Source organism: Paraeggerthella sp. LCP19S3_G8 (assembly GCF_052119225.1).
In the GTDB taxonomy this organism is placed as follows: Bacteria; Actinomycetota; Coriobacteriia; order Coriobacteriales; family Eggerthellaceae; genus Paraeggerthella; species Paraeggerthella hominis.
The window spans coordinates 57672-114539 of sequence record NZ_JBQKFQ010000006.1 but is presented as its reverse complement, the minus strand read 5'-3'; the positions used below and the strand labels follow the sequence as shown (position 1 = coordinate 114539).

At 62.5% G+C, this 56868-nt stretch carries 49 protein-coding genes, 5 tRNA genes and 1 other RNA gene (2 of these 55 running past the window's edge); 39 read left to right on the top strand and 16 right to left on the bottom strand.

Features of this window, described 5'->3' with window-relative positions; translation table 11 throughout:
• The 13 genes from ftsE to ACTQZK_RS08410 form a co-directional block, all read left to right on the top strand.
• Nucleotides 1–518 carry the 3' portion of a cell division ATP-binding protein FtsE gene (gene ftsE / locus ACTQZK_RS08470; protein WP_255616271.1) on the top strand. The gene continues 325 nt to the left of window position 1, outside the view, so only the last 518 of its 843 coding nucleotides appear in the window; its start codon lies beyond the left edge, outside the window; it ends in the stop codon at nucleotides 516–518.
• Nucleotides 511–1419 (top strand): permease-like cell division protein FtsX, encoded by a 909-nt coding sequence (gene ftsX / locus ACTQZK_RS08465; protein ID WP_216529667.1) that lies wholly within the window; start codon nucleotides 511–513, stop codon nucleotides 1417–1419. The genes ftsE and ftsX overlap by 8 nt, the downstream gene beginning before the upstream one ends.
• Before the next feature lie 18 nt (nucleotides 1420–1437).
• On the top strand, nucleotides 1438–2718 hold the full coding sequence (locus ACTQZK_RS08460; protein WP_216529666.1) for a S41 family peptidase: 1281 nt from the start codon (nucleotides 1438–1440) through the stop codon (nucleotides 2716–2718).
• Between the two features lie 4 nt (nucleotides 2719–2722).
• On the top strand, nucleotides 2723–4804 hold the full coding sequence (locus ACTQZK_RS08455; protein ID WP_441899306.1) for a ribonuclease R family protein: 2082 nt from the start codon (nucleotides 2723–2725) through the stop codon (nucleotides 4802–4804).
• A 38-nt stretch (nucleotides 4805–4842) separates the two neighbouring features.
• Nucleotides 4843–5628: a hypothetical protein gene (locus ACTQZK_RS08450; protein WP_441899304.1), complete on the top strand. Its 786-nt coding sequence runs from the start codon at nucleotides 4843–4845 to the stop codon at nucleotides 5626–5628.
• 73 nt (nucleotides 5629–5701) lie between these two features.
• Nucleotides 5702–6217 carry a MarR family winged helix-turn-helix transcriptional regulator gene (locus ACTQZK_RS08445; protein WP_231088289.1) on the top strand — a complete coding sequence of 172 codons (516 nt, stop codon included), beginning with the start codon at nucleotides 5702–5704 and terminating at the stop codon, nucleotides 6215–6217.
• 117 nt (nucleotides 6218–6334) lie between these two features.
• Nucleotides 6335–6556 (top strand): acyl carrier protein, encoded by a 222-nt coding sequence (locus tag ACTQZK_RS08440; protein ID WP_114567577.1) that lies wholly within the window; start codon nucleotides 6335–6337, stop codon nucleotides 6554–6556.
• Between the two features lie 72 nt (nucleotides 6557–6628).
• Nucleotides 6629–7600 carry a nitronate monooxygenase gene (locus tag ACTQZK_RS08435; protein WP_441899301.1) on the top strand — a complete coding sequence of 324 codons (972 nt, stop codon included), beginning with the start codon at nucleotides 6629–6631 and terminating at the stop codon, nucleotides 7598–7600.
• A 10-nt stretch (nucleotides 7601–7610) separates the two neighbouring features.
• Nucleotides 7611–8624 (top strand): ACP S-malonyltransferase, encoded by a 1014-nt coding sequence (locus ACTQZK_RS08430; protein WP_441899299.1) that lies wholly within the window; start codon nucleotides 7611–7613, stop codon nucleotides 8622–8624.
• A complete protein-coding gene (gene fabG, locus ACTQZK_RS08425) occupies nucleotides 8621–9385 on the top strand; it encodes a 3-oxoacyl-[acyl-carrier-protein] reductase (protein ID WP_441899297.1) in 765 nt (254 codons plus the stop codon). The genes ACTQZK_RS08430 and fabG overlap by 4 nt, the downstream gene beginning before the upstream one ends.
• Entirely contained in the window at nucleotides 9382–10689 is a 1308-nt protein-coding gene (gene fabF / locus ACTQZK_RS08420) for a beta-ketoacyl-ACP synthase II (RefSeq protein WP_216529661.1), read from the top strand. Before fabG ends, fabF begins: the two co-directional genes overlap by 4 nt.
• Before the next feature lie 80 nt (nucleotides 10690–10769).
• Nucleotides 10770–11219, top strand: coding sequence for a 3-hydroxyacyl-ACP dehydratase FabZ (gene fabZ, locus ACTQZK_RS08415; RefSeq protein ID WP_225748929.1), 450 nt, complete (start codon nucleotides 10770–10772; stop codon nucleotides 11217–11219).
• 42 nt (nucleotides 11220–11261) lie between these two features.
• Nucleotides 11262–13805, top strand: a complete 2544-nt coding sequence (locus ACTQZK_RS08410) for an acetyl-CoA carboxylase carboxyltransferase subunit alpha (RefSeq protein WP_114567572.1) — start codon at nucleotides 11262–11264, stop codon at nucleotides 13803–13805.
• A 66-nt stretch (nucleotides 13806–13871) separates the two neighbouring features.
• Here the strand turns inward: ACTQZK_RS08410 and ACTQZK_RS08405 are convergent, their stop codons facing one another.
• Nucleotides 13872–17153 carry a DEAD/DEAH box helicase gene (locus ACTQZK_RS08405; protein ID WP_441899294.1) on the bottom strand — a complete coding sequence of 1094 codons (3282 nt, stop codon included), beginning with the start codon at nucleotides 17151–17153 and terminating at the stop codon, nucleotides 13872–13874.
• A 70-nt stretch (nucleotides 17154–17223) separates the two neighbouring features.
• Nucleotides 17224–17847 carry an NUDIX hydrolase gene (locus ACTQZK_RS08400; protein ID WP_441899292.1) on the bottom strand — a complete coding sequence of 208 codons (624 nt, stop codon included), beginning with the start codon at nucleotides 17845–17847 and terminating at the stop codon, nucleotides 17224–17226.
• A gap of 101 nt (nucleotides 17848–17948) precedes the next feature.
• Here ACTQZK_RS08400 and ACTQZK_RS08395 point away from each other — a divergent pair, with 101 nt between their 5' ends.
• A complete protein-coding gene (locus tag ACTQZK_RS08395) occupies nucleotides 17949–18728 on the top strand; it encodes a plasmid pRiA4b ORF-3 family protein (RefSeq protein ID WP_114567569.1) in 780 nt (259 codons plus the stop codon).
• Nucleotides 18729–18801: 73 nt separating this feature from the next.
• Here the strand turns inward: ACTQZK_RS08395 and ade are convergent, their stop codons facing one another.
• Complete coding sequence (ade, locus tag ACTQZK_RS08390) at nucleotides 18802–20610, bottom strand: adenine deaminase (RefSeq protein WP_441899290.1); 1809 nt, start codon at nucleotides 20608–20610, stop codon at nucleotides 18802–18804.
• Between the two features lie 233 nt (nucleotides 20611–20843).
• Here ade and ACTQZK_RS08385 point away from each other — a divergent pair, with 233 nt between their 5' ends.
• From ACTQZK_RS08385 to ACTQZK_RS08345, 9 genes are all read left to right on the top strand, one after another.
• Nucleotides 20844–21896 (top strand): GNAT family N-acetyltransferase, encoded by a 1053-nt coding sequence (locus tag ACTQZK_RS08385; RefSeq protein ID WP_441899288.1) that lies wholly within the window; start codon nucleotides 20844–20846, stop codon nucleotides 21894–21896.
• Between the two features lie 171 nt (nucleotides 21897–22067).
• Nucleotides 22068–22523, top strand: a complete 456-nt coding sequence (locus ACTQZK_RS08380; protein ID WP_114567566.1) for a YhcH/YjgK/YiaL family protein — start codon at nucleotides 22068–22070, stop codon at nucleotides 22521–22523.
• Nucleotides 22524–22530: 7 nt separating this feature from the next.
• Complete coding sequence (locus tag ACTQZK_RS08375) at nucleotides 22531–22872, top strand: GIY-YIG nuclease family protein (RefSeq protein ID WP_216529653.1); 342 nt, start codon at nucleotides 22531–22533, stop codon at nucleotides 22870–22872.
• 120 nt (nucleotides 22873–22992) lie between these two features.
• Nucleotides 22993–23274, top strand: coding sequence for a hypothetical protein (locus ACTQZK_RS08370; RefSeq protein WP_114567564.1), 282 nt, complete (start codon nucleotides 22993–22995; stop codon nucleotides 23272–23274).
• Between the two features lie 37 nt (nucleotides 23275–23311).
• The gene (locus ACTQZK_RS08365) at nucleotides 23312–24463 is read left to right on the top strand and encodes a M42 family metallopeptidase (protein ID WP_225748937.1); all 1152 of its coding nucleotides are present in this window, start codon (nucleotides 23312–23314) and stop codon (nucleotides 24461–24463) included.
• Nucleotides 24464–24478: 15 nt separating this feature from the next.
• Complete coding sequence (gene smpB / locus ACTQZK_RS08360; protein WP_114567562.1) at nucleotides 24479–24943, top strand: SsrA-binding protein SmpB; 465 nt, start codon at nucleotides 24479–24481, stop codon at nucleotides 24941–24943.
• A gap of 50 nt (nucleotides 24944–24993) precedes the next feature.
• Nucleotides 24994–25653, top strand: a complete 660-nt coding sequence (locus ACTQZK_RS08355) for a hypothetical protein (protein ID WP_441899285.1) — start codon at nucleotides 24994–24996, stop codon at nucleotides 25651–25653.
• Nucleotides 25654–25885: 232 nt separating this feature from the next.
• Nucleotides 25886–26254: a transfer-messenger RNA gene (gene ssrA, locus ACTQZK_RS08350) on the top strand.
• Between the two features lie 304 nt (nucleotides 26255–26558).
• Complete coding sequence (locus ACTQZK_RS08345) at nucleotides 26559–28229, top strand: L,D-transpeptidase family protein (protein WP_231088287.1); 1671 nt, start codon at nucleotides 26559–26561, stop codon at nucleotides 28227–28229.
• A gap of 1 nt (nucleotide 28230) precedes the next feature.
• Here the strand turns inward: ACTQZK_RS08345 and ACTQZK_RS08340 are convergent, their stop codons facing one another.
• Nucleotides 28231–28716, bottom strand: a complete 486-nt coding sequence (locus ACTQZK_RS08340; protein WP_114567560.1) for an aminoacyl-tRNA deacylase — start codon at nucleotides 28714–28716, stop codon at nucleotides 28231–28233.
• A gap of 9 nt (nucleotides 28717–28725) precedes the next feature.
• Nucleotides 28726–29664, bottom strand: a complete 939-nt coding sequence (locus ACTQZK_RS08335; RefSeq protein WP_114567559.1) for an AEC family transporter — start codon at nucleotides 29662–29664, stop codon at nucleotides 28726–28728.
• A 116-nt stretch (nucleotides 29665–29780) separates the two neighbouring features.
• On the opposite strand from ACTQZK_RS08335, the gene murI reads away from it, so the two are divergent.
• The 6 genes from murI to ACTQZK_RS08305 all read left to right on the top strand — a co-directional run bounded on the left by murI (nucleotide 29781) and on the right by ACTQZK_RS08305 (nucleotide 33171).
• Nucleotides 29781–30698, top strand: a complete 918-nt coding sequence (gene murI / locus ACTQZK_RS08330) for a glutamate racemase (protein ID WP_114567558.1) — start codon at nucleotides 29781–29783, stop codon at nucleotides 30696–30698.
• Between the two features lie 52 nt (nucleotides 30699–30750).
• Nucleotides 30751–31353 (top strand): RdgB/HAM1 family non-canonical purine NTP pyrophosphatase, encoded by a 603-nt coding sequence (gene rdgB, locus ACTQZK_RS08325; protein ID WP_114567557.1) that lies wholly within the window; start codon nucleotides 30751–30753, stop codon nucleotides 31351–31353.
• A gap of 190 nt (nucleotides 31354–31543) precedes the next feature.
• Nucleotides 31544–31843 carry a type II toxin-antitoxin system Phd/YefM family antitoxin gene (locus ACTQZK_RS08320; protein ID WP_220149580.1) on the top strand — a complete coding sequence of 100 codons (300 nt, stop codon included), beginning with the start codon at nucleotides 31544–31546 and terminating at the stop codon, nucleotides 31841–31843.
• Nucleotides 31833–32156 carry a type II toxin-antitoxin system RelE/ParE family toxin gene (locus ACTQZK_RS08315; protein ID WP_114567556.1) on the top strand — a complete coding sequence of 108 codons (324 nt, stop codon included), beginning with the start codon at nucleotides 31833–31835 and terminating at the stop codon, nucleotides 32154–32156. Before ACTQZK_RS08320 ends, ACTQZK_RS08315 begins: the two co-directional genes overlap by 11 nt.
• Before the next feature lie 183 nt (nucleotides 32157–32339).
• Nucleotides 32340–32416 (top strand) — tRNA-Pro (locus ACTQZK_RS08310).
• Nucleotides 32417–32607: 191 nt separating this feature from the next.
• Entirely contained in the window at nucleotides 32608–33171 is a 564-nt protein-coding gene (locus ACTQZK_RS08305; protein ID WP_441899281.1) for a DUF4256 domain-containing protein, read from the top strand.
• Between the two features lie 70 nt (nucleotides 33172–33241).
• Here ACTQZK_RS08305 and ACTQZK_RS08300 read toward each other — a convergent pair.
• A tRNA-Gly gene (locus tag ACTQZK_RS08300) sits at nucleotides 33242–33315 on the bottom strand.
• A gap of 451 nt (nucleotides 33316–33766) precedes the next feature.
• The gene (locus tag ACTQZK_RS08295) at nucleotides 33767–35485 is read right to left on the bottom strand and encodes an FAD-dependent oxidoreductase (protein WP_114567554.1); all 1719 of its coding nucleotides are present in this window, start codon (nucleotides 35483–35485) and stop codon (nucleotides 33767–33769) included.
• 205 nt (nucleotides 35486–35690) lie between these two features.
• Here ACTQZK_RS08295 and ACTQZK_RS08290 point away from each other — a divergent pair, with 205 nt between their 5' ends.
• The gene (locus ACTQZK_RS08290) at nucleotides 35691–36593 is read left to right on the top strand and encodes a LysR family transcriptional regulator (RefSeq protein ID WP_114567553.1); all 903 of its coding nucleotides are present in this window, start codon (nucleotides 35691–35693) and stop codon (nucleotides 36591–36593) included.
• 29 nt (nucleotides 36594–36622) lie between these two features.
• Here ACTQZK_RS08290 and ACTQZK_RS08285 read toward each other — a convergent pair whose 3' ends face one another.
• Nucleotides 36623–36865 (bottom strand): glutaredoxin family protein, encoded by a 243-nt coding sequence (locus ACTQZK_RS08285; protein ID WP_114567552.1) that lies wholly within the window; start codon nucleotides 36863–36865, stop codon nucleotides 36623–36625.
• A 285-nt stretch (nucleotides 36866–37150) separates the two neighbouring features.
• A tRNA-Arg gene (locus tag ACTQZK_RS08280) sits at nucleotides 37151–37226 on the bottom strand.
• A gap of 541 nt (nucleotides 37227–37767) precedes the next feature.
• Here ACTQZK_RS08280 and arcA point away from each other — a divergent pair.
• The 4 genes from arcA to ACTQZK_RS08260 all read left to right on the top strand — a co-directional run bounded on the left by arcA (nucleotide 37768) and on the right by ACTQZK_RS08260 (nucleotide 42934).
• Nucleotides 37768–38985: an arginine deiminase gene (gene arcA, locus ACTQZK_RS08275; RefSeq protein ID WP_441899279.1), complete on the top strand. Its 1218-nt coding sequence runs from the start codon at nucleotides 37768–37770 to the stop codon at nucleotides 38983–38985.
• A gap of 167 nt (nucleotides 38986–39152) precedes the next feature.
• Nucleotides 39153–40148, top strand: a complete 996-nt coding sequence (gene argF / locus ACTQZK_RS08270) for an ornithine carbamoyltransferase (RefSeq protein ID WP_114567550.1) — start codon at nucleotides 39153–39155, stop codon at nucleotides 40146–40148.
• Between the two features lie 21 nt (nucleotides 40149–40169).
• Nucleotides 40170–41123, top strand: coding sequence for a carbamate kinase (gene arcC, locus ACTQZK_RS08265; protein ID WP_114568045.1), 954 nt, complete (start codon nucleotides 40170–40172; stop codon nucleotides 41121–41123).
• Between the two features lie 200 nt (nucleotides 41124–41323).
• A complete protein-coding gene (locus ACTQZK_RS08260; protein ID WP_114567985.1) occupies nucleotides 41324–42934 on the top strand; it encodes a YfcC family protein in 1611 nt (536 codons plus the stop codon).
• 111 nt (nucleotides 42935–43045) lie between these two features.
• Here ACTQZK_RS08260 and ACTQZK_RS08255 read toward each other — a convergent pair whose 3' ends face one another.
• Nucleotides 43046–43480 (bottom strand): GNAT family N-acetyltransferase, encoded by a 435-nt coding sequence (locus ACTQZK_RS08255; protein ID WP_114567984.1) that lies wholly within the window; start codon nucleotides 43478–43480, stop codon nucleotides 43046–43048.
• Between the two features lie 229 nt (nucleotides 43481–43709).
• Here ACTQZK_RS08255 and argS point away from each other — a divergent pair, with 229 nt between their 5' ends.
• On the top strand, nucleotides 43710–45437 hold the full coding sequence (gene argS, locus ACTQZK_RS08250; protein WP_114567983.1) for an arginine--tRNA ligase: 1728 nt from the start codon (nucleotides 43710–43712) through the stop codon (nucleotides 45435–45437).
• Between the two features lie 120 nt (nucleotides 45438–45557).
• Here argS and ACTQZK_RS08245 read toward each other — a convergent pair whose 3' ends face one another.
• Nucleotides 45558–47594 (bottom strand): cation:proton antiporter, encoded by a 2037-nt coding sequence (locus ACTQZK_RS08245; RefSeq protein ID WP_114567982.1) that lies wholly within the window; start codon nucleotides 47592–47594, stop codon nucleotides 45558–45560.
• 139 nt (nucleotides 47595–47733) lie between these two features.
• A complete protein-coding gene (locus tag ACTQZK_RS08240) occupies nucleotides 47734–48279 on the bottom strand; it encodes a DUF1836 domain-containing protein (RefSeq protein ID WP_114567981.1) in 546 nt (181 codons plus the stop codon).
• Nucleotides 48280–48431: 152 nt separating this feature from the next.
• Here ACTQZK_RS08240 and ACTQZK_RS08235 point away from each other — a divergent pair, with 152 nt between their 5' ends.
• Nucleotides 48432–49289 (top strand): DegV family protein, encoded by an 858-nt coding sequence (locus ACTQZK_RS08235; RefSeq protein WP_441899276.1) that lies wholly within the window; start codon nucleotides 48432–48434, stop codon nucleotides 49287–49289.
• Between the two features lie 285 nt (nucleotides 49290–49574).
• Here ACTQZK_RS08235 and ACTQZK_RS08230 read toward each other — a convergent pair whose 3' ends face one another.
• Both ACTQZK_RS08230 and ACTQZK_RS08225 read right to left on the bottom strand, forming a co-directional pair.
• Nucleotides 49575–51029: a sensor histidine kinase gene (locus tag ACTQZK_RS08230; RefSeq protein ID WP_441899274.1), complete on the bottom strand. Its 1455-nt coding sequence runs from the start codon at nucleotides 51027–51029 to the stop codon at nucleotides 49575–49577.
• A 2-nt stretch (nucleotides 51030–51031) separates the two neighbouring features.
• A complete protein-coding gene (locus tag ACTQZK_RS08225; RefSeq protein WP_225748956.1) occupies nucleotides 51032–51781 on the bottom strand; it encodes a response regulator transcription factor in 750 nt (249 codons plus the stop codon).
• 189 nt (nucleotides 51782–51970) lie between these two features.
• Here ACTQZK_RS08225 and ACTQZK_RS08220 point away from each other — a divergent pair, with 189 nt between their 5' ends.
• Both ACTQZK_RS08220 and ACTQZK_RS08215 read left to right on the top strand, forming a co-directional pair.
• A complete protein-coding gene (locus ACTQZK_RS08220) occupies nucleotides 51971–52813 on the top strand; it encodes an ABC transporter ATP-binding protein (protein WP_441899272.1) in 843 nt (280 codons plus the stop codon).
• Entirely contained in the window at nucleotides 52803–54908 is a 2106-nt protein-coding gene (locus ACTQZK_RS08215; RefSeq protein WP_441899270.1) for an FtsX-like permease family protein, read from the top strand. Before ACTQZK_RS08220 ends, ACTQZK_RS08215 begins: the two co-directional genes overlap by 11 nt.
• 110 nt (nucleotides 54909–55018) lie before the next feature.
• On the opposite strand, the gene ACTQZK_RS08210 is transcribed toward ACTQZK_RS08215, so the two are convergent.
• A tRNA-Lys gene (locus ACTQZK_RS08210) sits at nucleotides 55019–55094 on the bottom strand.
• An 88-nt stretch (nucleotides 55095–55182) separates the two neighbouring features.
• Nucleotides 55183–55259 (bottom strand) — tRNA-His (locus ACTQZK_RS08205).
• 219 nt (nucleotides 55260–55478) lie between these two features.
• Between ACTQZK_RS08205 and ACTQZK_RS08200 the strand changes: the two genes are divergently transcribed.
• Nucleotides 55479–56868: the 5' portion of an NYN domain-containing protein gene (locus ACTQZK_RS08200; RefSeq protein ID WP_441899268.1), read on the top strand. 158 nt of this gene lie beyond the right edge of the window; 1390 of the gene's 1548 nt are visible here — the first part of the coding sequence; the start codon lies at nucleotides 55479–55481; its stop codon lies beyond the right edge, outside the window.

Genomic DNA, 56868 nt, shown 5'->3' with positions numbered 1-56868 from the left:
GTCATATCTACGTGGCTGACGAGGACCTGTCCACCATGCGCAACTGGCGTGTGCCGTACTTGCGCCGCAACATCGGATGCGTGTTCCAGGACTTCAAGCTCCTGCCGAACAAGACCGTGTTCGAGAACGTTGCGTTCGCCCTTGAGGTAATCGGCAAGAGCCGTCACGTCATCAAAACGCAGGTCCCCGAGGTTTTGCGCCTGGTGGGCCTGCAGGACAAGCTCAACAAGCGCCCCGATCAGCTTTCCGGCGGCGAGCAGCAGCGCGTGTCCATCGCGCGCGCCATCGTGAACCGCCCGCCGCTGCTCATCTGCGACGAGCCCACGGGAAACCTGGACCCGCAGACCTCGCGCGGCATCATGGACCTGCTTGAGCGCATCAACCGTACGGGCACCACGGTGCTCGTTGCCACGCACGACCGCGAAATGGTCGACAACATGCGTCGTCGCGTTATCGCGCTCGACCGCGGCAACCTGACCCGCGACCAGGATAGGGGGGTGTACGGTTTCGATGTCTAGTTTCTTCTACTTCTTGCGCGAGTCGCTCACCGGCTTCACGCGTAACCTTTCAACGGCACTGGGCTCCATCGTCACCATCTTCCTGTCGCTTCTGATCATCGGCATTTTCTTCGTTGCCGGCCTTGTGGTCGAAAACGTGGTTTCGTCGGTCGAGAACGAGGTGTCCATCACGGCGTATGTGGCCGACGACGCTCCCGAAGCCGACATCCAGAGCGTTTCGAGCTACGTCAAGGGTCTTGAGGGCGTGGCCTCGGTTGGGTTCACGACGAAAGACCAGGCGCTCGAGAAATTCCGCTCTACGTCGAGCTCCGACATCATCGACACGCTCGACGGGCAGAACCCCTTGCCGGCTTCGATCGACATCGAGCTGTCCGACCCGCAGTTGGTCGAGCAGGTTGCCTCGTCGCTGCTGGGCAATACGACGTACCAGAAGATCAGCGAGGATCCCAGCGATCCTGCCGATTCCGTCAAGTACGGCGAGAAGACGGTCGAGCGGCTGTTCGCTCTGACCAACTACGTGCGCTACGTGGGCATAGCCCTGGTTGGCTTGCTCGTGTTCATCGCGCTCGTGTTCATCAACAACACCATTCGCCTTGCCATTCTTGCCCGTCGCAAGGAGATTGCCATCATGCGCTTGGTGGGTGCGTCGAACGGCTTCATCCGCGGGCCCTTCCTCATGGAAGGCGCGCTGCACGCTATCATCGGCTCGCTTTTGGCGGTCGGGTGCTTGGAGCTGCTTCGCAACTTCGCGTTGCCGCGCCTGCAAAGCGCGCTCATGTTCTTGAACTTCGACATCTCCTTGAACATGTTCCTGCTCATCTATGCGGTGCTGATCGTTTCCGGCCTGTTCATCGGCTTGGTCGGCTCTGCATTGGCTATGCGTCGCTACCTCAAGGTGTAGCGTTTCGCGTGGAAGGTCATGGCGAAGCATACTGACAGTTCGAAGATTGCCGCGTCCGCGCGTAAAGCGCGGGCGCGCAACGTGCGCCTTATCAAGGCGTTCTCTTTCTTTGCCGTAGTGTGCCTGGCGTTTGTCGGCGGCTTTTTCGTGCGCGGCGAAATTCCCTTGCTGGAGTCCTTGGGGATGGGCGGGCTTCCCGGAGATTCCCAAACCTCGTTGAGAAGCGACTCGTCGCGCGACGCGTACGGATCGTTGGGCGCGCGCGTCGGCGAAGTGGAGGACATCCTCAAAAACGACAGCTTGGACTCCTACGATCTTGATACGGCAACCTCGAACGTGCTCGAGGCGTTCGCCAAGACCACGCAGGATCCGTACCTGCGCTACTACGATGCGAACCGCTATGCCGCGCTTATGAAGGACAGCGCGGGAAGCTATGCGGGCATCGGTGTGCTGTTCTCGGAATACAACGGGCGCGCGTACGCCGTGGACGTGTTCGAGGGTTCCGCTGCTCAGGCCGCCGACGTGCGCCAAGGCGATTTCGTCGTGGCCATCGACGGCGATCGCGATCACGACTGGACCACCACGGAGGTGGCTGCGGCTCTGCGCCGAGACGAAGGGGAGGACGCCGTCATAACCTGGCGGCGGGCTGCGTCCCTTGAAGACGAAGGCGGCGAGGAATTCACCACCACGCTTTCGTGCTCGAGCTACACCGTGAAAAACGTCGTCACCGAGCTTTCGGGTTCCGTGGGCTACATCCAGCTCAAGCAGGTTACCCAGAACGCGTCCAGCTTGGTGAGCAGCGCGATTTCCGATCTGGAATCGCAAGGGGCGCTTTCGTTCGTCCTGGACATCCGTGACAATCCCGGCGGCTTCTTGACTCAGTCGGTGGACGTGGCCAGCTTGTTCGTGAAGAGCGGCACCGTGGTCAAGATCCAGACGAAGGAAGCCGAGGAAACCACGAAGAACGCGAACGGCACCATTGCGACCGACAAGCCCCTTGTGGTGCTGGTCAATGGGAACACGGCGGCTTCCGCCGAGGTGCTGGCCGCCGCGCTCAAAGACAACCAGCGTGCTACGCTCGTGGGATCGACCACCCTCGGGAAGGGTTCGGTCCAGGTCACGCGCGACCTCAGCTTCGGCGGAGCGCTTCGCTACACCGCCGCGTACTACAAGAGCCCGCTCGGCCACAACATCGACCAGGTGGGCGTGGTGCCCGACATCGCGGTGGGCCTGTCCGAAGGGGTCGACAATCAAAAGGCGCTTGCCATCGAAACCGCTCAGTCGCTTGTGAGGGAGTAGAGCCGTGGCTCGTTCCCGTTCGCATACGCGGCGCGCACCCCGCGCTCATCCTCGAGGCGTCCTGATGGTTCGCGCGGGCGGCTTCGGCTTCGTGCAGACCGCCGAGGGCGAGTTCTTCGTGCCGGAGTCGAAGATGGCGGGCGCGTTCGACGGCGATCTGGTGGAGCTGGCCCCTCTCCCCGCGCCGAAGGGCGGTGGAAAGCAGCCGCACGAGCGGCACGGATCCCCTGCGGCGGAGAAGCCGGCTGCGCGCGTGCTGCGCGTGATCGACCGCGCGCACGATACGTTGGTGGGCCGCTACGAAGTGGCCGAACCTTTCGGCGTCGTGGTTCCGGAGGATACGCGCATCCCCTACGACATTTTCACGATGCGCTCAGAATACCCTGATATCGAGGACGGCTCGCTTGTCCGCGTGCGCATCTCCACGTTTCCCTCCCGTAACACGGCGGCGACGGGGGTTATCGAAGAAGTGCTCGGCAAGGCCGACGAGGAGGCCGCGGCGATAGATTTGGTGATCGCGCGGCACAAGCTCGAGACGACGTTTTCCGAAGGCGCGCTTTCGGAGGCGCGCGCTGCGACGGTCGACGAGGATGCCGCGCTGGCCGAAGGGTATCGCGATCTGCGCGAGCGCTTCACGTTCACCATTGACCCTGCGGACGCGCGCGACTTCGATGATGCGATCTCCTTGGATCCTGTCGTTTTGACGAACGGCGAAATCGTGCTGAGCCAGCCGGCGCGCCGGGAGGAAGCTCCTCGCGGCATGCGGTTCGTGGACGGGCGCGGGGCGGAGGCCGTACGCTGGCGGCTGGGCGTGCATATTGCGGACGTTTCACATTACGTGCCGTGGAACTCGTCGCTTGACCTGGATGCGCGGCGCCGCGCAACAAGCGTGTACCTGGTCGATCGGGTGATCCCGATGCTGCCGGAGGAGCTGTCGGGCGACCTGTGCTCGCTGCGCCCGAACGAAGTGCGGCGCTCGATGACGGTCGATCTGTACCTCGACGACGATGCACGGTTGGTTTCGTACGATCTGTACCCCGCCCTTATTCGCTCGAACGCGCGCTTGTCGTACGACGAGGCGCAGGACATGCTCGACGCCCAGACCGAAGCCGATGACCAGCTTGCCTGGCGCCTTGCCCGTCTTTCGCTCATTGCGCGCAGGCGCTCGGCGGCGCGCGAAGCGGCGGGAGGGCTGGACTTCGACACGGTGGAAGCGCGCGTGCGCCTCGATCGGGAGGGGCATCCCGTTGCCATAGACCTCAGGCGCAAGACCGACGCGACCTCGCTGATCGAAGAGGCGATGATCTTCGCGAACGAAACGGTGGCTCGCCACTTGGACGACGCTCGGTTCCCGAGCTTGTTTCGCGTGCACGAGCAGCCGTCGGCGGACAGCCTGGCGGCTCTGATCCCGGTGTTTCAGGAGTTCTCGTGGTTCGACCTGGTCGATCAGGACAAGCTGGTGGCGGGCGATCCCCGGGTGCTGCAGCAGGTTCTTCAGGCCAGTGCTTCCCGCGCGGAAGGGGAGCTGGTCTCGTCGCTGCTGCTTCGTTCCATGAAGCGGGCGGTTTACCGGCCCGCGTGCGAGCCCCACTACGGGCTTGCCAGCAGCGCGTACGCGCATTTCACGTCCCCTATCAGGCGCTATCCTGATCTGGTGGTGCATCGCATGCTGAAGGCGCAGCTGACGAAGCGGTCGGAGCGATTCGATCAGGAGGTTGCGGCGCTTCCCTGGATAGCCGAGCATTCCTCGGATATGGAGCGTGTGGCCGAGAAGGCGGCGCGCGAATCCCAGGAAATCAAAATCATCGAGTACTTGCAGGCGTTCGTGGGCCAGTCGTTTTCCGCCGTGGTGTCGGGCGTGGCCACGTACGGGCTGTACGTGCGGTTGGACAACACCGCCGAAGGTTTGGTGCCCGTGAGGAACCTGGGGCCTGAGTACTTCGCGTTCGATCCGGTTCAGCATCGCCTGACCGGCCAGGATACGGGCGCAACCTATCGCTTGGGGCAGCGCCTTGCCGTGGTTTTGACGTCCGCCGACCCGCGCGCCAGGCGGTTGGATTTCCGCCCCGTTCAACAGGGGCGGTAGCCGGGGCTATGGGGCGCATGAGGGAGACGGCGCAAGCTATGGCGCGCCAGATGCACAGCAACAAGAGAACGTTCGCCGTGTACGTGGTGCTGCGCTTGATCGTGGTCGCGTGCGCGGCCTCTGCGCTCGTTTTCGGCAATTACGAGGCGTTCTTCCTCTGTCTTCTCACGCTGGTGCTGTTCTTGGTGCCCGCGTTCGTTGAAGTGAACTTCAGCATCACCATCCCCGAAACGCTCGAAGTGATCATCGTGCTGTTCATTTTCGCTGCCGAGATCTTGGGCGAGCTTCTGCATTTCTATACCATCTTCCCATTTTGGGATACGCTTCTGCATACGTTCAACGGGTTTCTAGCTGCTGCGATCGGGCTTGCCCTCGTGTCCATCCTCAATCGATCGGACCGCATCGCCTTCTCGCTCTCGCCATTTTTCTGCGTGGTGGTGGCGTTTTGCTTCTCGATGACCATCGGCGTGCTTTGGGAGTTCTTCGAATTCGGCATGGATCGGGTGTTCGGCCTGGACATGCAAAAGGATGCGGTGGTCACCAGCATCGCGAGCGCGCTCTTGGATTCCACGGGATCGCAGCACCCTGTGCGCATAGACGGGATAGAAGAGGTTGTCGTGAACGGTCAGGAGCTTGGGGTAGGGGGCTACCTTGATATCGGGCTTATGGACACGATGGAGGATCTGTTCGTGAACCTGATCGGCGCGATCGTGTTCTCGGTTATCGGGTACCGCTACCTCAAAAGCAAGGGTTCGGGATCCATCGTCAAAAGGCTTGTTCCGTGGCCGAGTTCGTCCGGCGGTCGCCGAGGCTCCGATTGCTGATCGAGTATTCGCTTTGATGATCAAAGCGAATACGGTATGATGCGGGCATCGACGGCGCGGGAAGGGGACGGCTATGGAAACGGCACATGGATCGAGCGACCTTGATCGATCTTTTTCGAGCAGGCCTCGGGCAGGGGCCGACGATGCCGTGCGCGCACGTCGGCAAGAGATCGACGACCTGCTGTCGGGCACGTTCAACTCCATCCTGCGCATCGAAGAGCGATCTTTGGACAACCGTCTGACGCAGGGGCTCACCATTACCGAAGTGCACACCATCGTGGCCGTGGGCCTTCACGAGCGTAGCCCGATGAACGTGGTTGCCGCGCGCCTGGGCGTGACGCTGGCAACGCTGACCACGGCCGTTAACAAGCTGGTCAAGAAGGGTTTCGTCGAGCGCGAGCGCGCGGAGGACGACCGGCGCAAAGTGCTGGTCTCGCTTACGAAAAAGGGCCGTCAGGTGCTGCGCGCCCACAACCTGTTCCATCATCAGATGATCGACGAGGCGCTAGCCGATCTGAGCGAGGAAGAAGAGCGCGTGTTCGCCGTTGCCCTCGCGAAAGTCAAGGCATTCTTCGACGCGCAGGAGTAGCGCGCAGAAATCGTGGAGGGGCCGACAAGGCACTTGCAATCGAGGCGAAGTCTCCCTATCATCGTCTATGCCTAAATACTTTGATTATCAAACTAATTTGGAAGCGGAAGGATCAACATGGCTACGATCGACATCGTGAAAGACGTACTTGTGGAAAACCTCGACCTGGATGCCAACGGCATCGTCGAAGACGCCACGCTCGATTCGCTGGGCATCGATTCGCTTGACATGGTCGAGCTTATTTGCGATCTCGAGGAGAAGTGCGACGTCGAGTTCGGCGAGCCGGAGGGCATCGAAACGGTGGGCCAGCTGGTCGCTCATATCGATTCCTTGAAGTAGAGGGGCTGAAGACGCGGGCCTTCGGGGCCCGCTTTTGGCATGACGAGCTAGTTCGAGAAAGAGGATCGGAGCATGAGAACGCGGGTAGCGGACACGTTGGGCATCGAGGTGCCCATCATCCAAGGAGCGATGGCTCGCATCGCCGACGCGAATCTGGCCGCAGCGGTCAGCGAAGCGGGGGGCTTGGGCATCATCGCATGCGGCGGCGCGCCGCTGTCGTGGATCGAGGAGCAGGTGGGCATCGCCCGCTCGAAAACCAACAAGCCTATCGGCGCGAACGTCATGCTCATGGATCCGAACGCTGCAAAGGTCGCCAAGCTTTTGACGGAGCTTGAAGTGGACGTTATCACCACAGGCGCGGGCAGCCCGGCGAACTACATGGATCTGTGGAAGGGCGCCGGCATCAAGGTGGTTCCCGTGATCGCCTCGAGCGCGCTCGCCGTGCGCATGGAGCGCCTGGGAGCCGACGCCGTGGTGGCCGAGGGCACGGAAGCGGGCGGCCATATCGGCGAGCTTGCCACGATGGCTCTCGTCCCGGCGGTATGCGATGCCGTTTCGATCCCCGTGATCGCGGCGGGAGGCATAGCCGACGGACGCGGGCTTGTTGCCGCGTTCGCCCTTGGGGCCGAAGGGGTGCAGGTGGGCACGCGCTTCTTGACCGTGGACGAGTGCTGCATCGCCGATGCCTACAAGGACAAGGTCATCGCCGCGAAAGATTCCGACACCATAGTCACGGGCCGCGGCAGCGGGCATCCCGTTCGCTGCTTGAAGAACAAGTTCGCGCGCACCGTGCGCAAGTTGGAAGGCGACGCTGCTGCGCACGGCGACGAGCTGGAGGCGATGTACGTGGGTTCGCTCAGGCGCGCCGTCGAGGGCGACGTGGACAACGGGACCATGATGGCGGGGCAGTCGGCTGCGCTCGTGAGCGAGCGCAGGACGGCAGCGGACGTGGTTGCTTCGATGATCGCCGAGGCGCAGGCTCTCGGTGGACTCGATCTTGAGGCGCTGGCGCAGTTGAACGCTCGGCGCGCACGCGTTCGGTAAGGGGTGCGCTGTGGCTGACACGCAATTCGCGGAAGGACCGCGTACCGGCGCGCCTTCGGTTCCGTGCATGCTTCCCGGGCGTCCCGTGTTCATGCTCTCGGGCCAGGGTTCGCAAAAGCCCGGCATGGGGGAGAGCCTGCTCGATCTTCCCGAAGTGGCCGAGGTGTTCTCCTGCGCGTCCGACGTGCTGGGCTACAACGTAGCCGATCTGGTTTCGAATGCAAGCGCCGATCAGCTCAACGACACGCGCTACGCCCAGCCGGCGCTGTGCGCGCTGTCGATCGGCGCGGCGCGTGCGCTCGAAGCCCGCGGCGCGGAGCCGATCGCCGTGCTGGGCTTCTCGCTGGGCCAGGTGAGCGCGCTCGCCGTGTCAGGCATGCTGTCGGACGAGGCAACCTTCGCGTTCGTGCGCGAGCGGTCCCGCCTCATGGCTGAGGCGGCTGCCGCGCAACCGGGCGCCATGAGCGCTTTGCTCAAGGCCGACGAGGAGAGTGTGCGCGCGCTGTGCGCGGAATGCGCGCAGGGCGGCGTTCTGGTTCCGGCAAACTACAACTGCCCTGGCCAGATCGTTGTTTCCGGAACGCCGGAGGCGATCGAGCGCATCGAGGCCGCCTGGGCCGACCAAGGGGGGCGCTTCTCGCGGTTGGCTACGTCCGGGGGGTTCCACAGCCCTTTGATGGCCGAAGCCGCAGTCGAGCTCGCGCGGTACCTGGACGGCGTGGAGTTTGCCGAGCCTCGCGTGCCGCTCATCTGCAACCTGTCCGCCGCACCCCTGGACGCGGCGCGTGCGCGGACGCGCCTGGTCGAGCACTTGACCGGTCCCGTTCGCTTCCAGCAAAGCATCGAGGCGCTTGCAGCCGCCGGTGCGGACACGTTCGTCGAGGCGGGTTACGGCGGCGTGCTGGCGAACCTGGTGAAGCGCATCGATCGGAGCTTCACGCGTTGCTGCGTACAGGATCGAACGAGCCTTGAAGCGTGCGCGGCAACGTGCTGCGCCTCCGATTCCGAAGAGGAGACACTGTGACCAACCAACCCGAAACCCTGCGCCGAAGCGCGGTCGTTACCGGATCGAGCCGCGGAATCGGCCGTGCGGTGGCCGAAGAACTGGCGTGCGCCGGCTTCGACGTATGCGTGAACTGCTCGAGCGAACGCGGGCTTGCCGCAGCTCAGGGGCTGGCCGATGGTTTGGCCGACGAGTACGGCGTGCGCGCCGTTGCGGTGGCGGCGAACGTTGCCGATGCCGATCAGGCGCAGGGATTGATCGAGGCCGCCTATGAAGCGTTCGGGCGCGTGGACGTGCTGGTGAACAATGCGGGCATCACGCGCGACGGATTGCTGGTGCGCATGAAGGAGGAGGACTTCGATGCGGTTATCGATGTGAACCTCAAGGGTACGTTCAACTGTTGCAAAGCGGCGGCCCAGCGCATGATGAAACAGCGCTACGGTCGCATCGTGAACCTGTCGAGCGTGGTGGGCGTGGCCGGAAACGCGGGTCAGGCGAACTATGCGGCTTCCAAGGCGGGGGTTATCGGCCTGACGAAATCGCTCGCGCGCGAGCTGGCCGCCCGCAACGTCACGGCGAACGCGGTCGCTCCGGGCTTCATATCCACGGACATGACCGACGAGCTGTCGGACAAGCAGCGCGACGCGGTTTTGGGACGCATCGCATCGGGACGCTTCGGCGAGCCGAAGGACGTTGCCGCGCTCGTTCGATTTTTGGCGAGCGAGGAGGCCGGTTACGTGACCGGGCAAGTTATCTGCATCGATGGAGGTATGTCGCTATGAGCAAGAACGCGAATTCGGGTGCCCAGGATATCGCCACGCGCCGTCCCGACGGCACGCATCGCGTGGTCATCACCGGCATGGGCGCGGTGTCTCCTGCCGGTGTCGGCGTAGAGGCGCTTTGGAACGCGGTCATGGGCCGCACTTGCTGCATAGGTCCGATCGCGCGTTTCGACGCGACCGACCATGACGTGAGCATCGCTGCCGAGGTGCGCGATTTCGACGCGACCGAGCACGGCCTTTCCAAGAAGGAGGCGCGCCGTTTCGAGCGGTTCGTGCAGTACGCCATCGTCGCATCCGACGAGGCCATGGCTCAGGCGGGGCTCGATATGGAAGCGGAGGACGCCACGCGCATCGCATGCGTGTTCGGAACGGGCATCGGCGGCATCGACGAGCTGCAAAGCGGGTTCTCCACGTTGGCCGAGAAGGGCCCCAAGCGCGTGAGCCCGCTGTTCATCCCCACGATGATCGGCAACATCGCCGCTGGCAACCTGTCCATTCGCTACGGTTTGCAGGGCGAGTGCCTGAACGTGGTGACCGCTTGCGCAACGGGGGCCCATTGCATCGGCACGGCCGTGCGCGACATCAGGCACGGCTACATCGACGCGGCGCTTGCCGGAGGCTCGGAAGAGTCCGTGTCTCCCATCTGCTTGGCTGGGTTCGCGAACCTGGGCGCGCTTTCGAAGTCGTCCGATCCTTGCGAGGCGTCGCTGCCCTTCGACGCGCGCCGAGCAGGCTTCGTGGCGGGCGAGGGTGCGGGCGCGGTGGTTCTGGAGTCGCTCGAGCATGCGCTCGGGCGCGGGGCAACCGTGCTGGCCGAGGTCGTCGGCTTCGGCTCGACGGGCGATGCCTACCACATGACCGCTCCCGAGCCGAGCGGCGACGGCGTGGCGCGCGCGATGCTGCAGGCGCTTTCGGAAGGGGGCTTCACGCCTGCCGACCTGGGGCATTTGAATGCGCACGGGACGGGTACGCCCGCAAACGACGCGACCGAGTCCAAGGCGCTTGCCGCCGTGTGCGGCGAAGAGCTCGCTCGTACGGTGCCGGTCACTTCCGTGAAGGGCACGACGGGCCATACGCTGGGGGCCGCGGGTGCGATCGAGGCTATCGTGTGCGCCCTGTCCGTGGCTAACGACTGCGTTCCCCCCACGGCCGGGTTCGCTGAAGCCGATCCTGCGTGTCCGGTGAACGTGGTGGTGGAGGCGAAGACGAACTACCCTCAGAAGGTGGCGCTTTCGAACTCGCTGGGCTTCGGCGGCCACAACGCCTCGCTGGCCATTTCGCCGTACCGGACCTCGCTGGCCTGACGGCCGTCGGAGCGCGAGACGCCTTGGCGTCCCGCGCGGGCGCATGGCGCGCAAAGCGCGCGCCGTTGAAAGGAGAACCTATGGATATCGAGTATCCCTGCGGCAAGGACGTCGTCGAGGCGGTGCTGCCGCACCGCGACCCGTTTTGCTGGGTAAGCCGAGTGACCTCCTGCAAGCCGGGCGTCGAAGTGACGGCCGAGCTTGACGTCGATCCCGGATTGGCGCTGTTCGCGGGCCATTTCCCGGGGCACCCGGTGCTGCCGGGCGTCATCATCATGGAGGCGCTTGCCCAGGCCGCCTCGTTCTGCGTGCTCGTAGAGCGCGGGGCCGAGGGGTCGATCGGGTTTTTGACGGGCATCGACAACGCGAAGTTTCGCCGTCAGGTGGAGCCGGGCGACACGCTCGTCTTGAAGGGCCGCATCGTGAAATCCTCGTCTCGCTTGTGCGTGGCGGAGGTCGAGGCGAGCGTCGACGGCCAGGTGTGCGCGACGGCGACGCAGAAGTATGTGCTGGCAAAGGCCGAGGCGTAGCGTGCGACAGCGTCGCGTGTCCGGCAAGCGGAAGGTCGTTCGATGAAACAGCGTAAGCAGAACTACATCACCATCGCAACCGACGGGGCGATGCTGTCGCAGAGCGGTGCTATGCCGGCGGTCCGAGCGGCGGAGGGTTCCGCCGACGTCGTGTATCGCCTGACGCGCATGGCGGCCGAGGCGGCGGGAGCTTTCCCGGATGCTCCGAACGCGCTCGACGCGGTGGACGCGTCCGTTTTCTCCGAGGCCGTCGGCGCGGGCCGATGCGCTTCGGGGGTTGACGTCGCAGCTGATCGACCTGCTCCCGTGGCTCTTGTCATGGCCCGCGCGAAGACGGCGCGCCGCTTGTTTCCCGCGGTGGTCGAGGCCGGGTTCGCGGCGTGCGCGGCGTATACGCAGGATCGTCGCTACGACCCGCACGTGAAGGCGGCTGCGCTGAGCGTTTGCCTGGGCGAAAAGTATACGGACGCCCTGTTCAGCAACGCCCACGCCGTGCTGCAGGCCGCTTCGGAGTGCCAGGCGTCCTGCATCTTGCTCTGCGACGAAGCCGTTGCGCTTTCGGAAGTCGACAGCTTCCTGGCGCGCGCTGCAGCGCGCGGCGTGCGCGTGTTCAAGCCGCTCAGCGTCGAGTCCCCTCTGCTCGGCTGGGTGCTCTGCTCCACGGAAAAGACGGCAAACGGCACGGAAGCCTGGCGGGCCTGCCATGCGTGCGGCCTCAAGTTCGATGCAGCCAGCGTGGCCGCAGGGCATTACGTCTGCCCGTCGTGCGGCACGTACCTGCGCATGTCGTCGGCCGAGCGCATCGACGACCTGCTCGACGCGGGCAGCTTCGTCGAATGGAGCCGATCGGTGCCTGAAACCGATCCGCTGGGATTTCCCGGCTACGAGGAGAAGCTGGCCGCGCAGCGCGATAAAACCGGCTTGGACGAGGCCGTGCGCACGGGCGAGGGCCGCATCGCCGGCTTGCGCGTTGCCATCGGCATCATGGAGTCGCAGTTCTTCATGGGGTCCATGGGTTCGGTCGTGGGCGAGAAGGTGGCGCGGCTCGTGGAGCGCGCAACCGACGAGCGCCTGCCCGTGGTGGTGTTCACCGCGTCGGGCGGCGCGCGCATGCAGGAGGGCCTGGTGTCGCTCATGCAGATGGCGAAGGTCTCGTTCGCGCTCGACCGTCATGCCGAGGCCAAGCTTCCGTACATCTCGGTGCTCGCCGATCCCACGACGGGCGGCGTGACCGCGTCGTTCGCCATGCAGGGCGACGTCATCTTGGCGGAGCCGCGGGCGCTCATCGGGTTCGCCGGCCAACGCGTGATCAAGGACACCATCAAGCAGGAGCTTCCCGAAGGCTTCCAGACCGCCGAGTTCGCGCTCGAGCACGGGCTGATCGACGCGATCGTCGAGCGCGAGAACCTGCGTAGCGCGCTCGCGCACGTGCTGGCCATTCATCTGGCAACCTCTCCTGCGGGCGCGGGGAAGAGCGGGCACGAACCGGGGGACCGGGAGATATTCGTCAGCTACGAAGCCGTGCGCGACAACCTGGCGAACGGCACGCATACGTACAATACCGTGACGTACGGGAACCTCACTCCGGAGGGCGCGTCGTTGACCGAGGCGACTTGGGCGCCGGCACGGTTGAGGGATCGCGTCGCGGGCCTGATGGGCGGTTTCGCGCGCAGCGATGCGGCATCGCGCAGACGTCTGGAGCGTGCGCTCAAGCGAGGCGGGTTCGACGCGGACGGTCGGCTGCCCCTCGAAGACGGCGCGCCGTCGTCGTCGGCTCGGGGCGAGGTTGCGCTCTCGACGCGCTCGAACCGCGCATGGGAAAGCGTGCAGCTGGCGCGTAACGTGCATCGTCCCACGGCGCTGTCGTACATCGAGTCGTTTGTCGACGGCTTCATCGAGCTGCACGGAGATCGCGCGTTCGGCGACGATGCCGCCATCGTGTGCGGGCTGGGCTGGATCGACGGGCACGCCGTCACCGTGGTCGCGCAGGAAAAGGGCCGCGACCTGAAGGAGCGCATCAAGCGCAATTTCGGCTGCCCGCAGCCGGAAGGCTATCGAAAGTCGCTGCGCATCATGCGCCAGGCCGAGAAGTTCGGGCGTCCGATCGTGTGCCTGGTGGACACGCAGGGCGCGTTCTGCGGCACCGAGGCGGAGGAGCGCGGGCAGGGCAACGCGATTGCGGACAACCTCATAGCGCTGGCGGGCATGCGCGTGCCCGTGGTGAGCGTGCTTCTGGGCGAAGGCGGTTCGGGCGGCGCTCTGGCCCTGGCCGTTGCGGATCGCGTGGCCATGCAGGAGCACGCCGTGTACTCGGTTCTCTCGCCGGAAGGGTTCGCTTCCATCCTTTGGAAGGACCGCACGCGCGCCCCCGAAGCGGCGGCCGTCATGAAGATGAGCGCGCACGAGGCCTGCCAGATGGGCATCGTCGACGCCGTTCTTCCCGAAGGCGCCGGCCCCGCCCATGAAAACCCCGAAGCGGCCGCTCAAGGCGTTCGGGCCTACGTGGTCAAAACGCTCGAGGAGCTTGGCGAGCGCCCTCTGGACGATCTGCTGAAGCAGCGCTACGAACGCTTCATGAAGTTCTAGGGCGAGCAAGACGGCCGGCGGGGCCGGTGGGGTGGCGATCGCTGTCCTACCGGCCCCGCCTTCGTTTTATCCTTGCAGCAGGTCGATAAGGTCGTCGCGGGTCAGGTTCGCAAGCGAAACGCCGCTCGCTCCAACGACTTGGCTTGCCAGCTCGCTTTTCGCTTGCTGCAAACGCACGATGCGCTCTTCGATGGTGTCTTTGGCGATCACGCGCTGCACGCTCACCACGCGCGTTTGGCCGATGCGATGGGCGCGGTCGGTGGCCTGGTCTTGCGCGGCTGCGTTCCACCAGGGATCCGCATGCACCACGACCGATGCGCCGGTCAGGTTAAGACCCGTCCCTCCGGCCTTGAGCGACACCAAGAACACCGGCGTCTCGTCCTCGTTGAACGAATTGACCAGGGCCAGGCGCTTCTGCTTGGGCGTGGCTCCCGTGATGGTGTAGTAGGCAACGCCCGCTGCGCTCAGGCGCCGTGCAATGCGCTCCAAAAAGCTGGTGAACTGCGAGAACACGAGCGTCTTCTCGCCGGCGTCCATAGCGGAGTCGACCAGTTCCATGATGGCGTCGAGCTTCGCCGCCTGGCCGCCGTAGTTCTCGTAGAGCAGGTGCGGATCGCAGCAGAGCTGCCTCAGCTTCGTAAGCTCGGCAAGTACCTCCACCTTCCGCTTCCCGAAATCGTTGTTCTTCCTGTTGTTGCGCTGCTCGGTCAAATCTTCGCGCAGGCGCTGCTCGTGCGCGGCGTACAGGCGCTGCTGCTCGCCTTCCAGGTGCGCGTAGACGATGGACTCGAGCTTGTCGGGCAAATCGGCAAGGACGTCGGTCTTCAAACGGCGCAGCATGAAGGGTCCCACCACGGCTTGCAGTCGTCGGGCCACGGCTTCGTCTCCGCCTACGACGGGCGCTTCGAACCGCTCGCGGAAGCGAGCGTACGGGCCGAGCAAGCCGGGCATCAGGAAGTCGAAGATGCTCCAAAGCTCGCTCAGGCGATTCTCCATGGGAGTGCCGGTCAGGGCGAAGCGGTGCGCGGCGTCGATGCGCTTGACGGCGCGCGTCGTGAGGGTGGCAGGGTTCTTGATGTACTGCGCCTCGTCGAGCGCGCAGCAGAAAAACGAACGCCCCACGTAATCCGCCACGTCGATGCGCAGCAGATCGTACGAGGTGACCAGAACGTCGATCGGCTGATCGACGGGCGCGTGCCCATCGCTTCGCGCGCCCTGCCCGTCGAGCGCGGCATTGCGGATGCGCGCTCGTTCGCGCTTCGATCCCGTCACGGCCTGCGCGCGAAGCTCGGGCGCGAAGCGCTCGATTTCGGCAAGCCAGTTGTACACGAGCGAGGCGGGGCAGACGATCAGGCTCGGACCGGTTTCGCAGGCCTGGTCGCGTCGGGCCAGCAGAAGCGAGATCAGCTGAACGGATTTGCCCAAGCCCATCTCGTCGGCCAAGATGCCTCCGAACCCGGCGTCGCAGCGCGCCGAAAGCCAGCGAAAGCCCTCCGCTTGGTAGGGCCTGAGCGTGTCGGCAAGGCTGTCCGGCACATGGTACGACCGCTCGTCCACGTGGCGAAAACTCTCCACGTAGCGGGTGAACGACCGATCCCGCTCGAGGTTGTCCTCTTCGTCCAGGTAGAACGCGCGGTAGGCGGGCAGCTGGGCGTGGCCGGACGTCAGCTGCTTCGCGGTCAGGCCCAAGTCGGCCGCAAGCCGGTCAAGCTGGGACAGATCGAAGTCCCGCAGGTCCAGAAACGCGCCGCTGCGAAGGCGGTGGAAGCGCTTGCGCTTGCGGTAGCTTGCCAGCAGCGCGCTCAGCTCGCGCGCGGGCAGGTCCTCGGAGGACACGGTCAGGTCGATCAGGTTGCCCGTCAGCGACACGCCCAGCGTTACCTGCGGCTTGCCGTCGCGGGTGAGCCGGTCGAACGCGGGCGTGGTGAACACGGTGCCCAGCTCGCGGAACTCGGCAAGGCCGCCGAACACGAGGGCTGCCACGGCTTCGTCGTCATCGATGTCGATGGAGGCGTCGAACGGGTTGAAGTAGCGCTTGATCAGGTCGATCGCCTTCGCCTCCATGCGCTCGTTGCGCAGGGGCCCCGCTGTTTCCTCGACGGTTTCATCGTTGGTGAATCCGCAGATCAGGTAGCGCTTCTCGCCGTAGGCGGCCCAGGCGTCGCAGGTCACGCCCCGATCGTCTTTGTCGAAGAAGAACTCCAGCTGGCAGGGCACGGGCCGGTACGCCTCCACTTCGCGCGGCGCGCGCACGTGCAGATGCCGCTCGATGGCGGGCAGCGCGGCGGCGCAGAACAGCGGCATGTCCGCCTCGGCGATGAACAGCTTGCTCTCGTCGCTGTCGTAGACGTTGCGCAAGAAGTCGGCGCATTGCGCGAATTCGGGCGAGCAGCGGTAGAAGACGTCGTCTTGCCAAACGTACATGCGGCTTCCCTGCGCGGCAAGCACGATGTCGTCGCCGCGCAAGATGAGGTAGCCTCCCTGGTCGGCGGCGCGCAGGTTGATGTCTATGCTCGGATCGGCCTCGATGATGCGGGCATGGGTGATCGAGCGCGTTCCGTAGTCCGTTCCCTGTACGACGAACGGCCGGTCGTGCAGAAGGTCGAGCAGCTCGATCACCTCGATGTCCGAAAGCTGAAGGTCGCGTCCCACCTCGTCGCGCCCGCGGTAGCGCCAGAATGCCGCTCCGTTCGCGCGTTCTCGCAGCGAGACCGCGCGGTCCAGAAACTGCGCGATGTCGCGTGCGTGCTCGGTGAGCAGGGCAGGGGCGTGCGTGAAGGCGAGCTTCTTGCCGTACGAGAACCGCTCGCCTGTGCGCATGCGATCCACGAACTCCGAGATGCTCTTCATGACGTAGGATCCCTGCGGGCCCGCTATCTTGAAGTGAGCCGACCAGTCGCGGTAGCCGTAGGCCACGGTCGTTTCGATGTCGATGGTGCCTTGCAGGTCGTTGTCGCTGGTCAGCTGTTCGGTACGCTTCATGAACTCCGCGATGCAGTTCGACGTGGCCGCGGTTTTCTTGGCGTGGTACCCCATGAATTTCTGGGGCGCCTCGTTGTAGGCCAGCAGCAGCGCCGCGCAGTGCTTGCACATGCCGTCGTACTCGCGGTAGGCAGGGCAGGTGCAAGCGTAGTCAAGGATGGCGTCGTCCTTTTCGTTGATCGCCACGGAGGTGCGGTAGCGGTCGTCCCATCCGCTGCTGCTTGCCACGAACGCGCTCAAGGTGGTCTCGTTGCCGTCGTAGCGCACCTGCTTCGTCAGGATGTTGCGATCCGATTCCGCAATCGAGCGCGCCCGCGCAAGCGTGCGGGATGCGCATTGGCTGCCGAGTTCGTGCTCTGAGATCATGGACGCGCTCCTTTCGCGATCAAACGTCCATTGTATATCGCAGGAACGTTTGTTTGCTCGCGGAATGCGCTCATTCGGGGCCTTCTCCATGCGAAGCCGATAGATGCGCGCTGCGCAGCGCATTGGGATCGACGAGGGATAGCTTGTCGACGAGCTTGCGGTAGATGCGGTCGCGGATCCACGGTTCGGTGGAGGCTTCGCATGCTTCGGCAAGGTCGAACCAGCGCACGTCCGCGTTCTCGTCGGGCTTGCTGCGCAGCGGGTCGCGGGGAGATGCGACGGCCAGGTAGGTGACGTTGAGGTGCAGGTGCGAGCCGACGTACGCGCCGCGCTTCTCGTGCCCGTTCACGGTAAGAACTTCCAGCGAGAAGATGCCGCCCGGCCCGCAGGGCACCAAGCGCGCCCGCGCGATGCCCGTCTCCTCTTCCAGTTCGCGCAGCGCGACGCGCGCCAGCTCGCGCTCGCCGTCGGCGTGCCCGCCGATCCACGACCAGGAATCGTAGATGCGATGGTAGACCATGAGGGTTTTGGCCGCGCAGGGGTCGACCGTCCAGATCGAGCACGTCACGTGCGCGGGCGACGTACGGTCGAACGCATGCGGATCGGCCTCCAGTCGCTGAAGGATGGTCGTTCGGTCCGCGGCCTCCTGCTGGTTGAAGGGCCGGTACGCGCGTATGTCGTCGATGAGCGTCACGAGGACATTGTACGGCGAGCCGGACGCGGGCGCCAGACGATTCCACGGTGCTTTCTGTTACACTTCACCTTGCTGAACGACAATCAAGAAGGAGGCCTTCCATGACGGCCAAAATCATCGAGTTTCCGGGCGACAACGGCTCCCCATCGGCGCAGGAGCCCACTCTTTACCAGATCAAAGCCACAATCCTCGAATCGGAGCCTCCTATTTGGCGCAGGATCCTGGTTCCCTCCGGAGTGGACATGGGCCTGCTTCATGAATCGATTGCGAAGTCGTTCGACTGGGCCGGCTATCATCTGTACCTGTTCGAGAAGGACGGCGTCTCCTACGACGCTCCGCAGCTCTACGACGACATGGCGACGAAGCCCGCAGGAAGCGGCGCGCATTACAATGCGGAGAAGAAGGGCGTGGCCGAAGTGCTGCGTCCGGGAGACAAGCTTCTGTACACCTACGACTTGGGGGACAACTGGGAGATAGAGCTGGAGGTCGAGGACGAGGTTCCCGAATCCGATATCCTGGTTCCCTTCTTCCCGATATGCGTGGACGGCGCGCGCCTCGCCCCGCCGGAAGACTGCGGCGGCGTGGGCGGGTACGAGGACTTGTGCCGCATCTTGGCGGATCCCTCCGATCCTGCGCACGGGGAAATGCTCGATTGGGCCGGTTACGAGAGCGGCGCGGATTTCGACCCCGAGTTCTTCGACGTCTTCGGCCTGAACGAGTCGTTCGCCTTCGACATGGTCGATGAAATGGAGGCCGACCTCATTCCCGACGACCCCGAAGAGCTCAAGGAGATGTGCAAGAGCCTCCTGGTCGAGAAGATGCTCATGATGATGAGCGTATCGATGAGCATGAACCTCAAGGAAGACGGCGCGGTTCTCTAGCCGAGCCTTTTGCTTCCCAATAAAAAGAGAAAGCCCGGCCGCTTCGGCGTGCCGGGCTTTCTTGCGAGCGGGTTTACTGCGCGGCCAGCAGGCTTGCGAACTGGAACGTGGTGCAGTCGACCAGCCCTCGGTTCGTCAGGCGCAGCTCGGGCAGACAGGCCAGGGGGATGAGCGCCATGGTCATGAACGGCGAGGGCATCGTGCAGCCGATCTTTTCCCAGGCGCCTTCCAGCGCATGAACCTTCGCGCTCAACTCTTCGGCGGGAAGCGCGTCCATGAGGCCGGCGATGGGCAGTTCCACCAAGCCCAGGATCTCGCCGTCGGCTACAACCACCATGCCGCCTCCGCAGGAAGCCAGCGTGTTCGCGGCCAGCGCCATGTCGTCGTCGTTCGTGCCGACTACCAGCAGGTTGTGCGCGTCATGCGCCACCGTGGACGCCATGGCTCCGCGCTTGATGCCGAAGCCCTTCACGAAGCCGTAGCCGAACGTGCCGGTTTCGTGGTGCCGCTCGAATACGAACGTCTTGAGCACGTCGAGCCCGGTGTCGGACTCCAGAAGCCCTTCGATCACCGGCAGGTCCACGTGCGTTTCGAACGTTCCCACCTTTCCCGGTATGACTTCGATGGTGCGGATGCGCGCAGCCGTGTTCGACGCTCCTTCGGGCACCGGCACGGCGAACGTCTCGGGCGTGATGTCGAGCCCCAGGTGCATGGAGTGCGTTACCCATGCGGGGAACACGAACGGCTCCAGGTCGAACGTCGGCCTGCCGTCTTCGGCGACAACGTCGCCGTCGATCAGGACGCGCGTGACGCGCAGGTCTTCCAGGTTGTCCAGGAACACGATGTCGGCGCACTTGCCCGGCGCGATGGAGCCCAGATCGTGATCCATCTGGAAGCACTGGGCGCAGTTGATGGTGACCATCTGGATGGCGGTGACGGGGTCGATGCCCAGTTCGACCGCCGTGCGCACGATGTGGTCGAGGTGCCCGTCGGCCACCAGGGTGTGAGGATGCGTGTCGTCGCTTACGAGCACTGCGTAGCGCGTGTCGATGTCGTTGCCGGTCACGGCTTCGGCCAGCACCGGCAGGTCTTTCCAGGCGGATCCGTAGCGCAGCATCGCGTACATGCCGAAGCGCATCTTGGCCAGTGCGTCTTCGGCGCGCGTCGATTCGTGGCAGCAGCGCACGCCCGAGGCGATGTAGGCGTTCAGCCCTCGGTCGGTTTCGGGCATGGAGTAGTGGCCGGTCACGATCTTGCCGGCTTCCAGCGTGGCTCCCACTTCGCCGTGCGCGTGATCGGTGCCGCCCAGGATGCCGGGGAAGTTCATCATCTCGCCCAGCCCGACGACGCTCGGCCAGCTCATGGTCTCGGCAACGTCTTCGGGGCCGACGAGCGAGCCGGTGTCCTCGAAGCCGGGGACCGCGGGCACGCACGACGGGGTGGTGATCATGGTTTTGAGCGGCGTGCGATGGGCGTCCTCGTCCATCACCTTCACGCCGTCGAGTCCCAGCACGTTGCAGATCTCGTGCGGATCCATGTAGATGCCCGTGGTGCCGTGGGGAACGACGGCGCGCGCGTATTCGCCCACGCCCATCATCGACGATTCCACGTGGATGTGCCCGTCTAGGAATCCGGGCGCGATGTACTGTCCCTGCGCGTCGATGACCTGCGTGCTTTCGCCGATGCAGTGTTCGGCGCTTCCCAAGTAGGCGATGCGCCCTTGCGCGATGGCCACGTCGATGCCTTCCTGGATCTCCGCGGTGCAAACGTTCACCAGCTTGGCGTCTCGAATCACGACGTCGGCCGGCTTTTGCCCTTGCGCAACGGCAGCGAGCGTCTTCGAGCATTCCCAGAGCGGTTTCTTGCAGAAGTTGTTGATCATACCGGAGCTCCTTCGACGGGACGGCGCCATGCGGCGCACGGACTGGTACGGTCATTATCTGCCTTGCCGGCCGGATCGTCGAGGGTGCTTCCCGGGTCTTCAATCGGAAAGCGCAAGCGTGCCGGGCCTTGCCGAGTTCCATGCGCCCGGCTGGTGCCGTTCGCGCGCGGCCCGATGGTACAATGCAGAAGGAAACGGGGCGGTGAAAGAGTCGACGGAACGGACGGTGCTTCATGAAGATAGCGGCGAGCGCGTGTTTGCTGGGCGCCCCGTGCCGGTTCGACGGCGCCTCCAAGCCATGCGCGGACGTGCTGGCCTTGCGCGATTTCCACGAGGTGACGCCCGTGTGCCCCGAGGTTGCGGGCGGTTTGAGCGTGCCGCATCCGGCGTTCGAGATCGTGGCTGAACAGCGCGCGCTGCGCGTGGTGGACTGTCAAGGCACAGACGGAACCGACGCGTTTCTTGCCGGAGCGCAGAGCGTGGTCGATTGCGTGCGCGCCCAAGGCTGCCAGCTTGCGGTGCTGAAGTCGAAAAGCCCCTCCTGCGGCAACGGCCTTATCTACGACGGGACGTTCACCGGCACGCTCGTTGCCGGGTACGGCGTGGCTGCGCGAGCGTTGCGCGCCGAGGGCGTCCGCGTGCTCGACGAGAACCAGCTACGGGCGTGCGTCGCCGCCAGCGTCGCTCGCGATCCGGGCGCGTTGCCCGCCGTGCTCGCGTCGTCGTCCGCGCAGTGCCCTGCGCTCCAAACCGAGCGCCTTGTGCTGCGCCCGCTTACCGAGGCGGACATCGACGACGTGTTCGCGTACTGCAGCGATCCCGCCATCGGGCCGGACGCCGGGTGGGCGCCGCATCGCACGCGCGAGGATGCGCGCTTCTTCGTGGAAGAGATCGCTTCGGCACCGCACGTGTTCGGCATATTCGAGCGTTTCGAGGACGGTGCATGCGGGCCGTGCATCGGCTCGATCGGCCTTATCCGCGACCCGCAGCGGCGCAACGTCGACTGCCTCATGCTGGGCTATGCGTTGGCGAAGCGCGCGTGGGGGCGCGGCTACGTGACGGAAGCCGCACGCGAGATGATCCGTTACGGCTTCGACGAGCTGGGCCTGCTGCTCGTCTCGTGCACCTGCTACCCGTTCAACGATCGCTCCCGGCGGGTCATCGAGAAGTGCGGGTTCTCGCGCGAAGGCGTGCTGCATGCGGCGGAGCCTTCTCATGACGGGACGCTTCAGGACCTGCTGCTGTACTGTTTGGCCAGGGAGGATTGGCGCGCCGAAAGAGCGTGAGGCCGGGCGGCCTGCTGCGCGCGGCTCACGGGCTCGCGCATGCGGCGCCGCAGGGCTTGCGGGCCGGGCGCCGTTGGCGGCGGCAAGGTGTATACTGCTGCACGAACAATGCCGAACGAAGCGGCGCGCCCACAGCACGGCGTTGCCGCGAGCCGCTATGAAAGGACACCCATGCTCGTTACCCCGCTCGCGCATGCTGCGCAGAACGACTACCTGGCCGAACGCTTCCGGAAAGCCTACGAGTTCCTCTCGCGCGACGACTTGGCCGCGTTGCCGCTCGGACGCGTCGACATCGACGGCGACGACGTGTTCGCGAACGTGCAGGAGTACGAGACCGTTCCCGCGCCGGACAAGCGCATGGAAGCCCACCGCCGCTACTACGACGTGCAGTTCGTGGTTTCGGGCGAGGAGCTGATTCAGTACGCGCCGCTCGAAGGCATGATCGAGATCGGCTCGTTCGACGAAGATTCCGACTTCGGCGTGTACGGCACGCCTCCGGGGTGCAGCAGCATCGTGCTGCGCGCGGGCCAGATTGCCGTGTTCGCCCCCGAAGACGGGCATAAGCCCGGGTGCTCGTTCGGCGCGGCGAAGCATGTGCGCAAGATCGTCGTGAAGGTGCGGGTCTAGCGTCGCCGTGCGGTCCGATTCGACGGACGCCGCCCACTATCTGTACGTGATCGAATGCGCGGACGGCACGTGGTACACGGGCTACACGGTCGACGTGGCCGAGCGCGTGCGTACGCACAACGCGGGCAAGGGGGCGAAGTACACGCGCTCCCGTCTGCCGGTTCGCCTTGTCGCGCAGGCCGCGTTCGCAACGAAGCGCGAGGCCATGAGCGCGGAGTACCGCTTCAAGCACCTGTCTCGACCCCAAAAGGAGCGCCTGGTTCGACGGGCTTTTCAAGAGCCGTTCGACCAGGTGCTTCGTGCTGCTCTGCCCGATGCCTTCCATGAAGGGGAGGCCGACGGCTCCTGATTTCGGGTCGTCCGGTGTCAAGGGCGTGACGGTTATTCGAAGTCCAGCGCTCGTCATCGCGAGAGGTGCGGCTCGTGGTAAGATTGCTCACAAGCACCAAGCATTGCAAGAAGGACGGATATGCAAACCTACATCGCCCATTACTCTTCCCCCGTCGCTTCCGACGCTCGAGCGAAGGGCCTGTTCGAATTCGAGAGCGAGTCCCGTGCGGGAACCAAGGGCAACCAGCGCGATGCGCGCCTGAAGATGCTCGAGCTGTACGGAAAAGACGCCGTGTCGTGGAGCATCGTGAAGGTCGAGCGCAAAAAAGCCACCACGGTGGCCTGCGACGAGCAGCTGGAACTCGATTTCCGAGCGCCGAAGCCCGAGCGCAAACGCGCGAAGAAGAAGGAATGGTGGTAGCCGCGCGCGAAAGCGGCATCGTCTCATAAGGAGCATCATGAAGAAAAACCAGGTGAAATACCTCAAGCGGCTTTTGGAAACCCCGTCGCCCACCGGAAGCGAGATCGCGGTGGCCAAGGTTGTCCGCGAGCGCCTTGCCGACACGGCGGACGAGATTCAGACCGACGTCATGGGCTCGGTCCATGCGCGGCTGTTCGGGCGCGGGCTGGGTCCGTCGCTCATGCTGGCTGCCCACATGGACGAGATCGGCCTTATGGTTACCTACGTTTCCGACGACGGCTTTCTGTCGGTGTCTGCCGTGGGCGGCGTCGACGCGGCCATCCTGCCCGGCTTGCGCGTGGACGTGCACGCCTCCAACTCGATCGAGCCTCTGCGCGGTGTGGTGGGGCGCAAGCCCATCCACCTGATCAAGGCCGACGAGCGCAAGAACGTGACGCCGATCGATCAGCTGGTCATCGACCTGGGCATGCCGGCCAAGCGCGTGAAGAAGCTCGTGCGCGTGGGCGACGTCATCACGTTCGGCGTGGGCTTCGAGCGCTTCGGCAGCAACATGGCCGTGTCGCGCGCGTTCGACGACAAGGCGGGCGTGTGGGTGGTCACGCGCGTGCTCGAGAAGCTGGCCAAGGCGGGCCGTGCGCAAGGCGACTTCATCGCGGCCGCCACGGTGCAGGAGGAGATCGGCGTGCGCGGGGCAACCACGTCCGCATACGGCGAGAACCCGGACGTGGCCATCGCCTTCGACGTCACTCATGCCACCGATTACCCCGGCATCGAAAAGACCAAGTACGGCAAGATCGTGTGCGGCGAAGGCCCCGTCATTGCGCGCGGCCCCAACATCAACCCCGAAGTGTTCGAGCGTTTGGTGGCTGCGGCGAAGGCCGAGGGCATTCCGTACCAGATCGAGGCCGAGCCTGCGGTGACCGGCACCGATGCGCGCGCCATTCAGGTGACGCGCGGCGGCATCCCCACGGGCCTCGTGTCCGTGCCGCTGCGCTACATGCACACGCCCACCGAGGTGGTGTGCCTGTCCGACCTGGACGCCACGGTGCGCTTGCTGGTTCGCTTCGCGCTGGATCTGGACGAGGACGCAAGCTTCGTGCCGGGCATGGGCGGCTATGCGAGCGACGCGCAGGACCCGGCGGATTCCGACGTTGCGGCCGACGCGCTTCGCGAAGCCGCTGCGGAGTAGGAGAGTAACACGCTCATGAAACGCGAAGCGCAGACCATAGCCAAGAACCGCAAGGCGTTCCACGAGTACGAGATCCTCGAAACGCTGGAGGCCGGCATCGAGCTGACGGGCACCGAAGTGCGCTCGCTGCGCGAGAACCACTGCCAGCTGACGGATTGCTTCGCGCTCGTCCGCAACGGGGAGGTGTGGCTGCACAACGTGCACATTCCTCCCTACACGCACGGCAACATCGCGAACGTGGATCCGGACCGCAAGCGCAAGCTGCTGCTCCATAAGAAGGAGATTCGCCAGCTGCAAGAGCAGGTGAAGGAAAAGGGCATGGCCATCGTGCCCCTTAAGATGTACTTCAAGGAGAATTCGCTCGTGAAGGTGGAGCTGGCGGTCGCGCGCGGCAAGAAGCTCTACGACAAGCGAGCCAGCATGGCTGCCCGCGATTCTCGCCGCGAGGTGGAGCGAGCGCTGAAGGAGCGCAACCGTTAGATGCCGAGCCGCGCCTCGCGCAGGTCGACGAAGTGGAAAAGGAGGCCATCATGGGCTTGGACGAACAGCTGGAGAGCATGGAAGCCGGCGCCGAAACGGAGGCCGAGCTGATCGATCAGCAAACCGAGATCGAAGACGTCGAGGAATTCCAAGACGACGAAGAGTTCGATCCGCGCGACGACGAAGAGAACCTCGAGGAGGCGTACGAGGACTTCTTCGCCGAAGAAGGGCCCGACGGCGAAGGGGAGACCAGCCCCGATGGCGACGACGGCGGCCTGGCGGCAGTCGTCGAGCAGAAGACCGGAGTCGATCTGTCCGAGGAGGGCTTTCATATCGTAGGCGACGATGACGAGGAGTTCATCGACGAGCCTTCCGATGAAGACGACGGGTACGAATTGGTGGAGCTCGAGCTGGACGAGGACGATATCGTCCGCTATATCGAAGACGACGAGGGCAATCGCATCGGCTTCGTGCTCATGGAGGACGGCGAGGAGGCCGAGTACCTGTACGTCGAAGACGACGAGGACGAAGAAGAGGGTGCCGAGGAGGACAACGAATTCGACCTGGGCATCACGAAGGAAGGCGTTGCTCAGGCGACCGAGGACGTCAACGCCATCTACAAGGACGGCATCGCCGTTGCGGCTGAGTTGAAGGGTGCGTTCGACGACATCAAGAGCGCCCTTGATTTCAGCTCGCTTTTGAAGAAGTAGCGGCTGCTTGCCGAACTGCCTAGTTGCCTAGCTGAAGGGTCTTCGGGGAAGCGCTCGGAGGCCCTTCGCTTGACAAACCGGGATCACCGGATAGAATGAACGTTCGCGATGCATCTGACGCTCCGGCATTCCGATACACCGGTAGGCGATGTCGTCGCGTGAACTTTGACAAGGTGGGGCTTATCGACCCTGGACGTTTCGCCGAGCAGGCGAACGGCCTTGCCTTATGCAAGGGGGCGACTGGTTTCGACATGGTACGTTTGAAATGAGGAGCAGGTCGTGGTCTCCTCGCCACGTTAAACAGGGGTACCGTCAATTTAATTGGCAAGAACAACACTCAGAGCGCTCCGGCGCTCGCCATGGCTGCTTAATCGCACCTGGCTGTCGGCCTTGGGATTTCCCCGACTCTCGGTCCGGCATCAACTAAGGGGAATGCGCTTGAGCACGTAGCCGGTATGGCTCAAGCAAAGATCGAACCGGCTAGGTTGGGCTACGTTTGTCGATGGACCGCGCCCGTCCGAAATCCGACCAACGACTAAGCTTGTAGAGCCTCATGGATTATGTAGTATGGACCGGAGTTCGATTCTCCGCGCCTCCACCAAGACAAGCAAGCCGCCAGATCGTGCGAAATCGCAGATCGGGCGGCTTTTTTTTGTTTCAGGTTCGCATGGGGCGAGCAGGCTCGTTGGGCTGTTGCTTCAAGCGTGCGCAGGCAAGCGGAAGCCCGGGTTCGGACGCGTCGGTGGCAACCCAGCGCGTGGAAACGCCCCTGATTCGCGCCCAACCCCGGGACTTCCGCGCTGCCGCCGAACGGCTCGTTAGTTGTAGCTGCTGCCGTTTTGTTACAGAAAAAGCAGCTTTTGCTTGCTACAATAATGCGACGCCCCGACCTCATGAGAGAGATTATGAGCGACAAGAAATATAACAAGGCTGCGCACGGCCGTCATGCCGCTGGCGCGCAGCGTCCGAACGATACCGATTCTGAGCAGGTATTTTCTCCTGTTCCCTCCGATTCTTCGGCTCCCGATGCGACGGCCGCCATGCCGCCCGCTTCCGCTTCGAAGGCGGAGGACTATCCGTTGATGTACGCTTCCGAGCAGGTGTACGCGTCCCCCGACTCGCTCCATACGCTCTCTGCGGATGCGATGGCCGTTCCCCGTCGGCGGCGCAGGCCGTTGAAGGTGCTCGCCATCGTGCTGGGCGTGATCGTGGCGCTGGCGGCTGCTGCATACATCGGCGGGTCGGTGTACTTCTTCGATCGATTCATGCCGAACTCCGCCATTGGCAACGTGGACGTGTCGCTCATGTCCTCCGCGGATGCCGAGCGTTCTCTGGCATCCTCCGTCGAGGATTACAAGCTTACCGTGACCGGGCAAGGGTTCACGTTGAAGTTGACGGCTGCCGATGCCGGTCTGTCGCTTGATTCCGAAAAGATCGTCCAGCAAGCTCATGCGGATGTCAACCCGTGGGCGTGGCCCCTTGAGCTGGCGCGCGCGCACGATGCTACCGACAAATTGGTTGCAAGCTTCAACGAATCCGGCCTTGAGCAGGCCGTACGTAAGGCTGTGGAAACGTTCAACGAAACCGCTACGCCGCCAGCGGATGCCACGGTTGCCTACGATGAATCCGTAGGCGCATTCGTCGTGAAAGCAGAGGTCTCCGGAACCGCCCTTGATGCCGATGCGGTTGTGCGGGCGGCTGACGAGGCGTTGGTAGCGCTCGACCCCACGGCCAAGCTGACGGCCGACCATCTGAAGAAGCCGACCGTCCTCTCCTCCGATCAGCGACTGAAAGCTGCGGCCGATTCGGCCAACACCATGATCAAGGCGAACCTCACGCTCACTATGGGCGGAACCCAGGTGGGCGCTGTTAATCCCGACCTTGTTTCTCAGTGGGTCGTGCTCGGCGAAGACGTGAACGCTACGTTGAACGAAGAGGCTCTTACCGCGTGGGTCGACGGGGTGGTTGCCGCGTGCGACACCGTGGGCACGGCGCGTACGTACACGCGGCCCGACGGCAAGGTGATTACCGTCCAGGGCGGGTCTTACGGATGGGACGTCGATCGCGATGCGCTTCTTGCCATGGTGAAAGAGGCGGTCGCTGCAGGAAGCGTGCAGAGCGCGGAGGTGCCCACGTTCTCTTCGGGCACGGCGTTCAATGGCGCCGGCGCCCAGGACTGGGGCGCTCGGTACTGCGACATCGACCTGTCCGAGCAGTACGTTCGCTTCTACGATGCTTCGGGCGCGCTGATCTGGGAGGCCCCGTGCGTGAGCGGCACGCCTAACGGCGCGCACAATACCCCCACGGGCGTGTACGTGCTCAACTCGAAGGCTTCTCCGTCAGTGTTGAAGGGAACGAACCTGGACGGTTCGAAGTACGAGTCCACCGTGCAGTACTGGATGCCGTTCGTCGGCAACGTGATCGGCATGCACGATGCCGATTGGCAGCCGTATTTCGGCGGTACAAGGTACCAGGACGGCGGCGGAAGCCACGGTTGCGTGAACCTGCCGCCTTCGTCTGCTGCGGCTTTGTACGGCATCATTCAGCCGGGTGACGTGGTGGTTAGCCACTGGTAGGCTATACCACGGTCAGATCCGCTATGCCAAGCGGCATCATGCGCGCCAGTTCGGAGAGCGGCATTTCCACCTGGCATCCGATACGCCCTCCGGAAAAGGCGATGCGCTCGAACAGCTCGGCTGTTTCGTCGATGGTCGTGACGAACTGCTTTTTCATGCCCACGGGAGAGCAGCCTCCGTGCACGTAGCCGGTGAGCGGTAAAAGCTCGCGCGCTTTGATCATGGCTACGGCTTTCTCGTTCACGGCCGCCGCTGCCTTCTTGAGATCGAGTTCGCAGGCCACGGGTATCATGAACACGTAGTGTTCCCCCGATTTTCCCTGCGTGACCAGGGTTTTGAACACGCGGTCCTGGTCGAGTCCCAGAAGCTGTGCCACCTCGACGCCCGACAGGGCCTCGGGGCAGTCGAAGAAGCGCACTTCGAAGTCGACATGGGCTGCTTCCAGTTCGCGTACGGCGTTGGTTTTCGTTTCGTGTTGCTTGGACATGGTTCGCTCCTACACGCCGCCCACCAAAGCGGCAAGAACGGGGATGGTTACAAGCGAAAGCGCGGTCGTCACGAACGTTCCGCGTATGATGGTGTTCAGATCTCCTCCGTAGCGCAGGCATAGGATGGTGCCGTTCGTTGCCACGGGCATTCCGTTCACCACGACCAGCACGCCGAGCAGCAGCGGGTCGGCAACGAAGGGACTGAACGCAAGCCAGATGCATACGGGAATGATCAGCAGGCGAAACGCCGCCATGATGTAGGTTCTGAAGTGCGTGACCATTGTTTTTACAGGCACGGTTGCCAGGCTCGATCCAATGATGAGCAGCGCCGCCGGCGTGGTCATCGAGCCCATGGTGTCGATGGCTTCGCCGAACACGCCGATGTCCGTCACGTTCAAAAGCGCGAGCGCCATGGTTGCAAGGCATGCGATCAGACTGGGGCTGATCAGGTTGCGCGCGCCTTCGCGCACCTGTTCTTTCAGGCTTCGCTCGGATTGGGAGAGCATCATAACGCCTGCGGTAAACACCAAAATGTTGAAAGGGATGTTGAATATCGCTCCGTAAAGAACTGCCTCGCGGCCGAAAACCGCTTCGAGCACCGGGTATCCCAGAAAGCCCGTGTTGCCGAACGCCAGCATGAAGCTGTACGTTCCGCGTTTCGAGGGATTGAGCCCGAACAGAAGCGGCACGGCGAAGGCGATGGCAAGGACCAGCGCGAACGCGAGGCACGAGAACAAAAGGATGGTTCCGATAGTGGCGGGATCGGGCAGGCTGTCGCGCGTGAGGACGGATGCCAGGATCGTGCATGGGAGGGTGATGGTCAGTACCAGGCGCGAGAGCATCTTGTCCGATTCCTCGCTCATGACGTGCAGCTTGCGCGCGACGAATCCAAGCGCCATGGCTAAAAACAGCACGATCATCTGGTATTCGATAGCTTGAAAGCTCATGGGCTTCTTTCTTCGGGGGTTCGTTCGGGTTTTAGGGCAGCTGCAAGATTAGCAGAAACTATGGCAGCCCGGTGCCGATTCGGTGCATGAACCGAGCCTGCGGTATACTTGGATGCATGGACGATCTTCGAACATCTACCGAGTCGCGCGAGAACGGATTGCGCATTCCTTACGACAACGCGCCGATCGGCGTGTTCGATTCAGGCTTTGGCGGGCTTACCGTTGCGCGCGAGATCGCGAAGGCCCTTCCGCACGAGTCTATCACGTACCTAGGAGATTCGGCTCGCTGTCCCTACGGGCCTCGCTCGTTGTCCGAGGTTGACGGATTCGTGCAGCAGATCGGCGGTTGGCTGGTGGAGCGCGGCGTCAAGCTCATCGTCATCGCGTGCAACACGGCGACGGCTGCCGGTTTGGCTCATGCTCAAAAGACGTTTCCCGTGCCGGTCATCGGCGTGGTGGAACCTGGGGCTCGTGCGGCGGTTCACGCTACGAAGAGTCGCCGGGTCGGGGTAATTGCAACGAAGGCGACGGTGGACTCGAACGCGTACACCGACGCCATCCGCCACATCGACGCGGGGATCACCGTGTTCTCGACGGCTACGCCCCGTTTCGTCGAGATTGCCGAGCAGGGCATTCGCATGGCCGAGGGACCCATTGAAAACTACACCTCGCTTGCGTCGAAGGTCTACATCCGTCCGGCGTTCCAGGAAATCGCGAAGGAGTATCTCGAGCCGCTCCGTCGATGCGACATCGACACGCTGGTGCTTGGCTGCACGCATTTTCCGTTGCTGAAAGCGCTGATAGGCGGCGTGGTGGGGCGCGATGTCACGCTCATCTCGTCGGCTAAGGAAGCCGCGAACGACGTGATGCAGATACTCGGTCGACGCGGAGCCCTTGCTTCGTGCGACCATGTGCCGCGCTACGAGTTCTACACCACCGGAGAGGATGCCGAAGAGTTCCGCACGTTCGGCAGCCGGGTGTTTCGCAATCCTATCGACGCCGCCGGGCGCGTGGACTTTCCCCCGTGCTCGTAGGCATTTTGCGTCAGCTACAGGCCGCTGGCATGAAAGAGACGAAAGGCATCGCATGAAAACGGTTGTCATCGCAAGCAACAATGCTCATAAGGCTCAGGAGATCGCCGAGGCGCTGGACTTTCCCGGTTGGGAGTTCGGCACGCTGCGTCAGCTGGGGATCCAATCCGACCCTGCAGAAGATGCCGATACGTTTTTGGGCAACGCGCGCATCAAGGCGCGCGCGGCGCACGAAGCGAGCGGCGGGAAGGCCGTTTTGGCCGACGATTCCGGTCTTGAGGTCGACGCGCTCGACGGCGCGCCCGGCGTGTACTCGGCTCGTTACGCAGGCGAAGACGCCACCGATGCCGACAACAACGCCAAGCTTCTCTCAGCGCTTGCGGACGTGCCCGATCACGACCGTACGGCGCGATTCGTGTGCACGCTCGTGCTGATCGACGAAGACGGTTCGGAAACGGTGGCGCGAGGTACCGTGGAGGGCCGGATCGGGCATGAGGAGCGAGGGAGCAACGGCTTCGGGTACGACCCGCTGTTCCTGCCGGACGTGTTCGCGGATGGCCGTACGCTTGCCGAGGCGCTTCCCGAAGAGAAGAACGCGGTGTCTCATCGCGGCAATGCCCTGCGCGAGCTGCGATCGAAGCTGGAGGCGAAGCGCTAGCAACCGTGCGCTGAAGCGCCGTACGTCGTACGGGCCGTTCGAGCTGCCCTCCGGCGCTCGCCGTCTTTGCGTTTGCCATTATCATGCGGTTCGTTTAACGCGTTGACGTTTTTGGGTCGAGTTCATGCCTTGGGCATTTCTTCGTAGGAGTGCGTGGTACAATTAGGCCACAAAACGAAGGGAGTTTGAAATGCCCCAGCTTCAGGAAAAGCCCTATCGCGCACCGAGGTGCGTGCCTATTCGGGACATGAAGAACACGGCTGCGTTCACGACGCTGGTGGAGGAGTCTTCCACTCCCATCACGGTGACGAGGAACGGCTACGACGCGTTCGTGGTAATGCGCAGCGAAGACTACGAGGCGATGCAGGTCGAATTGGCTCATGCCCGGTTGCTGTCGAGAATTTCGCAGGCCGAGGCTGAGTATGCTTCCGGCGATTTCGTCGGCGGCAAGGAGTTCACGAGCAGGATGCGCGGCGAATATGGCCTATGAGTACGTTATCCTCAGGGGCGCTCAAAACGACTACCGGGGCATTGTCGAATACCTTCTCGATGTGAAGAGAAGCCCTCAAGCGGCTCGGAGGTTCGTTGACGAGTTCGATCGTCAGCTTGGCATCGTGTGCGACAATCCTCTGTTGCATGCATTGTCCCGCATGCCGGAGCTGGCCTCGTTGGGGTACCGGTCTTTCTTCGTGAACAAGTACATCGTTTTGTACGCCTTTAGGGACGATCGCGTGGTGGTTGCCCACGTGCTTCATCAGACCCAGGATTACGCGCGACTTGTCATGTCGCGGGAGCTCGAATAACAAGCGAGTCCCGTTGTGGCGCGAGCTGCGATCGAAGCTGGAGGCGAAGCGCTAGCGACCGCGCGCTGAAGCGCCGTACGTCGTACGGGGCCGTTCGAGCTGCCCTCCGGCGCTCGCCGTCTTTGCGTTTGCCATTATCATGCGGTTCGTTTATCATGTATAGGCTTTCGTCAAGCCGAACGTCGGGATGTGGCGCAGCCTGGTAGCGCGCCTGCTTTGGGAGCAGGATGTCGCAGGTTCGAATCCTGTCATCCCGACCATTTTTCTTCTTTGAATCGTATCGGCGTCCGTGCAAGCGGTTTGCAACTTTCCAAGACCCCGGCGTTCCTGTCGAGGCGCAAACGCCGCCGGCAACCGTTTCCTTCCCGTTTCGCGTCCTGTGCGTCGCGCGCGCCTTCTTGTCCTACCATGTTTTCAAATGAGCATGAGACTAGATAAGGGGGCGATAGCGATGGAATCCGTCCATTCCGAAGCCGATCGTGAGTTCGACGATCTGCTGACAGCCTTGCGCGTCCGTTTCGAACAACATCCCGAGCGTCATCTTGATGCGTCATGGGACGACGTGCGTCTTCGCCTTGCGGCGACTCCCGGGAAGCTGGCCGTCTTGCAGGCCATGGAGGCATCCGGCGGCCAACCTGACGTCGTGCGCGATCGAGCCGCTGGCGATGCGCTCGCGTTCTTCGACTGCTCGCCTGAAAGTCCTGCCGGGAGAAGAGGCTTGTGCTACGACGACGCAGCGCTTCAAGCTCGCAAGCGCAACAAGCCGCAAGGGAGCGCGCTTGGCGTGGCGGATGCCATGGGCGCGAAGATTCTCACCGAAGCTCAATACCGGGGCTTGCAGGAGGTCGGTGCGTTCGACCTCAAGACGTCGAGCTGGATAGATACTCCTGACGACGTGCGCGCTTTAGGCGGCGCGCTGTTCTGCGACCGTCGTTACAACCGCGTGTTCACGTTTCACAACGGAGCCGATTCCTACTATGCGGCGCGCGGGTTCCGCGCAATGCTGGAATTGTAGCCTTGCTGACTCAAGGGAAGCGAAGGAAAAAAGAAGCCCGATCGCGATGATCGGGCTTCTTGAGCGTTCGTGGAGCGGGTGACGGGAATCGAACCCGCGTCATGAGCTTGGAAGGCTCAGGTTCTACCATTGAACCACACCCGCATATCGCATTAAGCGCGGCGCCTATTGTACCGCAAGTTTCTCCGATGCGCGCAAAATTATCCCAGGGAATCCACGAATCCGGTCGAACCCGGCCATCGACGCGAAAACCCAAAGCGGGAATCGAGCCGCTTTCGCCCCGATGCTTGCCGTCCTGCGCAGTGGAAACCGGAAATTTTGACAGGAATCGATGCTTTTTGCCGCATGCGGAGCGGTTTGCGGCAGCATCCCGATTCATCGCGCAAGAGCCATCGTCGCGAAACGCCTGCTCGAAAGCGCACCGCGACTCGGTCGAATTGAGATCGGGTCGCGGTGCACGGGGTCCTGCGACTTCGGCGCGGGGGAGGGGGCGGCGCCGAAGCCGCAGCGCAAAGATGTGCCCGGTGCGTTCGACGCCAAGCGTTTGGAAGGGATGCTTGGCGGCTGCAAAATCGTCTGCACCGGGCGAAACGGCTTACTTGCCCAGGTACTCCTTGGCGTCCTTCATTGCCAGGCGCCCGGAGTTCACGGCCCAGGCGGCTTGCGAGCCAGGTGCGAACTTGACGTCGTAGGAGTCGCCGTACAGTCCGCCTGCGTCGGAGCCTCCGGCGTACAGGCCCGGAATCACCTGGTCCTTGTCGTCGAGGACTTGTATCTTCTCGTTCACCTTGATGCCGCCGCACGTGGTGTAGAACCCGTCAGCGGTTTCGCACAGCCAATAGGGGCCTGCGTCCACCTTGTGCATGAACTTGGATCGCTTGCCGAATTCCTCGTCGGCGCTGGGGTCTTCTCCGTCCAGGCCCGCCGCGACGTCGCAGTAGGCGTTGTACTGCTCGACGGTCGCCTTGACGGCGGCGGGGTCCAGCCCGACTTTGGCGCAGAGGTCTTCCAGCGAATCGCCCACGTGGCAGCCTTCGGCTTTTTGCAGGACCTCGCGCGCTTTTGCCAGCGGCGTTCCCGGCGTGCCGAACGAGAACACTTGCCCGTCGGGGCCGTCGGCTTCCCAGCGCTTCATATCTGCTTCGGTGAACAGGGCGAACGTTTTATCCTGGTTGCGTACGCACATGCCAGCGCCCGAGAAGTCGTCCAGCCAGAGGTCTTCTTTGCAGAATCGCTGGCCCTTTTCGTTGAGCCATACGGTGGGCTGCACGCCTACGGAGTACGCGTCGGTGGTCCACGTTGCCGTAACGGCTCCTATGGTGACGGGTCCGCACCACATGACGGTGCCCAAGCCTTCGGCGAATTCGGCGCCGGCGTCCTTGGCCATCTTCAATCCGTCGCCCGCCCGGCAGTCCATGCCGAGCGCCTGGATGTTCTCGTTTTTCGTTTCGGACACGCTGTAGAGCATTTCGGGGTTGTTCGCGTAGCCGCCCGTGCATATCATGACCACGGGCGCTTCGACCTTCAATACGTCGCCGTTGTCCTTTTCGGCCAGAACGCCGGCCACTTTGCCGTCTTCCAGGATCAGCTTGCGGCCGAATGTGTTGAAGTGAGCTTCAACGCCCAGTTTCTCGGCCTCCTTGCCGAAGCACTGCATGAAGTAGCCGCCGGGGCTGGCGTTGTCTCCCTTGTCGTAGACGTGCCATACCTTCGGACCGGCGCCGATGGAGATGTTTCCTTCGAATTCGATGCCGTGGCTTTCCAGCCAGTCGATGGTTTCGGACGTCTGCCCGAAGAAGTTTTCGTACAGCTTGTGCTGCGGAATCCAGTGATGGTAGTTCAGGCACGTGTTCGTGGCGTTCTTCACATCGTACGGGGCGTTGGGATTGTAGGCGCCGGCGAACATGATGTCGCCGTCTGCCTTGGTGAAATGCGTTTCCAGGGCCGTCATGCCTTCGGTTCCGATGAACGATCCTCCGTATCCGGAAAGACGCTCGATCACAACCGGCTTGAGACCCAGGTCAATGGCTTGGATGGCCGCTGCCGTGCCCGTTCCTCCCGCACCGACGATGCATACGTCCGCCTTGACGGTTTCTTTCGGCTCTCCCAGTTCGGGGATGTTCCACAAAGCATCGCTGCCGTTTGCGGCAGGCTCGTTGCCGCCCGCTTCGGGCGCGGAAGCCGGGTCCTTGCTGCCTGTGGCGGGCGCGCTCGGGCTGCAGCCGGTCAGCGCGGCTCCGGCGAATCCTGCGGTCAGAATGCCGGCCCCTGCGAGAAACGATCGACGACTCAAGTTGCTGGTTGCTTCGGACATGATGATCCTCCTTGTACGTCGCTTCCCTGAGAAGCGATTCCAGCCGCCCTCCTGCGGCGTGCCTTCAGTTTGGCCCCTCGGGATCGGGTTGCGCAATGGATTCGCGGCCAGCTAGCCGATGCCCCTTGAAACGTTTGGTTTCACCCGTTCGTACGCGGTTGGTAGTACAATAAGGTTCGATCTGGAGAAGGGGAGGGAGGGCTCCATGCTTCAGGACAGGTGCGACTACTTCATACTGGCGTATGAATCGCCCAGCTTCAGCGCTGCCGCCGCCAAGGTTCCCATGTCTCCTCAGGGATTCACGAAGGCTATTCGCAGTATGGAGCGCGAACTGGGAGTTTCGCTGTTCACCATGGACGAGGACGGCTCGCGCGTTGCCACGCCGTACGCCCATGAGTTCTACGAGTACGCTAAACGCGTGCGAGCCGAGCGCAATTTGCTGGCAGCTGCGTTCGATCGCATAGCTTCGAGCGGCTACGTCGAACTGCGCATTGCCTGCTCGCTCGGCATCCCCGGTTTTCTCGGCTGCGATTTCTTGCAGGATTACCTCAAAACCCATGCAGACGTGTCCATATCGCTGTGCGAAATGCCCGACGCTCTGTGCGAGGCCGCGCTGAGAGAGGGTCTCTACGACATGGCTTTGACCGTCGTGCCGTGCGACGAGGAGTTCGAATCCCGGCTTCTGTACACGTCTCCCGTATGGTATTGGGTGCGCCGCGACGATCCGCTCGGCGATTGCGAATCCATCGGTCCCGAGGATCTTGCGGGCCGACGCATCGCCATGCCCGGCGACGATTTCAAATGCTACCGCGCGCTGTCGGATTGGTTCGCGCGCGCCGGAGCGAATCCGCCCGAGATCGTGAAGTACTCCGAGATTTTCTGGATATACGAGTTCGTGCTGCACGGGAGGGGCGTCGGGTTCACGCTGCCTCATTTGGCGTGTTTGGAAGTGTTCAAGGGCAACGAGGACGTGCGCGCCGTGCCTTTACGCGGATTTACGTGGGGATTCGGGGCGTCTCGTCTGAAAACGCGAACTCCCACGTCTGCTGAAGACGAGCTGGTGGAGTACTTGTGCGAGCGTGCCGCTCGTCTGCGCAAGCGATTCTGAGTGCGCAGACGAGAAGTCGGGGCACCGCTTTAGGATACGATGCCCCGCAGGTACGAGACGATGTCGTCCGATTCGTACAGCGGACGGTTGCCGATAACGAGGCAGGGGACTTGCTTCTTGCCTCCAATGCGCACGAGGTCGTTCTGGTTTCCCGGTTGCAGCGTGTCGCGCGTGTCCATGGTGATCTTGTTCGCGTCCATGAATCGTAGAACTTTTTGGCAGTACGGGCAGGATTTCTTGTAGTAAAGCGTGTGGTTTTCCAGGTAGGGCATGTGCGGCTCCTCTCGATGCGCTGAGCAAGGGCGAGCGTTTCTGTCGGTGATTTAGATTACTATTCTAACTTATCATCTTTAGGGGAAGCGCCCTGCGACGCAGCTGTTGCCAATCGGTTTCCCGAACGGGCGTCGAATGGGCGCTGGGTTTCCAGCCTGTTGTTGGAAAGAAAAATAATGCGCAAAAACTATTGCAATAAAAAAAGAAATTTGAAATAATTCAAAGTTTTTTAAAATGGAGTCAGTAAAAAGCCGTTTCGCGAAAGCGAAACGGCTGGAGCAATCTGGTGCGCCCAGCAGGACTCGAACCTGCAACCGACGGATTAGAAGTCCGTTGCTCTATCCATTGAGCCATGGGCGCGTTTCATTGAGCATCGGTATTATACCTTAAATGAAGCCGGGCGGGACAAACTATGAGCCAATGGGGCAATAGGGCTTCTCTCGTGGTAAAAATAGCCGTAGACCAGGGGTTTTATATAGCTCAGACCCGATTCGAAAGCATGAATGGCTCCTAAAGCGCCCGCGCTGGAGCGCAAAGCGTCGACCTGTTTGCAGGGTAATTGCATCTTTTTGAATATTTATGCATAAACACGAAACAAGGCCCGGGTGCGAAAGGGGGGAGGCACGCTTGTTTTTGTGCGGATAAGGCCGTTTTTGGGTGTCTAAACGCTTTAGTTTGCGCTAGTAAATGTGTTCAAAATGTGAAGAAATGCGTAGATTTACCTTACCATTCGCCGAAAAAGCACGTGCCTTTGCGAGGGGGTCCGTTTTGTTTCGGTTTTGTGGTTGCAATTTATTTCGAACCATGAGATTTTGGCGATGTCGAACGGACGCCCGGTGCGCAACGGGCGCTGCCGCAAGTCGAAAATCTGTAAATGCATAAAAGGAAAAGGAGGGTTGCTATGGCTGGCGTGAACGTCAAGAGCGAGATCAAGCCCTTGAAGAAAGTTCTGCTCCATCGCCCTGGCCGAGAGCTTCTGAACCTGACGCCGAACACGCTCGAAGAGCTGCTGTTCGACGACATCCCGTTCTTGAAGGTCGCCCAGGAGGAGCACGACGCTTTCGCGCAGATTCTGCGTGACAACGGCGTCGAGGTCGTTTACCTGGAGGACCTCACGGCTGAGGTGCTCGAGTCTGACCCTGCGCTGCGCGAGCAGTTCCTGAAGCAGTGGATCGAAGAGGCCGGCATCCGCACGGAGCGCTACCAGAAGATCATCTTCGACTACCTGCAGGAGAACTTCCCCGATGCCAAGGACTTCGTCATGAAGACGATGGAGGGCATCAACCTTACCGAGCTGCATACGGACAAGTCGAACTCCTTGGTTGACCTGGTTTCCGAGTCTTCCAAGATGGTCGTCGCCCCGATGCCGAACCTGTACTTCACCCGCGACCCGTTCGCGTCCATCGGCAACGGCGTGTCCATCAACCGCATGTACTCCGTCACGCGTAACCGCGAGACCATCTACGCCGAGTACATCTTCAAGTACCATCCCGATTTCCAGGGAACCCCCGAGTACTACAGCCGCTACAACACGTTCCACATCGAGGGCGGCGACATCCTCAACATCAACGATCACGTGCTGGCCATCGGCATCTCGCAGCGCACGGAGCCCGACGCCATCGACGCGATCGCGCACAACATCTTCAACGATGAAACCAGCCCGGTCGACACCATCCTGGCGTTCTACATCCCGAACAACCGCGCCATGATGCACCTCGACACGGTGTTCACCCAGATCGACGTTGACAAGTTCACCATCCACCCGGGCATCATGGGCCCGCTGACCGTGTTCGAGATCACCGCCGAAGGCGATGGTATCAAGGTCAAGGAAATGAACGACACGCTTGAGGATATCCTCGAGAAGTACGTCGGCAACCCCGTGGAGCTCATCCCCTGCGGCGGCGGCGACCGCATCGCGGCCGAGCGCGAGCAGTGGAACGACGGCTCGAACACGCTGTGCATCGCTCCGGGCACCATCGTGGTGTACGAGCGCAACGACGTGACGAACGCGCTGCTCAAGGAGAAGGGTCTCAACGTTTTGGAGATGCCCTCCGCCGAGCTGTCCCGCGGCCGTGGCGGCCCGCGCTGCATGAGCATGCCGCTGATCCGCGAGGACTAGTCTTACCCTCGCTCGTGCGATAATCTAGTTCCATCCGGTTTCTGTCTTTTACGGTGCGCCAAGACTGTGCGAAGCGGTCGAGGCGCACCGAAAAGGGGCAGGTGGAAAACTTGGCGCCGCCTGCCGATTTTCAAGTTTGTTGTCAGTAACGACGAAAGGAATGAACTATGCCTACTAGCCTGAGCGGTCGCAACTTTCTGAGGCTCCTCGACTTCACGACCGAGGAGATCGAGTACCTCCTGAAGCTGTCCCGCGAGTTCAAGAACCTGAAATTGACGGGTACCCCCCATCGCTACCTCGAGGGCAAGAACATCGTCCTGCTGTTCCAGAAGACGTCCACCCGTACGCGTTGCGCGTTCGAAGTTGGCGCTATGGACCTGGGCATGGGCGTGACCTACCTCGATCCCGGCAGCTCGCAGATGGGCAAGAAGGAGTCCATCGAGGACACCGCCCGCGTGCTCGGCCGCTTCTACGACGGCATCGAGTTCCGTGGCTATGCTCAGACCGACGTCGAGGAACTCGGCGCCAACGCTGGCGTGCCGGTGTGGAACGGCCTGACCACCGAGTGGCATCCCACGCAGATGCTCGCTGACATCCTGACGGTGCAGGAGAACTTCAACTACGACATCAAGGGCAAGACCCTGGTGTTCATGGGCGACGCTGCCAACAACGTTGCTCGTTCGCTCATGGTCGTGTGCTCCAAGCTGGGCATGAACTTCGTTGCCTGCGGCCCCAAGGAGAACATGCCGGAGGCCGAGCTGGTCGAGACCTGCAAGGAAATCGCTGCCGAGAACGGCTGCACCATCACGCTGACCGAAGATGCCAAGGCCGCCTGCACGGGCGCGCATGCCATCTACACCGACGTGTGGGTGTCCATGGGCGAGCCGGACGAGGTGTGGACCGAGCGCATCCGTCTGCTCGAGCCGTATCGCGTGACCTCCGAGCTCATGGCTGTGGCTGACCCCAACGCCATCTTCCTGCACTGCCTGCCGGCCTTCCACGACACCAACACCACCATCGGTGCCGACATCGCCGAGCGCTTCGGCGTCACCGAGATGGAAGTCACCGACGAGGTGTTCGAGTCCAAGCAGTCCAAGGTGTTCGACGAGGCCGAGAACCGCATGCACACCATCAAGGCTGTCATGTACGCCACCCTCTCCTAAAGAAAGACAAGGTGAATTAGCATGCCTTATCAGAAGGGTGACGGCAAGTCCGTTGTCATCGCGCTGGGCGGCAACGCCCTGGGCAACACGCCCCAGGAGCAGCTCCAGCTGGTCAAGGACACCGCCAAGAACATCGTCGACATGGTCGAGGAGGGCACCAACGTCATCGTGTCCCACGGCAACGGCCCGCAGGTCGGCATGATCAACAACGCGTTCGCCTACGCGAGCGCCAACGACGGCAAGACCCCGGAGATGCCCTTCCCCGAGGCCGGCGCCATGAGCCAGGGCTACATCGGCTACCAGCTGTCCCAGGCCATCCTCAACGACATGAAGCTGCGCGGCATCGACCGCTCGACGGCCTGCGTCGTGACGCAGACCGTGGTCGACCCCGCCGACCCGGCGTTCCAGAACCCCACCAAGCCCGTCGGCGCCTTCCTCTCCGAGGAGGAGGCCAAGGCCAAGGCCGCCGAGACCGGCTGGACCTACAAGGAGGACGCGGGCCGCGGCTGGCGCCAGGTCGTCGCCTCCCCGAAGCCGGTCCGCATCGTCGAGTTCGACGCGGTCAAGGACCTCATGGACGCGGGCTACATCGTGGTGTCCACGGGCGGCGGCGGAGTGCCGGTGTTCGAGAAGGAGGGCCTGTACGAGGGCGTCCCCGCGGTCATCGACAAGGACCGCTCCAGCGCCAAGCTGGCCGCCGACTTCGGCGCCGACATGCTGGTGATCCTCACGGCCGTGGAGAAGGTCTGCATCAACTTCGGCAAGCCGGAGCAGGAGGAGATCTCCACCATGACCATCGCCCAGGCCGAGGAGTACATCGCCCAGGGCCAGTTCGCCCCCGGCTCCATGCTGCCGAAGGTCGAGGCCTGCATCGAGTACGTGCGCGCCTACCCCGAGGGCAAGGCCCTCATCACCAGCCTCGAGTGCGCCGCCGCGGGCCTCGAGGGCAAGACCGGCACCATCATCACGGCGTAGTTCCCGCCGTTTGGAGTACTGAGGCCCGCTGAGGGCTTTGGGAATCCGAAACTGTTCTAAGCGGCGGCGCCTGTGTAGCGCGGGCGTCGCCGTTAACTGGGGTACTGTCGGATCATGCGGTTATGCTTCCACTGATTCGTCTATCAATTTCTCGTTCGCACCTGTCTATCCACCTCGATCCTCAAAAAGGAGGGGTTTGTATGACCGAGAAAGAAAAGGAAAAAAGCAGAAAGAAGCGTTCCATCTCTTCGTTCACCATCCTGTTGATCATCCTGATCGCACTGGCGCTGATTACGGTTGTCATGTCGTTCATGGGTGTGGAAGGTGTAACGGGAGCTACCGTTGCCAATGTGGCGACGGCACCCGTCAAAGGCTTCACCGATGCGCTCCCCGTTTGCTTGTTCGTGCTGATCCTGGGCGGTTTCCTGGGCATCGTCACGGAAACGGGCGCCTTGGACGCCGGCATTGCCGCGCTGGTGAGAAAGCTCAAGGGTAACGAGCTCATACTCATTCCCATCTTGATGTTCATCTTCTCGATTGGCGGCACGACGTACGGCATGTGCGAGGAAACGGTGCCGTTCTACCTGCTGCTGGCTGCCACGATGGTAGCCGCTGGCTTCGACAGCGTGGTCGGCGCGGCGGTCGTTTTGCTGGGCGCCGGTTGCGGCGTGCTCGGCTCGACGGTCAACCCGTTCGCGGTCGGCGCAGCCGTTGACTCGCTGTCGTCTACGGGGCTTGCCATCAACCAGGGCACCATCATCATGCTCGGCGTCATCTTGTGGCTGGTCACCTTGGCCATATCCATCGTGTTCGTGATGCGTTACGCGAAGAAGGTCAAGGCCGACAAGGGCTCCACGATTCTTTCGCTGCAAGAGCAGGAAGTCATGAAGGCCGAGTTCGGCGAAGCTCAGCAGGAAACGCAGGATGCCGAGGCGAATCCATCCGAGAAGCTTATGACGGGGCGTCAGAAAGCCACGCTTGTCGTGTTCGCGCTGACGTTTGTAATCATGATCGTCGGGTTCATCCCCTGGGGCGATTTCGGCGTCGAGATATTCGATGCTGGTTCCGCTACAGAAGAGGTGACGACGCAGGTTACCGGCGACGACATCTCTGCTAAGTGGGTCGACAAGAAGGTTGGCGGCGAGATCGCGTTCGACGGCAACGTCGAGGGCACGGTTACCACTGAAGAGCAGATCTCGGACGGCTGGTCCGCATTCCTGACGGGCCTTCCGCTGGGGCAGTGGTACTTCGACGAGGCTTCCACGTGGTTCCTCATCATGGCTATCATCATCGGCATCGTCGGTGGCGTGTCCGAGAGCCGTTTCGTGAAAGCGTTCATCAACGGTACGGCCGATATGATGAGCGTTGTGCTGATCATCGCCATGGCTCGTTCTATTACGGTGCTTATGGGCGAGACCGGCCTGGACATGTGGATTCTCGAGAATGCGGCAGCTGCACTGAACGGCTTGTCGGCGATCATCTTCGCTCCGCTGTCGTTCCTGCTCTACATCGTGCTGTCGTTCCTGATTCCGTCCTCGTCCGGCATGGCTACGGTATCCATGCCCATCATGGGTCCGTTGGCTAACTCGCTGGGCTTCTCGACCGACGTTATGATCATGATCTTCAGCGCCGGCAACGGCCTGGTGAACCTGTTCACCCCGACCAGCGGCGCTATCATGGGCGGCTTGGCGCTTGCGAAGATCGAGTACTCGACGTGGCTCAAGTTCGGCGGCAAACTGTTCGTCGTGCTTGGCGTTGCCTGCGTGGTCATCCTCACCGTTGCGATGATGTTGATTCCAGGCGCTGCTTGATCCTGATTCCGGTTTTTCGGCAATAGGCGCAAAGCAGGCGAAAAAGACGGCCTCCGCTTCGGCGGGGGCCGTCTTCGCTTGGTCGGAATGCTGCGAGAGGGGGAGGGGTCCTTACAGGGCCTTCTTCATCCAGATATGCTCGACGTGTTCGTCAAGTTCGACGGGCCCGTATTGCCGGTATCCCGAACGCTCGTAAAACGGCGTGACGCGGCACTGTGCGTGCAGGTGCATTTCCGTGGCTCCCGCCGCTTGGGCCAGTCGCTCGGATTCCGCTAAAAGGGCGGCTCCCAGCCCGCCTTTGCGCGCTTCGGGCAAGACGGCCAGGCGACCGAAGATCCAGCGGCCGGGTTCTTCGGGGCGCTCGAAATCGGGGAAGGTGCGCGCGCATCCAGCCAGTTCTTCGTCCACGTACAACGTGACATGGATGGTGCGGGGATCCTGATCGATGTCGTCGAACTCGTCCTGGAAGCCCTGCTCTTCCATGAACACGCGCGTGCGCACGATGCGCGCGTCGTCGAAGTTTCCTTGCTGGAACATCATGGCCATGCGGTTTCGTCCTCTCTCGCAACCGGGGGTGCCCGGGAATCTACAATGAGCGAACAATAGCATAAAAGCGCCCAACCGCAGAAGCTTTTTGCGAGGTCGTGTGTACGTTTTCTGCATAACGTCCTTTTTTGGGGCGTTCGTTCGCTCGACGCGTGCCCGCGCGCCGGAAAAAGGTGGTAGACTTGTCCAACATGTATTTACACGAGTCCCACAAAGAAAGATGCATACCATGCAAATTCGCGAACAACTTGAACAGCTGATCGACGCAGCCGTTGCGGCCGCGTGCGAGGACGGATCGCTCGAGCTCGAGGAGGCTCCCGCGGCGGCGCTGGAGCGCCCGCGCGACGAGAGCAACGGTGACTGGGCCTCCACCGTAGCCATGCGTTCCGCCAAGCAGGCTAAGAAGAACCCCCGCGAGATCGCTCAGATCATTGTCGACCATCTTCCGGAGAACGGCATTATCGCCTCCGCCGAGATCGCCGGCCCCGGCTTCATCAACTTCCGCCTGTCCTCCACCGTGCTTCAGGGCGTTGTTTCCCAGGTGCGCGAGGAGAAGGAAGGCTTCGGTCACGGGTTCATCCCCGAGGGTCAGCGCTACATTAACCTCGAGTACATCTCCGCCAACCCCACGGGTCCCATGCACGTGGGACATGGCCGTTGGGCTGCTTTGGGCGATGCCACGGCGCGCGTGATGCGCCATGCCGGCTACGATGTGTACGAGGAGTTCTACATCAACGACGCCGGCACGCAGATGGACAACTTCGGCGAATCTGTGGCCGTGCGCTATCAGCAGATCCTCGGTCGCGACGTCGAAATGCCTGAGGCTTGCTATGCCGGTTCCTACGTGAACGACATCGCGCAGGTCATCATCGACGAGGACGGCGACGTCTGGCTTGACGCCGATCCGCAGGAGCGCATGGAGAACTTCCGCGAGCGCGCTTACCAGATGATGCTCGCCGAGCAGCATCGCGTGACCGGTCGTTTCGGCACCACGTTCGATTGCTGGTTCTCGGAGCGCTCCCTGTACGTGAAGGACGAGTCGGGCGAAAGCGCCGTGGACCGCAGCCTGAAGGCCATGAGCGAGAAGGGCTACATCTACGAGCAGGACGGGGCCACGTGGTTCAAGTCGAGCGCGTTCGACGACGAGAAGGACCGCGTGCTGATCAAGGCGAACGGCGAGTACACGTACTTCATGAGCGACGTTGCCTACCACTACAACAAGCTTGAGCGCGGTTTCGACCACCTGATCAACATCTGGGGCGCCGACCATCATGGCTACATCGCCCGTTGCGAGGCCATGCTTGCCGCGTGGGGCCGTCCCGGCGCGCTCGAGATCATGCTTGGCCAGCTGGTGAACCTGTTCCGCGACGGCGAAGCCGTTCGTATGTCCAAGCGTACCGGCGAGATGATCACGTTCGAGGAGCTCATCGACGAGGTGGGCGTGGATGCGACGCGTTACCTGATGCTGTCGCGCTCTTCCGATCAGCCCATCGACTTCGACATCGAGGTGGCGAAGAAGAAGGACGCTTCCAACCCGGTGTACTACGTGCAGTACGCTCATGCGCGTATATGCTCCATCCTGCGCAAGGCCGCCGACGCCGCCGACGCGGCTGCCGCCGAGGCCGGCGAGCTTTCCATGGACGAGCTGGCGGCTAAGGTCGTGCCTGCGGGCGTGGACCTGTCCCCGTTGACGCACGAGTCCGAGTTGGCCCTTATGCGCAAGATGGACGATTTCGCCGACCTGGTGTCGCAGGCTGCGCGCGATCGCGCTGCGTTCCGCCTGACGCATTACGCTCAGGATCTGGCGGCGTTGTTCCATTCGTTCTACACCAATTGCCACATCATCGGTGAGGACGAGGCCGTTCAGAACGCGCGTCTGGCGCTTGCCGATGCGACTCGCATCGTTTTGGCGACCACGCTGGGTCTGCTGGGCGTGAGCGCTCCGGCCAAGATGTAGCGCTTCCTGCTCATACGGCACACGGAAAGGCCCGCAAGCTCGTCGCAGAGCTTGCGGGCCTTTTTATGCGGGGGGGGCGTTGCGGTGCGGAGCGAGGCTGCGAAAACCGTGCTTCGCGCGTTACACGTTGTCTTCGAGGTCGATCTGCATAAGGTACACGTTCTCGCGCAGGCGCTTCGCGGTGGCGCGGCACAGGTCGTCTTCCTCGTAGCGCGTTTGTATTTGCTCCAGCTCCAGGTGCAGTCCAAGTCGCTTGATGTCGACCGCGGCATCCGCCGTGCTGGTTATGGCCGTGATGGAGGGGGCTTTCGAGCGCAATGCGCTCAACGTGCGCTGGTACTCCAGGAGCAGAGACGATAGGTCCTCGGCGTTTTCCTCCGATACGCCGGGAGCCATTTCCCCTTGCAGCTTCTCGATGACGAATTCGCACGACCGTATCTGCAGATCGCGGATGGCCTGCGCGGTTTCGGTCAGATTCGCTCCGGGCATGCCCTGCACGAACCGATACCATCCGGACCTCAGCGCTGTGCGCATGCGCAGGGCGGCCCTTTGCGGCGACCAACGATCGGCGTGGTGGCGCAGAAGGTTCTCTATATGCGAGAGCCGGCTTAAGTACTGGTAGCCTACCAAAGGATACGTTTCCTCATGCTCGATGAGCTCGAAGACGAATTCCTGTTCCCAGCGCAGCGTTTTCAGGCGCAGCTCGAGGTTCGGCTCGTCGTCGATGTTGTGCTGCTCTTTGATGCGCGCAATGCGGTCGTTGTAAGAATGGATGACCATTTGCGTGGCAGCGCGGTTCTCGGGTGTTTGGCGAGCCGACAACTCCTCGATGACGTTGCGCAGGATCTCGAGGCTCACCTGCGTTTCGTCGCAGCGCTGATCTTCTTCGGTGGTCGGCTTGCGCGGAGCTAGCAGGGGAACCACGAACGTAGCCAGCAGAAGCGTGACCACGATGACGCCGCATGCCAGGAACATGATGAGCTGTTGCTGCGGGATGGCGCGCGGCAGCGTGAGGATGACGGCGAGCGTGATGGTTCCTTTTGGACCTGCCAGCGTCATGATGGCCGCCGATAGCATATCGGTTTTCGATAGCCTGCGCTGCTTCGCCGTGCCGTCTTCCTTGTTTTTGCCTTTGCGGCTTCGCGAGCGCTCCATGACGAGAATCCATACGAAGCGCACTGCGATGAGTATGAGCGTGATGCCCAGGACATAGGATATGAGCAAGCCGTTGTCGATGTACACGTTAGCCCAGGTCTGCTGCATGGCGCGGGGAAGCTGCGTGCCCAAGAGAACGAACACGATCCCGTTAAGGGTGAAGGACAGCACCTGCCAGACGCTGGCCGAAACGATGTTCATGCGCGATATCGAAGGCCCCAGCGTGCGGGGCGATATGACGTTCACCAGTCCTGCTGCGACCACTGCCAAAATGCCGCTCGCGCCCACCTGGTTGGCTACCAGGTACACGATGAAGGGCGTGAACACCTCGAACAGCACGTGGAACGTGGTGTTCTCCAGGCCCCAGGAGCGCACCTTGCGCACGATGAAGTTGCCCAGGTAGCCCAGCGCGATGCCGATGAAAATGCCTCCCAAAAAAGAGAACAGGAACTCGACGGTTGCGTTGACCAGGGAGAACGTGCCGGTAACGGCTGCGGCCAGCGCGAACTGGAAGGCAACGATGCCCGATGCGTCGTTGATGAGCGATTCCCCTTCCAGAATGCTCTTGGCGCGGGGCGAGATGTCGGTTTCCTTGGAAAGCGAGGCGACGGCAACGGCGTCGGTGGGGCCCAGGGCGGCGCCCAGGGCGAAAGCGGCGGCCAAGCTGATGGAAGGTACGACCCAGTTGACCGCAAAGCCGACCACCAGAGCCGTGACCACCACCAGTCCGATGGCGAGCGAGACGACGGGCCTTTTGTTGCGCCAGAGCGCCGCTTTGTCGACGCTTTTCGCTTCGTCGTAGAGCAGCGGGGCGATGAACAGAACTAGGAACAAGTCGGCTTCGTCGAACAGGATGTCGATCTGACCGCCTGCGACCACGGCGATGATCAGGCCTAGTCCAATTTGGATAAGAGGGGAGGATACCTTGGGGACAAGCTGGTCTATGATGGAGGATACGAGGACGGCTGCCAACATGAGTAGAGCGAACATGAGGGCTTCCACGTGGCGATCTCCTTGCGTTGTAGCGAACGGGTCGCCTTATTGTATCGGGATAAGGTCACCCTTATAGGCGCAACGGCGATGTTTCACGCGATTTCAACGGAAAGCTGGGAAGTCGGGTTTTGCGTCCTTCGCGCGCGCCCTAACGTGCGGCGGCGTCGGTGGCCAAGATGCTTGCCTTCACGTAGAGGGTGTAGGCGATGGCCGATGTTGTTGAAAGCACGAGGTCCCGTTCGAAGTCTCCCTTGTTCGCGCCGCTTGTGAGGCCTGCCGGGCTGGTGGGTTCGGCGGAGAACAGGGCTTCGAGCGCCGCTTCGAACGCGTCGCAATAGTAATCGTAGGCCACATGCGTGTCGAAGCTTGCGATCTGCATGCGAATGAGGCGGTCGATTTCGGCGATCGAGAACGTTTGCTTGAGCGTGCATATAACGATGAGGTACGCAACATGGGAGCGCGTGTACTTCTTGCCTGAAGCCGACGAGAGGACCCCCTGCTTCACGTAGTTGTTCACCATGGAACGCGTGATGATCTTCTCGTGTTCCTGGTAGAGCGGGGCGAGCGTTTCCTCGAGGTATCCGATGAGCTGGTCCATGTACAGGTCGATGCGGGGTATCTCCTGGTATCGCGGCAAGCGCAGGTTGACGAGTTTTTGCGCGTAGGGCGACATGCTGATGGATGAAGGGTTCATGGATTCCTTTCCACGGTATTCGTACGAATGAGAATAACAATCCGTACGGGGTCAGTCAATCTTCGTTGTTGCTTGACACGGTGCTATGCTCCTTATAATCTAGTAATGAAAACCATATCATAAAGCTATTGAAACTTTGAAAGAAGGACAGTATGAATGCAAGCCGTATAGCGCTCGTGGTGGATTCCTGCACCGACGTTCCTCCCGAGGATATCGACCGGTACGGCATGTACGTGGTCCCTTTGCAGGTGAACTACGAACACGAATCGTTTTTGGACAAGGTGACCATCACTCCTCAAGAGGTGTACGATCGCTTCTCTCGGGGAATCCCCACAACGTCTACGCCTACTCCCGCCGTTGCGCGAAACGTGCTCGAGCGCGTGGTGGCCGACGGGTACGATCGCGCGGTTATCGTGACCATTTCGAGCGGGCTTTCCGCTACGTACGAGTTGATGCGCTCGCTCTCGACGGGAATGCCGGAGCTTGATTGCTGCTTGGTCGACACGAAGAACATCGGGATGGGCGCGGGCCTGGTTGCTCTTGCAATTGCGCGAAGGCTGGCCGAGGGCGCGTCGTTCGAGGACATCAAGCGCGAAGGCGACCAGATAGCGAAGAATACGAGGGTGTACTTCTGCGTCGACACGCTTGAGTACCTGCGCAAGGGCGGCCGCATCGGCGAGGTGACCTACCGCGTGGGCAGCTTGCTCGACATGCGTCCCGTGATCAGCTGCAACGAAGCGGGCGTATACTATACCGTTACGAAGGCCAAGGGGCGTCGGCAGTCGCTCAAGAAGGCCATGCAGTGCGTCGAGGAGTTCGCTGCGAAGTTCCCTCGCAGCACGGTTGCCGTGGTGAACGGGGATGCGGCGGACGAGGCGGTCGAGGTGAAGGCCGAGCTTGCATCGCGGATGAGCGGCGTGCAGTTGTGGTACGAGGGGCAGATCAGCCCGGTTCTCGTGGTGCATACCGGTCCTGGCCTGATCGGCATAGGCGTGCAGGGGGAGTGCTAGGGGCGGGGTTGCTGTGTTCCGTGCCGCGCGTTGCGTCCAGCCTAGCGTCTCGCGCCGCGCGTCCCGTCTGCCCGGCGTCTCTCCCCATCGCGCCCGTTTTGCGCACGCGTTTCGCCCGTCGTGTCAAAACGATCGAGTTTTGCTGGTCCTCGAACCAGGATAATTCGAAGTGCCGTTCGTCTGACCTGGGAAAATAAAAATCACGTGCGGAACGAGCCCTCTTGGAAGGGTGAAAACCGCCGCAAAACTCGTCCGTTTTGACAGCGGCTTCCTGTTCTGCAGCGCTTACGTTGCGGAACCTGCTTTGGGTTCGGTAATCGGAAGCATGAGTTTCACGGTGAACCCGTGTGCAGGCTCGCTTTCCAGGGAAAGCGAGCCGCCGTGCGCTCGGACGATACGATCTGCCAGTGCAAGCCCCAAGCCGTGCTCTTCTCCGTACGATCCCGCCGCGCTTCGCGCCGTGCGCGAGCGTGCCAGGCGCGCTTCGAGGGCCGCCAGCTCGTCGCGCGTCACGCCCGCGCCGTCGTCGGCAATGCGGATGACGGCGCAGTTCGCCTCCCTGTTCAAAAGCGCGAGCGATACGCGTATGCGGCAGCCCGCTTCGTTGTGCAGCCGTGCGTTGGCCAGGGCGTTTTCCACCACGCGCGTCAGCAAGCGCTCGTCGCCGAGAACCGTCGCGTCGGCCGCGCGCTCATCGACGTGCAGGTCTACCGGGTGCGCGTCGTCGATCTGGGCGTTCATGTGCGCGGCGATGACGGTGCGCAGAAGCTTCGAAAGGCGTACGCGCTCCAGGTTGAGCGGTTGGGCGGCGTAGTCCAAAAGCGATGCGGTGTTGAGGTCGGTGACCAGGTCCTTGATCCTCAGACCCTGCGCGCGTATGATGCGTGCCCTCGCGCGCGCATCGTCCGGCGCTTCCTCGTCCTGCGCGATGCCGTCGGCATATCCCAGGATCATCGAAAGCGGCGTGCGGATGTCGTGCGACACGCCGCGTATCCAGTTCGCCCGCGCGGCGTCTTTTTGCTCGATGAGCGCCGACGTCTCGGTGATCTGCCGTCCGATTCCCTGCAGGTCGCCCTTGAGGTCCACCTGGGCCGATTTCCCTTCTGACAGCTTGTCGAGCGCGTCTGCTATGGGGCCGACGGCGTTTTGGGTTCGCCGGCGGGACAGGGCGTACAGCAAGAACAGGATGCCGACGTCCACTGCGAATATGGTCAGGATGTACAGCGGAAGGTTGCGCATCGTCGAAGCGGGATAGGTGAGCGACATCGTCCAGAACTCGCCCTTCGGCAGGCCTACGATCAACAGGCCGTCGATTCGATCCCAGAAGAACGCGGGGTAGTCGGCGATGGCCGCGTAGTGCGATGCTATCGCGATGTCGTTCAGGGAGTACGAGCGGGGAACGTCCGCGGGCAGGTTCTGGGACCAGATCGTCGTACCGCTTTCGTCGACGAGCAGGCCCCAAGCGCCTTTGCTCGCCAACTGCAGCGACGCCTCTTCTTCAAGCGAGAACGTGCCATCGTCCGTGCGCGCAAGCTGCTCGTCCACCGTGCGCACGAGCGATGCCGGCGATCCGGTGTTGAAGTTGGCGTTCGATTCTTGAAAGGCGATGACGATGTACAGTGCCAGGTCGACCACGATTACAAGCAGCGCGCAGGCTACGAAGAGAAGCAGCTGCTTCGTGAAGAATCGCGCGAACCCCTCGGGGCGCGGGCGTCGGCGTTCGTGTTTCGAGGCAGCCATGCTCAGCGTTTCACCAGCTTGTACCCAAGGCCGCGCACCGTCACCAGCGAAGCGGGCGCGGACGGGTCCGCTTCGATCTTCTCGCGCAGTCGGCGAATGTGGGCCATGAGCGAGTTGTCGTAGCCGAAGGACGTTCCCCAGCATGCTTCGCAGAGCGCGTCGATGGTGATGATGCGGCCGGCGTTGCGCGCAAGCACGCTCAGGATCTCGTGCTCTTTGGCGGTGAGCTGGACGGTCGTTCCGTCGGCTCGCTCGACTTCGGCCGTCGTGAGGTTCACGCGACTTGCCGCAAGCTCGAGCACCGGGCTTTCCGCGGCATAGCATCGACGCAGCAGGGCTGCGATGCGCAGGACCAGCTCCTGGGGAAGAAACGGCTTCGTGACGTAGTCGTCGGCCCCCAGCGACAGGCCGTTCACGCGGTCGAAGGGCTCGTCTTTGGCCGAAAGGAACAGCGCGGGCGTGGATGCGTGGGCGGGGCGCTCCCGAATGCGCGCAAGCAGGTCAAACCCGTTCATGCCCGGCATCATGATGTCGAGGACGAACAGCTGGCAGGCGGTGTCGGGCGACGTTGCGCGCGCGTCGATGATGCGCAGCGCCTCGCTTGCGCAATGAGCCGTTTCCACGGCGCGGAATCCCGCCCTGTGCAAGATGGCGGCAACCATGCTGGCCAATTCCTGCTCGTCGTCGACAAGCAGGATCCGCTTGTCGTGCAGGGCGTCTCCTGCGATTCCGAATTCGTGGGCAAAGCTCACGGCGGCTCCTTCCTCTTCTTGCCCAGTATCCCATAAACCCTTCGAGACGGGACGGTTTCCTTCGCTCTTGTAAGGCAGTCGCAAGGCAATGCAAGGAACCTGCAAGGAGCGGGAAGGGAGGGCGTAAGGCGGGGCGGGTATCGTGGTTTTCGCTCATGAACGCATTGAAAATCGAAGGAGTGGAAAGCCATGCCAGCAGAACACGCTGCATTTCAACCGACGCCTCTCGTGGTCGAGGTCCGCAACGCGAGCAAACGTTACGGCGGTCAGAAAGGAGAACGTTCGGACGCCAATGTCACGCAGGCGCTCGACCGCGTTAGCTTCGCCGTGTCACGCGGCGAGTTCGTGGGCATCATGGGGCCGAGCGGCTCGGGCAAGTCCACGCTGCTGAACTGCGTGGCCACCATTGATGCCCCTACCAGCGGTCACATCGTGGTGAACGGGCGCGACGTGGGATCGCTGCACGGCGGGGAGCTCGCTCGGTTTCGCCGCAACGACCTGGGTTTCATCTTCCAGGATTCCAACTTGCTGGATACGCTGACCGCGTTCGAGAACATCGCTTTGGCTTTGACGATCCAGAAGGCGCCTGCGCGGCAGATCGAGGCCCGCGTGCGACAGGCGGCTGCCGTGCTCGGCGTTGACGACGTGCTTGCCAAGTATCCCTACCAGCTGTCCGGCGGCCAGAAGCAGCGCGTGGCGGCGGCGCGCGCCACCGTGGGCGACCCCAGCTTGATTCTGGCCGACGAGCCTACGGGGTCGCTCGATTCGAAGTCGGCTCGGCAGCTTCTGGAGTCGCTTGAGCGCTTGAACCGATCAGGGTCGACCATTCTGATGGTTACACACGACTCCCTTTCGGCAAGCTACTGCTCGCGCATCGTGCTCATCAAGGACGGATCGTTGTTCGGCGAGCTGCATCGGAAGGGATCCACGCGCGCCGCGTTTTACCGCAGCATCGTGGACGTCGTCGCCTCCATGGGCGGCGATGGGCAGCATTTCGATTCCGCAGACGAGGAGGCTTCCCATGTTGGTTAAGCTTGCCCTGGGAAACGTGCGCAAGTCGGTTCGCGATTTCGGGGTGTACTTCCTTACCGTGCTGCTGGGCGTGGCCGTGTTTTACGCGTTCAACTCGATGTCGGCCCAGCGCGGGGTGCTGGCGTTCTCGGAATCCGGGGATGCGATGTTCGAACTTCTGGGCATGGTTATTTCAGGGGCGTCGGTGCTGGTCGCGTTCGTTCTGGTGTTTCTGGTGGTGTACGCGAACCGGTTTCTCATCAAGCGTCGCAAACGGGAATTCGGCTTGTACCTGGCGCTGGGCATGAGCACGTCGGACGTGGTGGGGATCGTGCTTTTGGAGTCGTTTGCCGCGGGCGCGGCGTCCCTTGCGGCCGGCCTTGCCCTGGGCGTGGCGATCTCACAGCTTTTGCTACAGCTCACGTCGCTTATGTTCCAAGCCGATGTGGCCGGCTCCGCAGGGTTTTCCTTCGTGTTCTCCGTCGACGCCTTCATTCAGGCTATTGCGGTGTTCGGGGCTGTTTTCGTTCTTGCGGCGCTGCTGAACGCGCGCTCGGTGTCGCGTACGCGGCTTGTCGACCTTATGAAGGCGGAAAGCGTGCACGAGGAGATGAAGCTGCGCAGCCTGCCGCTGTCGCTTGCGCTGTTCACGGTGTCGCTCGTCATTATCGGGATATCGTACAAGCTGTTGATCGAAAACGGTCTGCTGGAGCCGTCCCCTGAATTCGCGGCGGCCGCGGTCCTGGTGTGCGTGGGCACCGTGCTGTTCTTCTACGCGTTGGCAGGATTCCTGCTGAAGCTCGTGCAGATGATCCGCCCGCTGTACTTGCGGGGGCTCAACATGTTCGCGCTGCGCCAGCTGGGAGCCAAGGTCAACACGACGTTCGCTTCGCTTTCCGTCGTGTGCCTGGTGCTGTTCTTGGCTATCACCAGCGTGTGCGGCGGCGTGGGCATACGCAACGCCGTGGAGGACGGCCTGGCGAAGGGCACGGCGTACAGTGCCAGCGCCGTGAGCGTCTTCGGTTCGTATCGCGCCGATACCGGCTACGTGGCCGATGCGGCGATCGAGCCGTACGCGCAGTACGCGGCAGCGAAGGGCTTCGATATGGCGGCGGGCCTGCGCGCCAGCGCGAAGGCGCTGGGCGCGGGGGACTTGGACGCTCTTGTTCAGGGGACGGCGCAGGTCGACCAATGCGTGGACCCGTCCGATGCGACCACCGTGGCCGACGTGGAGCGGGCGAGCGGCTTGTCGCTCAAGGATACAGCCGGCGCGTCGATCAATGCCCAGTACGGGATGTTTCCCGTATACGTGAGCAAGCTTTCCCAGGTAAACGAGGCTCTAACGCTGGCCGGAAAGGCGCCGCTGCAACTGGGGCCGGGGGAGTGCGCCCTCGTGAGCGATTCCAGCATCACGGCCGAGTTCTACCGGGGCGTCGTCGAGCGCGGAACGGACGTTCCCGTGGGCGACCGACTGCTTCGTGCGGCGGTGTTTTCGGGGGAATCCCTCATGACCACTTCGTTTCCCATGAACACGGGGACCGTCGTCGTGAACGACGATGAGGTTCCGGCGCAGGCCGTGATCGTTCAAACGCTGCTGAACATGCAGTGCGCAACCGACGAGGACGAGCAGGGTCTCAAAGCCTTGCTGGCCGCCGTGCCGCAGACGGACAACGCCGATACGTGGCCTTTGTCGCTGTCGCTCACACGGTCCGAGGTTGTCGACCAAAGCGTCAGCCTGTCCGCCGTGGTGGCCTTCCTTGCCATCTACTTGGGATTCGTGCTCGTTGTCGCGTGCGCCGCCATTCTGGCCATCCAGCAGCTTTCCGAGGCCTCCGACAACGCGCGCCGCTACGGTTTGTGCATCAAGTTGGGAGCTTCTTCGAAGATGGTCGACGGGGCGCTGCTCGTGCAGGTGCTCGTGTACTTCTTGTTCCCGCTGCTGCTGGCGGTGGCTCATTCGGCATGCGCGCTCGTCGTGGTGTCGGACGTGGTGGCGGTGTTCGGGCATTTGGACATCGGCGCGATGGCGCTTACGTGCGCCGGTGCATTCTTGGTCGTCTACGGCGCGTACTTCGTTGTGACGTATCTGGGCGCGCGTCGTTTGATCCGGGAATAGCGGAAGCGCCGTGCGCGGAATTCTTTCTGCGCACGGCGCTGGTTTGCGTCCCTTGCGAAGGCGGGGAAGAGGGCATGAAAAAAGCCCCTGATCGGGGCTTATCATTCAAATGGTGGACCGTGTAGGATTCGAACCTACGACCTTGGGATTAAGAGTCCCCTGCTCTACCAACTAAGCTAACGGTCCTTATTGCGTCTTGCCTTTCTTGCGAAGCGGTTTGCTATTTTAGAGCATTCCGATCGACCGTGCAAGACCTTTTTTCAAAAACTTGCGCTGGGGTGGATGATGGGACTCGAACCCACGACCTCCAGAGCCACAATCTGGCGTTCTAGCCGACTGAACTACACCCACCAAGGCGCAAGGAGGAAGTATACGGATTTCTTTCCATGAATGCAAGAGGAATATGGACAAATTGTATCTGGATATTCGTAATTTACTTCTGATGTGCGGTTTTAGAGTACTATGAGCGCAACATCGAACGCCAAGACGGCATGCATACGCGAATGAGCCGTTGCTGCACGGCGTTGCGGAAGGGGCATCGAGCCCGTTCCTTACCATCAAGGAGTACTTATGGATATAAAGCCATCGTCTGAAAAACGATTCGCATTGCTCATCGATGCCGACAACGTATCGGCGAAGTACATCAAGCCCATCACCGACGAACTGTCCAAATACGGCACCGTCACCTACAAGCGCATCTACGGCGATTGGACGCTCACCCTTCATTCGAAATGGAAGGACGCGCTTCTGGAAAACTCGATCACGCCCATTCAGCAGTTCGGGTACACGCAAGGGAAGAACGCCACGGACTCGGCCATGATCATCGACGCGATGGACATCCTGTACACGCGCTCGGTGGAGGGGTTCTGCATCGTGTCGAGCGACAGCGACTTCACGCGCCTGGCCAGCCGCATCCGCGAGAGCGGGCTGACGGTGATCGGCATGGGGGAGAAGAAAACCCCCACGGCTTTTCGCAAGGCGTGCGACATCTTCACCACGCTCGAGCTTTTGCTGGGGGATTCGAACGGCAAGGGCGGCAAGGGCAAAGGCCATCGCGACCAGGGCAATTCTCAAGGCGGGCAGAATACGGGCCCCTCGATTGAGGAGATCGAGCAGGCCGTGGTCAACATCATCACCGACAACCAGAACAACGGGAAGTCGACCGGCGTGGGCGAGGTGGGAAGCCGTCTGCTCAAGCGCTACCCCGACTTCGACGTGCGCAGTTACGGCACCAACCAGCTGACGAAGCTCCTCGGCGAGTTCGGCAGCGTTCAGATCATCAAAGACGGCAGCTCGGTTGCCATCGAGCTGACGGAGGCCAAGGAAGCTTCGAAGCCTGCGGAGAAGGAGGGGACGAGCGAGCCGGCTCGCAAGTCGTCCCGATCGGCGGGCAAGCCCGCGCATAAGCCCGCCCCGGCCGATCGCGAGAAGGAATCCGAAACCGCCTTGGCCTCCGAAGCCGCGGGCAAGCCGGAAGCCGAAACCGCGAGCGAGCCTGCCGCCAAGCCCGCTCGACGCTCCCTGCGCCGTCGCCGGGGTGCCGAAGGCGCCCAGCCTAAGGAGGCGTCGGGCCAGCCTTCCTCGAGCGACGAGGCTCCTGTTTCCACGGATGAGGCGGTGCCTGCGCCGGAGAGCGCTCCCGCAGCCGAGAGTGCGCCTGAAGCGGCTGCTGCGGCTGACGCCGAAACCTCGGATGCTTCTGCGGACCGGCCCGAGCAGGGCGCGCGCAAGCCCGTGCGCCGCGGAAGGCGCGGGGGCGCCAAACGCTCGCGACCGGCCGGCGACGACGCGACCGAGAAGCGGCCTTCGCAGCAGGTCGCAAACGAGGACGCCGCGTCGCAGCAGCCCGCTGCGACGGCGGATACCGATCAGGTTGCATCGAGCGCTTCCGCGTCGCGCCCTGCGTCCAATCCCGATCGGTTCGTTCGCCAGCTTGTCCGCGACGCCGGCGTTGAGGGGG

Bases quoted from the DNA above. Each gene is read 5' to 3' on its own strand.
- ftsX (WP_216529667.1), top strand. From the start codon at position 511: ATGTCTAGTTTCTTCTACTTCTTGCGCGAGTCGCTCACCGGCTTCACG.
- ACTQZK_RS08460 (WP_216529666.1), top strand. From the start codon at position 1,438: ATGGCGAAGCATACTGACAGTTCGAAGATTGCCGCGTCCGCGCGTAAA.
- ACTQZK_RS08450 (WP_441899304.1), top strand. From the start codon at position 4,843: ATGGCGCGCCAGATGCACAGCAACAAGAGAACGTTCGCCGTGTACGTG.
- ACTQZK_RS08445 (WP_231088289.1), top strand. From the start codon at position 5,702: ATGGAAACGGCACATGGATCGAGCGACCTTGATCGATCTTTTTCGAGC.
- ACTQZK_RS08440 (WP_114567577.1), top strand. From the start codon at position 6,335: ATGGCTACGATCGACATCGTGAAAGACGTACTTGTGGAAAACCTCGAC.
- ACTQZK_RS08435 (WP_441899301.1), top strand. From the start codon at position 6,629: ATGAGAACGCGGGTAGCGGACACGTTGGGCATCGAGGTGCCCATCATC.
- fabF (WP_216529661.1), top strand. From the start codon at position 9,382: ATGAGCAAGAACGCGAATTCGGGTGCCCAGGATATCGCCACGCGCCGT.
- fabZ (WP_225748929.1), top strand. From the start codon at position 10,770: ATGGATATCGAGTATCCCTGCGGCAAGGACGTCGTCGAGGCGGTGCTG.
- ACTQZK_RS08410 (WP_114567572.1), top strand. From the start codon at position 11,262: ATGAAACAGCGTAAGCAGAACTACATCACCATCGCAACCGACGGGGCG.
- ACTQZK_RS08405 (WP_441899294.1), bottom strand. From the start codon at position 17,153: ATGATCTCAGAGCACGAACTCGGCAGCCAATGCGCATCCCGCACGCTT.
- ACTQZK_RS08395 (WP_114567569.1), top strand. From the start codon at position 17,949: ATGACGGCCAAAATCATCGAGTTTCCGGGCGACAACGGCTCCCCATCG.
- ade (WP_441899290.1), bottom strand. From the start codon at position 20,610: ATGATCAACAACTTCTGCAAGAAACCGCTCTGGGAATGCTCGAAGACG.
- ACTQZK_RS08385 (WP_441899288.1), top strand. From the start codon at position 20,844: ATGAAGATAGCGGCGAGCGCGTGTTTGCTGGGCGCCCCGTGCCGGTTC.
- ACTQZK_RS08380 (WP_114567566.1), top strand. From the start codon at position 22,068: ATGCTCGTTACCCCGCTCGCGCATGCTGCGCAGAACGACTACCTGGCC.
- ACTQZK_RS08370 (WP_114567564.1), top strand. From the start codon at position 22,993: ATGCAAACCTACATCGCCCATTACTCTTCCCCCGTCGCTTCCGACGCT.
- ACTQZK_RS08365 (WP_225748937.1), top strand. From the start codon at position 23,312: ATGAAGAAAAACCAGGTGAAATACCTCAAGCGGCTTTTGGAAACCCCG.
- smpB (WP_114567562.1), top strand. From the start codon at position 24,479: ATGAAACGCGAAGCGCAGACCATAGCCAAGAACCGCAAGGCGTTCCAC.
- ACTQZK_RS08355 (WP_441899285.1), top strand. From the start codon at position 24,994: ATGGGCTTGGACGAACAGCTGGAGAGCATGGAAGCCGGCGCCGAAACG.
- ACTQZK_RS08345 (WP_231088287.1), top strand. From the start codon at position 26,559: ATGAGCGACAAGAAATATAACAAGGCTGCGCACGGCCGTCATGCCGCT.
- ACTQZK_RS08340 (WP_114567560.1), bottom strand. From the start codon at position 28,716: ATGTCCAAGCAACACGAAACGAAAACCAACGCCGTACGCGAACTGGAA.
- ACTQZK_RS08335 (WP_114567559.1), bottom strand. From the start codon at position 29,664: ATGAGCTTTCAAGCTATCGAATACCAGATGATCGTGCTGTTTTTAGCC.
- murI (WP_114567558.1), top strand. From the start codon at position 29,781: ATGGACGATCTTCGAACATCTACCGAGTCGCGCGAGAACGGATTGCGC.
- rdgB (WP_114567557.1), top strand. From the start codon at position 30,751: ATGAAAACGGTTGTCATCGCAAGCAACAATGCTCATAAGGCTCAGGAG.
- ACTQZK_RS08320 (WP_220149580.1), top strand. From the start codon at position 31,544: ATGCCCCAGCTTCAGGAAAAGCCCTATCGCGCACCGAGGTGCGTGCCT.
- ACTQZK_RS08315 (WP_114567556.1), top strand. From the start codon at position 31,833: ATGGCCTATGAGTACGTTATCCTCAGGGGCGCTCAAAACGACTACCGG.
- ACTQZK_RS08305 (WP_441899281.1), top strand. From the start codon at position 32,608: ATGGAATCCGTCCATTCCGAAGCCGATCGTGAGTTCGACGATCTGCTG.
- ACTQZK_RS08295 (WP_114567554.1), bottom strand. From the start codon at position 35,485: ATGTCCGAAGCAACCAGCAACTTGAGTCGTCGATCGTTTCTCGCAGGG.
- ACTQZK_RS08290 (WP_114567553.1), top strand. From the start codon at position 35,691: ATGCTTCAGGACAGGTGCGACTACTTCATACTGGCGTATGAATCGCCC.
- ACTQZK_RS08285 (WP_114567552.1), bottom strand. From the start codon at position 36,865: ATGCCCTACCTGGAAAACCACACGCTTTACTACAAGAAATCCTGCCCG.
- arcA (WP_441899279.1), top strand. From the start codon at position 37,768: ATGGCTGGCGTGAACGTCAAGAGCGAGATCAAGCCCTTGAAGAAAGTT.
- argF (WP_114567550.1), top strand. From the start codon at position 39,153: ATGCCTACTAGCCTGAGCGGTCGCAACTTTCTGAGGCTCCTCGACTTC.
- arcC (WP_114568045.1), top strand. From the start codon at position 40,170: ATGCCTTATCAGAAGGGTGACGGCAAGTCCGTTGTCATCGCGCTGGGC.
- ACTQZK_RS08260 (WP_114567985.1), top strand. From the start codon at position 41,324: ATGACCGAGAAAGAAAAGGAAAAAAGCAGAAAGAAGCGTTCCATCTCT.
- ACTQZK_RS08255 (WP_114567984.1), bottom strand. From the start codon at position 43,480: ATGGCCATGATGTTCCAGCAAGGAAACTTCGACGACGCGCGCATCGTG.
- argS (WP_114567983.1), top strand. From the start codon at position 43,710: ATGCAAATTCGCGAACAACTTGAACAGCTGATCGACGCAGCCGTTGCG.
- ACTQZK_RS08240 (WP_114567981.1), bottom strand. From the start codon at position 48,279: ATGAACCCTTCATCCATCAGCATGTCGCCCTACGCGCAAAAACTCGTC.
- ACTQZK_RS08235 (WP_441899276.1), top strand. From the start codon at position 48,432: ATGAATGCAAGCCGTATAGCGCTCGTGGTGGATTCCTGCACCGACGTT.
- ACTQZK_RS08230 (WP_441899274.1), bottom strand. From the start codon at position 51,029: ATGGCTGCCTCGAAACACGAACGCCGACGCCCGCGCCCCGAGGGGTTC.
- ACTQZK_RS08220 (WP_441899272.1), top strand. From the start codon at position 51,971: ATGCCAGCAGAACACGCTGCATTTCAACCGACGCCTCTCGTGGTCGAG.
- ACTQZK_RS08215 (WP_441899270.1), top strand. From the start codon at position 52,803: ATGTTGGTTAAGCTTGCCCTGGGAAACGTGCGCAAGTCGGTTCGCGAT.